Source organism: Eisenbergiella massiliensis (assembly GCF_003435485.1).
Map to the genome: position 1 here is coordinate 173,015 of NZ_QVLV01000010.1, position 53,119 is coordinate 226,133.

General features: G+C 47.3%; 61 protein-coding genes, 2 pseudogenes and 1 riboswitch (1 of these 64 only partly in view). Of the genes and pseudogenes, 6 read left to right on the forward strand and 57 right to left on the reverse strand.

The annotated features are described in order from the left end of the window. Positions 1 to 1,325 carry the 3' portion of an MATE family efflux transporter gene (locus tag DXC51_RS15895; RefSeq protein WP_025487395.1) on the forward strand. The gene continues 16 nt to the left of window position 1, outside the view, so the window shows 1,325 of its 1,341 coding nt (coding positions 17-1,341); the start codon falls outside the window, past its left edge; it ends in the stop codon at positions 1,323 to 1,325. A gap of 391 nt (positions 1,326 to 1,716) precedes the next feature. On the opposite strand, the gene DXC51_RS15900 is transcribed toward DXC51_RS15895, so the two are convergent. The 10 genes and pseudogenes from DXC51_RS15900 to DXC51_RS15945 form a co-directional block, all read right to left on the reverse strand. Continuing rightward, entirely contained in the window at positions 1,717 to 4,056 is a 2,340-nt protein-coding gene (locus DXC51_RS15900; RefSeq protein WP_025487396.1) for an ABC transporter permease, read from the reverse strand. Between the two features lie 44 nt (positions 4,057 to 4,100). Then, positions 4,101 to 4,295: pseudogene (locus tag DXC51_RS15905) on the reverse strand (ATP-binding cassette domain-containing protein); the annotation flags it as partial. A gap of 66 nt (positions 4,296 to 4,361) precedes the next feature. Beyond that, a pseudogene (locus DXC51_RS30760) lies at positions 4,362 to 4,559 on the reverse strand (ATP-binding protein); the annotation flags it as partial. 398 nt (positions 4,560 to 4,957) lie between these two features. Continuing rightward, positions 4,958 to 5,353 (reverse strand): 30S ribosomal protein S9, encoded by a 396-nt coding sequence (gene rpsI, locus DXC51_RS15915; protein WP_021633751.1) that lies wholly within the window; start codon positions 5,351 to 5,353, stop codon positions 4,958 to 4,960. A 32-nt stretch (positions 5,354 to 5,385) separates the two neighbouring features. Then, the gene (gene rplM, locus DXC51_RS15920; protein WP_021633750.1) at positions 5,386 to 5,814 is read right to left on the reverse strand and encodes a 50S ribosomal protein L13; all 429 of its coding nucleotides are present in this window, start codon (positions 5,812 to 5,814) and stop codon (positions 5,386 to 5,388) included. Positions 5,815 to 6,048: 234 nt separating this feature from the next. Further along, positions 6,049 to 6,807 (reverse strand): 5'/3'-nucleotidase SurE, encoded by a 759-nt coding sequence (surE, locus tag DXC51_RS15925; RefSeq protein WP_025487399.1) that lies wholly within the window; start codon positions 6,805 to 6,807, stop codon positions 6,049 to 6,051. Next, the gene (gene truA / locus DXC51_RS15930; protein ID WP_044913980.1) at positions 6,804 to 7,598 is read right to left on the reverse strand and encodes a tRNA pseudouridine(38-40) synthase TruA; all 795 of its coding nucleotides are present in this window, start codon (positions 7,596 to 7,598) and stop codon (positions 6,804 to 6,806) included. Before truA ends, surE begins: the two co-directional genes overlap by 4 nt. Further along, positions 7,595 to 8,398: an energy-coupling factor transporter transmembrane component T family protein gene (locus DXC51_RS15935; protein ID WP_025487400.1), complete on the reverse strand. Its 804-nt coding sequence runs from the start codon at positions 8,396 to 8,398 to the stop codon at positions 7,595 to 7,597. The genes truA and DXC51_RS15935 overlap by 4 nt, the downstream gene beginning before the upstream one ends. Positions 8,399 to 8,401: 3 nt before the next feature. Next, the gene (locus DXC51_RS15940; RefSeq protein WP_025487401.1) at positions 8,402 to 9,262 is read right to left on the reverse strand and encodes an energy-coupling factor transporter ATPase; all 861 of its coding nucleotides are present in this window, start codon (positions 9,260 to 9,262) and stop codon (positions 8,402 to 8,404) included. Next, positions 9,252 to 10,139: an energy-coupling factor transporter ATPase gene (locus DXC51_RS15945; protein ID WP_044913982.1), complete on the reverse strand. Its 888-nt coding sequence runs from the start codon at positions 10,137 to 10,139 to the stop codon at positions 9,252 to 9,254. Before DXC51_RS15945 ends, DXC51_RS15940 begins: the two co-directional genes overlap by 11 nt. A 362-nt stretch (positions 10,140 to 10,501) precedes the next feature. Between DXC51_RS15945 and DXC51_RS15950 the strand changes: the two genes are divergently transcribed. Beyond that, positions 10,502 to 11,905 (forward strand): MATE family efflux transporter, encoded by a 1,404-nt coding sequence (locus tag DXC51_RS15950; RefSeq protein ID WP_025487403.1) that lies wholly within the window; start codon positions 10,502 to 10,504, stop codon positions 11,903 to 11,905. Between the two features lie 104 nt (positions 11,906 to 12,009). On the opposite strand, the gene DXC51_RS15955 is transcribed toward DXC51_RS15950, so the two are convergent. From DXC51_RS15955 to DXC51_RS15965, 3 genes are read right to left on the reverse strand one after another with little or no spacing between them, the layout of a single operon-like run. Continuing rightward, positions 12,010 to 12,846, reverse strand: coding sequence for a sugar phosphate isomerase/epimerase family protein (locus tag DXC51_RS15955; protein ID WP_021633741.1), 837 nt, complete (start codon positions 12,844 to 12,846; stop codon positions 12,010 to 12,012). Positions 12,847 to 12,900: 54 nt separating this feature from the next. Continuing rightward, positions 12,901 to 15,075 carry a 1,3-beta-galactosyl-N-acetylhexosamine phosphorylase gene (gnpA, locus tag DXC51_RS15960; RefSeq protein WP_117544900.1) on the reverse strand — a complete coding sequence of 725 codons (2,175 nt, stop codon included), beginning with the start codon at positions 15,073 to 15,075 and terminating at the stop codon, positions 12,901 to 12,903. 20 nt (positions 15,076 to 15,095) lie between these two features. Then, a complete protein-coding gene (locus DXC51_RS15965) occupies positions 15,096 to 16,148 on the reverse strand; it encodes a glycoside hydrolase family 88/105 protein (protein WP_021633739.1) in 1,053 nt (350 codons plus the stop codon). Positions 16,149 to 16,542: 394 nt separating this feature from the next. Between DXC51_RS15965 and DXC51_RS15970 the strand changes: the two genes are divergently transcribed. Then, the gene (locus DXC51_RS15970) at positions 16,543 to 17,052 is read left to right on the forward strand and encodes a hypothetical protein (protein WP_147331885.1); all 510 of its coding nucleotides are present in this window, start codon (positions 16,543 to 16,545) and stop codon (positions 17,050 to 17,052) included. Between the two features lie 126 nt (positions 17,053 to 17,178). Next, complete coding sequence (locus DXC51_RS15975) at positions 17,179 to 18,186, forward strand: AraC family transcriptional regulator (protein WP_025487406.1); 1,008 nt, start codon at positions 17,179 to 17,181, stop codon at positions 18,184 to 18,186. A gap of 45 nt (positions 18,187 to 18,231) precedes the next feature. On the opposite strand, the gene DXC51_RS15980 is transcribed toward DXC51_RS15975, so the two are convergent. The 5 genes from DXC51_RS15980 to DXC51_RS16000 form a co-directional block, all read right to left on the reverse strand. Next, positions 18,232 to 19,281: a hypothetical protein gene (locus tag DXC51_RS15980; RefSeq protein ID WP_025487407.1), complete on the reverse strand. Its 1,050-nt coding sequence runs from the start codon at positions 19,279 to 19,281 to the stop codon at positions 18,232 to 18,234. Next, positions 19,268 to 22,531, reverse strand: a complete 3,264-nt coding sequence (locus tag DXC51_RS15985; protein WP_181970121.1) for a DUF5107 domain-containing protein — start codon at positions 22,529 to 22,531, stop codon at positions 19,268 to 19,270. Before DXC51_RS15985 ends, DXC51_RS15980 begins: the two co-directional genes overlap by 14 nt. 122 nt (positions 22,532 to 22,653) lie before the next feature. Then, positions 22,654 to 24,525 (reverse strand): type 2 periplasmic-binding domain-containing protein, encoded by a 1,872-nt coding sequence (locus DXC51_RS15990; protein WP_025487409.1) that lies wholly within the window; start codon positions 24,523 to 24,525, stop codon positions 22,654 to 22,656. Between the two features lie 105 nt (positions 24,526 to 24,630). After that, on the reverse strand, positions 24,631 to 25,515 hold the full coding sequence (locus tag DXC51_RS15995; protein WP_021633731.1) for a carbohydrate ABC transporter permease: 885 nt from the start codon (positions 25,513 to 25,515) through the stop codon (positions 24,631 to 24,633). Between the two features lie 39 nt (positions 25,516 to 25,554). Then, positions 25,555 to 26,490, reverse strand: coding sequence for an ABC transporter permease (locus DXC51_RS16000; RefSeq protein WP_021633730.1), 936 nt, complete (start codon positions 26,488 to 26,490; stop codon positions 25,555 to 25,557). A gap of 394 nt (positions 26,491 to 26,884) precedes the next feature. On the opposite strand from DXC51_RS16000, the gene DXC51_RS16005 reads away from it, so the two are divergent. Then, positions 26,885 to 27,853 carry an AraC family transcriptional regulator gene (locus DXC51_RS16005; RefSeq protein ID WP_117544902.1) on the forward strand — a complete coding sequence of 323 codons (969 nt, stop codon included), beginning with the start codon at positions 26,885 to 26,887 and terminating at the stop codon, positions 27,851 to 27,853. A 167-nt stretch (positions 27,854 to 28,020) separates the two neighbouring features. Here the strand turns inward: DXC51_RS16005 and DXC51_RS16010 are convergent, their stop codons facing one another. The 34 genes from DXC51_RS16010 to DXC51_RS16175 all read right to left on the reverse strand — a co-directional run bounded on the left by DXC51_RS16010 (position 28,021) and on the right by DXC51_RS16175 (position 47,449). Continuing rightward, the gene (locus DXC51_RS16010) at positions 28,021 to 28,557 is read right to left on the reverse strand and encodes a bL17 family ribosomal protein (protein WP_021633726.1); all 537 of its coding nucleotides are present in this window, start codon (positions 28,555 to 28,557) and stop codon (positions 28,021 to 28,023) included. A 193-nt stretch (positions 28,558 to 28,750) separates the two neighbouring features. Then, a complete protein-coding gene (locus DXC51_RS16015; RefSeq protein ID WP_021633725.1) occupies positions 28,751 to 29,719 on the reverse strand; it encodes a DNA-directed RNA polymerase subunit alpha in 969 nt (322 codons plus the stop codon). A 65-nt stretch (positions 29,720 to 29,784) separates the two neighbouring features. After that, complete coding sequence (gene rpsD / locus DXC51_RS16020; protein WP_025487410.1) at positions 29,785 to 30,378, reverse strand: 30S ribosomal protein S4; 594 nt, start codon at positions 30,376 to 30,378, stop codon at positions 29,785 to 29,787. A 169-nt stretch (positions 30,379 to 30,547) separates the two neighbouring features. Further along, positions 30,548 to 30,943, reverse strand: coding sequence for a 30S ribosomal protein S11 (gene rpsK, locus DXC51_RS16025; RefSeq protein ID WP_021633722.1), 396 nt, complete (start codon positions 30,941 to 30,943; stop codon positions 30,548 to 30,550). A gap of 33 nt (positions 30,944 to 30,976) precedes the next feature. Next, a complete protein-coding gene (gene rpsM / locus DXC51_RS16030) occupies positions 30,977 to 31,345 on the reverse strand; it encodes a 30S ribosomal protein S13 (protein ID WP_021633721.1) in 369 nt (122 codons plus the stop codon). Between the two features lie 714 nt (positions 31,346 to 32,059). Next, the gene (gene rpmJ, locus DXC51_RS16035) at positions 32,060 to 32,173 is read right to left on the reverse strand and encodes a 50S ribosomal protein L36 (RefSeq protein WP_023353537.1); all 114 of its coding nucleotides are present in this window, start codon (positions 32,171 to 32,173) and stop codon (positions 32,060 to 32,062) included. A gap of 168 nt (positions 32,174 to 32,341) precedes the next feature. Further along, the gene (gene infA / locus DXC51_RS16040) at positions 32,342 to 32,560 is read right to left on the reverse strand and encodes a translation initiation factor IF-1 (protein ID WP_009256116.1); all 219 of its coding nucleotides are present in this window, start codon (positions 32,558 to 32,560) and stop codon (positions 32,342 to 32,344) included. Between the two features lie 35 nt (positions 32,561 to 32,595). Beyond that, positions 32,596 to 32,865 (reverse strand): KOW domain-containing RNA-binding protein, encoded by a 270-nt coding sequence (locus tag DXC51_RS16045; RefSeq protein ID WP_180998385.1) that lies wholly within the window; start codon positions 32,863 to 32,865, stop codon positions 32,596 to 32,598. 13 nt (positions 32,866 to 32,878) lie between these two features. Then, on the reverse strand, positions 32,879 to 33,631 hold the full coding sequence (gene map, locus DXC51_RS16050; protein WP_025487412.1) for a type I methionyl aminopeptidase: 753 nt from the start codon (positions 33,629 to 33,631) through the stop codon (positions 32,879 to 32,881). A gap of 27 nt (positions 33,632 to 33,658) precedes the next feature. Next, positions 33,659 to 34,300, reverse strand: coding sequence for an adenylate kinase (locus DXC51_RS16055; RefSeq protein ID WP_117544903.1), 642 nt, complete (start codon positions 34,298 to 34,300; stop codon positions 33,659 to 33,661). Between the two features lie 130 nt (positions 34,301 to 34,430). Then, positions 34,431 to 35,744, reverse strand: coding sequence for a preprotein translocase subunit SecY (gene secY / locus DXC51_RS16060; protein WP_021633715.1), 1,314 nt, complete (start codon positions 35,742 to 35,744; stop codon positions 34,431 to 34,433). Further along, positions 35,744 to 36,184 (reverse strand): 50S ribosomal protein L15, encoded by a 441-nt coding sequence (gene rplO, locus DXC51_RS16065; RefSeq protein WP_025487413.1) that lies wholly within the window; start codon positions 36,182 to 36,184, stop codon positions 35,744 to 35,746. Before rplO ends, secY begins: the two co-directional genes overlap by 1 nt. Before the next feature lie 18 nt (positions 36,185 to 36,202). Then, positions 36,203 to 36,388 carry a 50S ribosomal protein L30 gene (gene rpmD, locus DXC51_RS16070; RefSeq protein ID WP_021633713.1) on the reverse strand — a complete coding sequence of 62 codons (186 nt, stop codon included), beginning with the start codon at positions 36,386 to 36,388 and terminating at the stop codon, positions 36,203 to 36,205. A gap of 14 nt (positions 36,389 to 36,402) precedes the next feature. Beyond that, positions 36,403 to 36,912, reverse strand: a complete 510-nt coding sequence (rpsE, locus tag DXC51_RS16075; protein ID WP_021633712.1) for a 30S ribosomal protein S5 — start codon at positions 36,910 to 36,912, stop codon at positions 36,403 to 36,405. A gap of 20 nt (positions 36,913 to 36,932) precedes the next feature. Further along, positions 36,933 to 37,301, reverse strand: coding sequence for a 50S ribosomal protein L18 (gene rplR / locus DXC51_RS16080; protein ID WP_021633711.1), 369 nt, complete (start codon positions 37,299 to 37,301; stop codon positions 36,933 to 36,935). Between the two features lie 17 nt (positions 37,302 to 37,318). Then, positions 37,319 to 37,861 (reverse strand): 50S ribosomal protein L6, encoded by a 543-nt coding sequence (gene rplF, locus DXC51_RS16085; RefSeq protein ID WP_025487414.1) that lies wholly within the window; start codon positions 37,859 to 37,861, stop codon positions 37,319 to 37,321. A 48-nt stretch (positions 37,862 to 37,909) separates the two neighbouring features. Continuing rightward, complete coding sequence (gene rpsH, locus DXC51_RS16090) at positions 37,910 to 38,311, reverse strand: 30S ribosomal protein S8 (protein ID WP_021633709.1); 402 nt, start codon at positions 38,309 to 38,311, stop codon at positions 37,910 to 37,912. Positions 38,312 to 38,327: 16 nt separating this feature from the next. Then, entirely contained in the window at positions 38,328 to 38,513 is a 186-nt protein-coding gene (locus DXC51_RS16095) for a type Z 30S ribosomal protein S14 (RefSeq protein WP_009256127.1), read from the reverse strand. 12 nt (positions 38,514 to 38,525) lie between these two features. Next, positions 38,526 to 39,065 carry a 50S ribosomal protein L5 gene (gene rplE, locus DXC51_RS16100; RefSeq protein ID WP_021633708.1) on the reverse strand — a complete coding sequence of 180 codons (540 nt, stop codon included), beginning with the start codon at positions 39,063 to 39,065 and terminating at the stop codon, positions 38,526 to 38,528. Positions 39,066 to 39,088: 23 nt separating this feature from the next. Continuing rightward, the gene (gene rplX / locus DXC51_RS16105; protein WP_025487415.1) at positions 39,089 to 39,400 is read right to left on the reverse strand and encodes a 50S ribosomal protein L24; all 312 of its coding nucleotides are present in this window, start codon (positions 39,398 to 39,400) and stop codon (positions 39,089 to 39,091) included. 10 nt (positions 39,401 to 39,410) lie between these two features. Continuing rightward, complete coding sequence (gene rplN / locus DXC51_RS16110) at positions 39,411 to 39,779, reverse strand: 50S ribosomal protein L14 (protein WP_021633706.1); 369 nt, start codon at positions 39,777 to 39,779, stop codon at positions 39,411 to 39,413. 89 nt (positions 39,780 to 39,868) lie between these two features. Then, positions 39,869 to 40,126 carry a 30S ribosomal protein S17 gene (gene rpsQ, locus DXC51_RS16115; protein WP_009256131.1) on the reverse strand — a complete coding sequence of 86 codons (258 nt, stop codon included), beginning with the start codon at positions 40,124 to 40,126 and terminating at the stop codon, positions 39,869 to 39,871. Between the two features lie 32 nt (positions 40,127 to 40,158). Continuing rightward, the gene (gene rpmC, locus DXC51_RS16120; protein WP_021633704.1) at positions 40,159 to 40,368 is read right to left on the reverse strand and encodes a 50S ribosomal protein L29; all 210 of its coding nucleotides are present in this window, start codon (positions 40,366 to 40,368) and stop codon (positions 40,159 to 40,161) included. Next, positions 40,358 to 40,795, reverse strand: coding sequence for a 50S ribosomal protein L16 (gene rplP / locus DXC51_RS16125; protein WP_021633703.1), 438 nt, complete (start codon positions 40,793 to 40,795; stop codon positions 40,358 to 40,360). The genes rpmC and rplP overlap by 11 nt, the downstream gene beginning before the upstream one ends. Next, positions 40,795 to 41,451, reverse strand: a complete 657-nt coding sequence (gene rpsC / locus DXC51_RS16130; protein WP_021633702.1) for a 30S ribosomal protein S3 — start codon at positions 41,449 to 41,451, stop codon at positions 40,795 to 40,797. Before rpsC ends, rplP begins: the two co-directional genes overlap by 1 nt. 48 nt (positions 41,452 to 41,499) lie before the next feature. Next, complete coding sequence (gene rplV / locus DXC51_RS16135; RefSeq protein WP_021633701.1) at positions 41,500 to 41,886, reverse strand: 50S ribosomal protein L22; 387 nt, start codon at positions 41,884 to 41,886, stop codon at positions 41,500 to 41,502. Between the two features lie 19 nt (positions 41,887 to 41,905). Beyond that, positions 41,906 to 42,187 carry a 30S ribosomal protein S19 gene (rpsS, locus tag DXC51_RS16140; RefSeq protein ID WP_021633700.1) on the reverse strand — a complete coding sequence of 94 codons (282 nt, stop codon included), beginning with the start codon at positions 42,185 to 42,187 and terminating at the stop codon, positions 41,906 to 41,908. 14 nt (positions 42,188 to 42,201) lie between these two features. Next, entirely contained in the window at positions 42,202 to 43,044 is an 843-nt protein-coding gene (gene rplB, locus DXC51_RS16145) for a 50S ribosomal protein L2 (protein ID WP_025487416.1), read from the reverse strand. A gap of 127 nt (positions 43,045 to 43,171) precedes the next feature. Further along, entirely contained in the window at positions 43,172 to 43,471 is a 300-nt protein-coding gene (gene rplW, locus DXC51_RS16150) for a 50S ribosomal protein L23 (protein ID WP_117544904.1), read from the reverse strand. Beyond that, a complete protein-coding gene (gene rplD / locus DXC51_RS16155) occupies positions 43,471 to 44,091 on the reverse strand; it encodes a 50S ribosomal protein L4 (RefSeq protein WP_025487417.1) in 621 nt (206 codons plus the stop codon). The genes rplW and rplD overlap by 1 nt, the downstream gene beginning before the upstream one ends. Before the next feature lie 26 nt (positions 44,092 to 44,117). After that, on the reverse strand, positions 44,118 to 44,801 hold the full coding sequence (gene rplC / locus DXC51_RS16160; RefSeq protein ID WP_021633696.1) for a 50S ribosomal protein L3: 684 nt from the start codon (positions 44,799 to 44,801) through the stop codon (positions 44,118 to 44,120). A 148-nt stretch (positions 44,802 to 44,949) separates the two neighbouring features. Next, the gene (gene rpsJ, locus DXC51_RS16165; protein ID WP_009256142.1) at positions 44,950 to 45,267 is read right to left on the reverse strand and encodes a 30S ribosomal protein S10; all 318 of its coding nucleotides are present in this window, start codon (positions 45,265 to 45,267) and stop codon (positions 44,950 to 44,952) included. 289 nt (positions 45,268 to 45,556) lie between these two features. Continuing rightward, positions 45,557 to 45,769 carry a hypothetical protein gene (locus tag DXC51_RS16170; protein WP_147332372.1) on the reverse strand — a complete coding sequence of 71 codons (213 nt, stop codon included), beginning with the start codon at positions 45,767 to 45,769 and terminating at the stop codon, positions 45,557 to 45,559. A 60-nt stretch (positions 45,770 to 45,829) separates the two neighbouring features. Further along, a complete protein-coding gene (locus DXC51_RS16175; protein WP_025487419.1) occupies positions 45,830 to 47,449 on the reverse strand; it encodes a Na+/H+ antiporter NhaC family protein in 1,620 nt (539 codons plus the stop codon). A gap of 127 nt (positions 47,450 to 47,576) precedes the next feature. Then, positions 47,577 to 47,751, reverse strand: a riboswitch (Lysine riboswitch). 203 nt (positions 47,752 to 47,954) lie between these two features. On the opposite strand from DXC51_RS16175, the gene DXC51_RS16180 reads away from it, so the two are divergent. Beyond that, a complete protein-coding gene (locus DXC51_RS16180) occupies positions 47,955 to 48,815 on the forward strand; it encodes a class I SAM-dependent methyltransferase (RefSeq protein WP_025487420.1) in 861 nt (286 codons plus the stop codon). Positions 48,816 to 48,857: 42 nt separating this feature from the next. Here the strand turns inward: DXC51_RS16180 and DXC51_RS30065 are convergent, their stop codons facing one another. From DXC51_RS30065 to DXC51_RS16205, 5 genes are all read right to left on the reverse strand, one after another. Further along, entirely contained in the window at positions 48,858 to 49,934 is a 1,077-nt protein-coding gene (locus DXC51_RS30065) for a hypothetical protein (protein ID WP_243003215.1), read from the reverse strand. 80 nt (positions 49,935 to 50,014) lie between these two features. Beyond that, positions 50,015 to 50,485: a DUF2752 domain-containing protein gene (locus DXC51_RS16190; RefSeq protein WP_117544906.1), complete on the reverse strand. Its 471-nt coding sequence runs from the start codon at positions 50,483 to 50,485 to the stop codon at positions 50,015 to 50,017. Next, the gene (locus DXC51_RS16195; RefSeq protein WP_117544907.1) at positions 50,482 to 50,823 is read right to left on the reverse strand and encodes a hydrogenase maturation nickel metallochaperone HypA/HybF; all 342 of its coding nucleotides are present in this window, start codon (positions 50,821 to 50,823) and stop codon (positions 50,482 to 50,484) included. The genes DXC51_RS16190 and DXC51_RS16195 overlap by 4 nt, the downstream gene beginning before the upstream one ends. Before the next feature lie 6 nt (positions 50,824 to 50,829). Next, a complete protein-coding gene (gene hypB / locus DXC51_RS16200) occupies positions 50,830 to 51,498 on the reverse strand; it encodes a hydrogenase nickel incorporation protein HypB (protein WP_117544908.1) in 669 nt (222 codons plus the stop codon). Positions 51,499 to 51,721: 223 nt separating this feature from the next. Next, positions 51,722 to 52,909 (reverse strand): DUF3048 domain-containing protein, encoded by a 1,188-nt coding sequence (locus DXC51_RS16205; RefSeq protein WP_021636644.1) that lies wholly within the window; start codon positions 52,907 to 52,909, stop codon positions 51,722 to 51,724. Positions 52,910 to 53,119 lie beyond the last annotated feature (210 nt).

Here is a 53,119-nt window from a genome sequence, read left to right on the forward strand (position 1 = left end):
TTCACGGCCCCATCACCAAATCCATTCTGCTTTTTTCAGCTCCTATTATCCTGGGCAACCTGCTCCAGCAGCTTTATAATGTTGTGGACACTCTGATTGTCGGCCGTTTTCTTGGCGCGGATGCGCTTGCTGCCGTAGGCTCCTCTTTTACCCTGATGGTATTTCTGACCTCCGTTATCCTCGGGCTTTGCATGGGAAGCGGGATCAGCTTCTCCATACTGTATGGCGCCGGCAATACGCAGCGCCTTCATGCATGTTTTCTTCTTTCCTTCATTATGATCGGGCTGATTACTATTTTAATCAATCTTCCTGCCCTGCTCCTGCTGGATCCTATCATGACGCTCCTGCACATTCCTGTAAGCATACGCCCGGAAACCAGAAGCTACCTGCAGGTCATTTTATACGGACTTTTTTTTACTTTCCTGTACAATTATTTCTCATCGCTGCTTCGTGCTTTGGGGAATTCCCTTGTGCCGCTTCTTTTCCTTGCGCTTTCCGCGCTCATGAATATCGCGCTTGATTTACTTTTTGTGATTTCTTTTGGTATGGGAATTGCAGGAGCCGCATGGGCAACCATCATATCACAGGCATTTTCCGCCCTTCTATTGGCCGTTTATACCATACGCAGGCTCTCCCTGCACCGTATCCGGCCGAAAACCCTGCATTTTGATCGCCTGCTCTTAAAAGAACTTCTTCAGTATTCCCTCCTGACCAGCGTCCAGCAGTCTGTAATGAATTTTGGCATCCTTATGGTCCAGGGACTGGTCAACAGCTTCGGCGTCACGGTCATGGCCGCCTTTGCCGCCGCAGTTAAAATCGATTCCTTTGCCTACATGCCTGTCCAGGACTTCGGCAACGGCTTTTCCACCTTTATCGCCCAAAACCTGGGCGCCGGCAAAACTGACAGGATCCAAAAAGGTATCCGCTCCGCCTTCCTGTGCTCCTTCCTGTTCTGCCTGTTTATCTCCGCCGTTGTCCTTCTGTTTGCAGAACGGCTCATGCTTATCTTTATACGCCCCGAAGAACTGGAAATCATAACAATCGGCGCAGGCTACCTGCGTATCGAAGGCGCCTGCTATTTTGCCATTGGATTTCTCTTCCTGTTCTACGGCCTTTACAGAGGGCTTGGCCGGCCGGGAATTTCCGTTGTCCTCACCGTCATTTCCCTGGGAACCCGTGTTCTTCTTTCTTACATGCTCGCACCAATTCCGGCCTTCGGGACTTCCGCTATCTGGTGGTCCATCCCTATCGGCTGGTTCCTGGCGGATGCCGCGGGGGTGTTGTTTTTCTTCTTTAATAAGAAAAAGATTATAAAAATTCAATAATCATCTTCTAAGAAAAAGGCTGCTATCTGGACCTGAAACCATATTCTCTTTTCAGTCTTTAAAATATCTCAAAAGCCACCGGACAAACCTCAACAGCCTCCTATGTATAGACATAATAATCTTCATTCCGCCGCCAGGCGGCGGCACAAATAGTAATGAAAGGGCTCCGTTTTGCATTTCAAAACGCTTATGCTGCTGGGCCGGACTACGCCCGGAAGCCATTAATCTGGTAGTAAAAAGAAATCTGTTTGGATTACACGTGCTGGAGTCTTCCTCAAACCTGCATTGGATTCGAATTTGTCCACCGTGAGCATATCCTGCAAGTATCAAGGCGGCCTGTGAATTAACCTCCCCTGCAAAAAGTTAAAGTCTATAATATAACACTATGCTTTTACTGGGAGCTAATATTTTCCACAATCGACATGCCGTGCAACCTTCTGGCAGGTCCATGTACTGACAGTACTGTAGTTGCCAGAATGACACCTATAATCAAGAACAATTCCAGCCACGGGATACTCCACGGAATTCCAAAAGTGCGTGTAATAAGGCTGGAATACAAAAACCAATGAAACCACAGTCCGAAAATGCAGCCCAGAACAATACCCCCCACAGAATAGGAGGCAGATTCCGCAGCAATCATGCGTGTAAGCTGTTGATTGCTCATGCCGATAGCACGCATAACTCCATATTGGCGGGTACGCGCAGATACTCCCATTCTAATTGTATTCATGATATGGAAAACGGTAATAGCTACAATAATGGACAGGAATCCATATATCATTGCTGCAAATGCGTAATAAAGTCCTCGCTGTTGCTGCACCCTGCTCAAATTATTTGAAAAAGAGACACCTCCGTCAAAAAGTGATTCTACAACAGCTGCATCTTCTTCGTCAGCGCCAAAGTAAAACTGTATATCCAGAATAGTGTACCCCGTTGCTCCTGTCAGCCGGGTAAATGTTTCTTCAGAACAGATAATCGTTTCGATTCCATCCGCACGGGCCAGCGGGCTATCGGACAAAATACCACCGACAGTAACTTTTTTCTCATTTCCGTTTATTGTCAAAAAGATGCTATCTCCAGGTTGTACCTCTGTATCACTACTGGCTACAAATAGAATTTGTCCGGGAGTATTCATCACAGTTTCTATGGAACCGGAAGTTAACTGTTCCTTTGCCCAATGAAATTGATTTTCTTCATAGGATATTATATTACTGTTATAGGATGTTCCGTTTATTTCAATAGGAACGTCATAGGCGAACATTCGGCCAAATACACGACTGACACTGGAATTTTCAGCCACGGCATCCCTCCGGTCTGCGGGGATAGAGCAGGTGTTCGTTTTGCTGACAACAGAAATTTCAGCTGCCCATGCTTTCGGCATAAAAGCATTTTCTATAAAGGGAACCAGAGTACAGAACCCTAAAAAAAGCGTAATGCAGACGGCAAACGCACCGGTCATCAGAAAGAAACTTTTCCGCTTTGCTTTTGCATGATAAATCCCCAAGGCTGTCTCCACATGCCACCGATGAGTATTCGCCCCATGGCGAAATGAGGTATTTTGCCGGGAATTGCCGGTGACTGCTTCCAATGGCGAAGCTTTGGCCGCCATTTTGGCCGGCGAACGGGCCGCAAGTAAAACGGTAATAAGCCCCAATACGCTACCGGCTCCAATACCCAACCAACTAATGCCGAAAACGGGCAGATAGCCGAACCATGCATTACTGAGCTGTCTCATAACCGCACACAGGCCCCAAACCACCACGATACTGAGGCCAGTGCCGATCGGTATGGCGGTAACGCACCATTGCAATGCCTCCCTGCGTACATAACGCAAAATCTGGCGTCGAGTAGCACCAAGGCAACGCATCAGACCAAAAAACTTGATTCTCTGACTGATATCACTGTTCAGACTACTGGAGATCATCATAATGCAGGTTCCCATCACTACGATTGAAAGCAACAATGCCATAGAATAAATTTCTGACACATTTGAACCCGGCACCTGTCCCAACATGCTAAGCAGTTCCATGTTTTGAACTACTTGTGTTTCAGATATTTTGTATTTCCGGATTATATCCGTGATGTTTGATAAAACATTACAAAACGGAGAGAAACGTACTGCGTATTGCCATTTCGCTGATAAATCAGATGAGTCAAAATCAGCCAAACCTTTGAGTGTCAATAATACAACATTTGTATTTTCCGTGGTCAGCGTGTCAGCGGCATTCTCATAAATACCGGAAATTGTCAGTTGTGACGGACTGCCATCAGGAGCATTTACTGTAATGGTATCACCTGTCACCAATCCTGCTGTCTGTGCCAATGTCACGGAAACTGCGGCTTCTTCGGCAGACTTTGGGCTATGTCCAGAAATGAAACTCCCCAAATATATATGAGAAAATATTGTTTCATCCATACCATAAAACGAAACAGGCTGCTCACAAAAAGAATATCCAGCTTCCGGGGGAATCGTTCCTTCCCAACCTGACAAACCTGTTTCAGGTCGTGCCGCAATATAATCAGATGTAATTTTGTCGATAGAAGTAAATTTACAATGCCAGTCTCCAGTCTGATGGCGTGTTTGTTCTGTCATACTTTGTATATCCATATCGGCCAACCCGAATATGACAGCGACCAGAAATACAGCCAAGATAATGCAGATACGGGTCATTCGGCTCTGTCTTCGGTGAACTTTTCCGGATATTGAAACTAACTCAAGATAGCTTTTCAATGAGATGACACCCCCAATTCCTTCAACACACCGTCGGACATATTGAAAATTCGATCTGCTGTGCTGGTGTGAAAAGCGCCCTCTACATTCAAAAGGGGACTTTTTCCGGAACCGGATTCACCGATGATGGCGATAAATTCGCCTTTACGTACAGAAAAGGTTACATGTCTCAATGCGTGAACCGCAGATTCACCTGTACCATAGCTCTTACACAGGTCTTGTACTTCAAAAATATTCATTTTATATACCTCCTATCTTACAGGTTCATCATACCTCCTTTGGCTTACTTTCAAGTGACCCCTGTCTTACTCATTTGTAAGATTGAAAAAATTCAATGCAAAAACAATTCCCTCATGCAATGTACTGATCACAGAAATTGTCTCTCCGTGCGCTTCTGTAATAGCTTTTGCCAACGGCAGGCCCAGGCCGATTCCATGCACATCTGATGAAAAACGACTACGGTAAAACTGTTTGAAGATGTTATACAAATCTTCATTGATAATTGATACCGGGAGGACACCTGAATTTATTGAAGGTAACGTATTCCAAACTTTTGTACAGTCCACTCCGATTACTGCTACATAGGTTAATCTGAAAAAACAACCCAAGCTGGAACCAAAGTCAAGCCCTCTGTGGCAGTTGCAGACAGCTCCTCTCAAAAAAATAACGGCCTGATAAACAGACCGTTGTTGGTTATTCAAATGGTTCATCCTCATCATTTCAGACTTCTTTTCCGATGGTAAAGAGGCACAGGCTTTGCAGATATGTACCGCATTCCATTCCAAATCAGCCGCACGCAAAACCAGTTCAAACCATATCAGCCCTTTGGGGCATAGAAAAACCCCGGAAAGTCTTGATTTTCCGGGGTTTTTGAACCATTTTGATATCTCCCGCCAGCTGATTATCTCTTGCTGAACTGAGGCGCACGACGTGCTGCCTTGAGACCATATTTCTTTCTTTCTTTCATACGAGGGTCACGTGTCAGGAAGCCTGCTTTCTTCAGAGTAGGTCTGAATTCTGTATCAGCTTCAAGAAGCGCTCTTGCGATGCCGTGTCTGATGGCGCCAGCCTGTCCTGTGTATCCGCCGCCCTTTACGTTAACCAGAACGTCAAATTTGCCGTCTGTTTCCGTAGCTGTCAGGGGCTGACGAACGATAACCTTCAGAGTCTCCAGTCCGAAGTACTCATCGATGGGTCTTTTATTAATAGTAATATCACCTTTTCCAGGTACAAGATATACTCTTGCGATAGATTTTTTTCTTCTGCCAGTTCCGTAATATTTTGCTGCGTTAGCCATTTTCTATTTCCTCCTTAATAGATTCCTTTGGATTAAAATGTCAGTACTTCAGGTTTCTGAGCTTCATGCTTGTGCTCCGGTCCTGCATATACGTGAAGTTTCGTGTACATCTGTCTTCCTAAAGGTCCCTTGGGGAGCATACCCTTAACAGCCAGTTCGATAACCTGTTCAGGTTTCTTAGCCATTTTCTCTTTCAGGGTAACTTCTTTCATTCCGCCTACGTAATCGGAGTGATGATAGTAAACCTTCTGGTCCATCTTCTTTCCGGTTACCTGAATCTTCTCTGCATTGATTACGATTACGTAATCTCCTGTATCAACATGAGGAGTGAACTCCGGTTTGTTCTTTCCTCTTAAAACCTTGGCAATTTCGGATGCAAGGCGGCCCAGTGTCTGGCCTTCTGCATCAACAACATACCATTTTCTATCAATCTTAGCCGGATTAGCCATAAATGTCTTCATAGTATACCTCCATCGATTTGTACGGATTTGGACCCTTTGGTCCGTATGACTGGCTCACGTGGTATCGCTCTGGGAATTGGAGCTTTCCACGTATTATTTATATATCAAAATGTCTTTCCGGGGCTTTGGTAAGACATTTTTCAACATCGTCACATTGAGTTATTATATTATACGGATCCGCGCGTGTCAATATCTTTTCTTAAGAAAATTCGTAGAAAATTGGCCTTTTTGCGCCTAAAACAGGGCATTTTCAGGTTCGTCCGTCCTACCCTTAGCTCCCAGGACCGTGTTTCTTATTTTTCCGATGGAAATATACCGCTCCAGGACCGCTTCCATATCCGTTCCGGGCGCCGCCGCTTTGGACGGGATCCCGCAGACGGAAAGCTGCAGACCTCCCTCCGGGCCTTCCTCCACCAGATAATTATCCATATAAAACTGTGTTTTCTCCGGGATACGGTTTTCACGGATTCCCCGAAGCTCCCGCAAGGGGCAGCCGGGAAAATTCACATTCCATATTTCATCCGGCGCACAGCCCGCTTCCAGCAATTTTTCGGCCACTGACAGAAGGCAGGCATCCGCCACCTCGCTCGTCCCGCCCCGTTCTTCGGAAAAAGCGATGGCAGGTATCCCGTTCAGCAACGCCTCCATGGCTGCGCCCACGGTTCCTGAATATAAAATATCCACGCCCACATTATAACCGCAGTTGATTCCTGAAAATACCACATCAGGCCTGTCCTGCATAAGGTGGCGGATTCCCACTTTCACACAGTCGGCGGGCGTTCCCGCCACGCTGTAGGCCATGACGCCCGGTACCGGGAAATCCTCCTGCCTGATTTGCAAGCTTCCCCGCACCGTAATGCAGTGGGACATGGCGCTGCACTGCTGTCCGGGCGCCACCACCCACACCTCTCCCAGGTTCTTTGCCGCTGCCGCCAGCCTGACAATTCCTTCGGCGCCTATGCCGTCATCATTTACCACAAGTATCCTTCTCATACCGTTTTCTCCGATTTTTCCTCAGCCGCCTGCTGCCCGGCCTTCTCCTTCAGCGCAGGAAATTCATAGGAAATCAGCGTCAGCCCTCTGGCAGGTGCCGTGGGGCCTGCCGCCGCCCTGTTCTTAGCCTCCAGCATTTCCTTTACCGCTTCCGGGGGATATTTGCCGCTGCCGATTTCCATCAGCGTCCCCGCAATGATGCGTACCATATTATATAGGAAGCCCGCCCCCGAAATGCGGATGATAAGCTCCGTCCCTTCCCGCGCCACATCACAGCTGTAAATAGTGCGCACCGTGGATTCCACCTGGGCGTTGACGCTGCAGAAGCTTTTGAAATCATGCTCTCCCACAAACAGAAGCGCCGCTTCCCGCATTCTTTTTTCATCCAGCGGGATATAAGTAAAATGGCTGTAAAGCCGCTTCACCGGGTTGGGAAATTCTTCATTCAGGATGCGGTATTCATAGGTTTTTATGCTATCCGTTTTTCTGGGATGGAAATCCGCGGGCACCTCCCTGGAATCCCGGATGCGGATATCCTCCGGAAGGCGCTGGTTCAATGCGTAGGAAAACTTTTCCCCGGGCATGCGCGCCTGCGTGTCAAATACCGCAATATTCCCCCAGGCGTGCACGCCTGCGTCCGTCCGGCTGGCTCCTATGACCTGCACAGGCTCCTTCAAAAGCTGCGTCAGGCAGCGGTTTAAAACCTCTTCAATGCTGATTCCATTGGACTGCAGCTGCCATCCGTGATAGTTCGTACCGTCGTAGGCAACCGTCAGCATCACTCTTTTCATAGTAAAATCCTTCCTATTACAACAGCGGCCGTCAGGTAAAGCGCCAATATACCATAGGCGGTATAATCCCTCTTTTTATAAATCAGGGGCTTCATCTTCGTCCTGCCGTCCCCGCCCCGGTAGCAGCGCGCTTCCATCGCCATGGCAAGGTCATTGGCACGCCGGAAGGCGGAAATAAAAAGCGGTACAAGAAGAGGCACCATGCTTTTGGCCTTTTTAATCAGATTCCCGCTCTCAAAGTCTGCTCCCCTGGCAATCTGGGCTTTCATGATTTTATCCGTTTCCTCCAAAAGGATAGGGATAAAACGAAGGGCGATGGACATCATCATTGAAATTTCATGAACCGGCACATGGATTCTCTTCAGCGGATGAAGCAGGCTTTCCATTCCGTCCGTAAGATTATTCGGCGTTGTTGTCAGCGTCATGACGGAGGAGCCGATAATCAGAAAGCTCAGACGCACTGCCATTTTAATTGCCGTTATCAGGCCCTCTTTTGTAATAGTCAGCTTCCACAACGTAATCAGCGGTTCTCCCGGCGTCAGAAAAAGATTGAATACCACGGTCAGGATCAGCAGAAGCAATATCGCCTTCATGCCCTTGACCATGAATTTAAAGGGGACGTGGGAAAGGCGGATAACAAGCGCCAGGAACCCTGCCGCCAGCAGATAGCCCCAGAAATTATTCACCACAAACAACGATATAATAAAAATCACCGTGGCCATCAGCTTGACCCTTGGATCCAGCCGGTGCACCACCGATTCGGTCTGATAATACTGCCCTAATGTAATGTCTCTTAACATAGCCTATTTTTCCTTCCCGCAGCCGCAGGCAGCCAGAATGGCATCCCTGGCCTCCGTCAGCGTGGTTGCGTCCGTTTCCACCGCAAGCCCCGCTTCCTTCAGCGTATGCATGATATAAGTCACCGAAGGGGCAGCAAGTCCCACCGCTTCCAGCTCTTTTACGTGGCGGAACACCTTTTTCGGCTCATCGTCATACATCACGCTGCCCTTGTTCATCACAATAATACGGTTTACATAATTGGCAACATCCTCCATACTGTGGGATACCAGCACAATCGTCATTCCTGTCTTTTCACGCAGTTCTGAGATCTCCCCCAGTATCTCATCTCTTCCCTTCGGGTCCAGCCCTGCGGTAGGCTCGTCCAGGACAAGCACATCCGGTTTCATGGCAAGCACGCCCGCAATGGCCACTCTTCTTTTCTGCCCGCCGGACAGGTCAAAGGGTGACTGCTGATAATATTCCTCACCGATTCCCACAAGCTCCAGAGCTTCCCTGGCCCGGCCTTCCGTCTCTTCCCTGGAAAGCCCCAGGTTCTTCGGTCCGAAGCATACATCGGTAAAAACATCGATTTCAAAAAGCTGATGTTCCGGGTACTGGAATACCAGCCCCACCTTGCTGCGCAGCTCCTTCATATTATAATCTTTGTCATAAATATTCTTTCCATTATAATAGATCGCGCCGTCCGTTGCCTTCAGCAGGCCGTTCAGATGCTGCACCAGCGTGGATTTCCCGGAACCGGTATGCCCGATAAGCCCGATAAACTGCCCGTCCTCTATGGAAATGCATACATCCTTCAGCGCCGCCACAGACAGCTCGGTGTCCGCGCCATATATATAATTCACATGCTCCAGTTTAATCGCCATTTTGTTTCTCCGTAATTTTAAGCAGTTCCCTTTTCAGCTCTTCCGTGGTAAGGATTCCATCAGGCAGCAAAAGCCCTTTCTTTTTCAGTTCATAGGCAAGCAGCGTCACCTGCGGCACATCCAGCCGGAGCTTCTTCAGCTCCTCCACTCTGGAAAAAACCTCCCGCGGCGTTCCTTCCATAACCACCTGTCCCTCATCCATGACAAAAACCTTATCCGCATGAATGACCTCTTCCATATAGTGGGTGATGAGAATAACCGTCACATTTTCCACATCGTTCAGCGCCCGTGCCGCGCGTATTACTTCCCTGCGGCCGCTGGGATCCAGCATCGCCGTAGGCTCGTCCAGCACGATGCACTTGGGATGCATGGCCAGGACACCCGCAATGGATACTCTCTGCTTCTGTCCGCCGGAAAGCTTATTGGGCGAATACTTCCTGTATTCGTACATTCCCACTGCCTTCAGGCTTTCCTCCACGCGTTCCCATATTTCCTTTGTGGGGACTCCCATGTTCTCCGGTCCGAAGCCCACATCCTCCTCTACCACCTGCCCGATGATCTGGTTGTCCGGATTCTGGAACACCATGCCCGCCGTCTGCCTGATATCCCAGACATTGCTTTCTTCAGCGGTTACCCTGCCGTCCACCCAGACAGTTCCCGAGGTGGGCACCAGCAGCGCATTGATGTGCTTTGCCAGCGTGGACTTGCCGGAACCATTGTGCCCCAGGATGGCGATAAAATCACCCTGCTTCACCTCCAGGCTCACATTGTCCACAGCCCGGATTGTCCCCTCCTCGTTTCCTTCCTCATCGTGCCTGATATAATCGAAGGTTAATTCCTTTGTTTTAATAATCTCTTTTACCGCTTCGTTTTCCATATGCTATCCTGTATCTGAAAATTGGTGCAGCCATAGGTATACAGCTGCAAATATTGGTTTCAATTACGGCCACCTTCCTATTTTACTAGAGTCTATAAAGAATTACAAGAGTAACAGTTCAGGCAGGTTTGCGCATTCACTGCACAAACCGTGAGAAAACGTGGAAGAAGCAGGCATCCGCCCCTCGCCGGAGGCGGCTTATCATGGGCGGATGCAGTAACAATTCGGCCCGGGCGGAGGCCGGACTGTTAATTACAAGAAAATGGTGATAATAATTCTTGCAGTTGGCGGCGCAGTTGGTTATAATCTATAGCTGGTGCAGAAAATTCTTTCTACGCCAATTTATCCACCAGGGGGGAGCTATGAAAACACAAAAGAAGCATGTCAATGATTTTGGAAATGATTCCGTACCAGGACTGGTGCTCAGGGTATCCGTCCCGTTTATGTTCGCTCAGTTCGTCAACGTTATGTACAGCATCGTTGACCGCATTTATATAGGTAATATTCCGGCTGCCGGGGCCGATTCCCTGGCAGGGGCCGGCGTATGCGCGCCCATCATCACCCTTCTGTCCTCCTTTGCCACGCTCATCGGCATCGGCGGATCCATACTCTTTTCCATGCGTCTTGGACAGAATGATAAAAAAGATGCGGAAAAAATACTGGGGAACTGTTTTTCCACGCTGATTCTGTTTTCTGCGGCGCTGACCCTGATTTTCCTGCTCAGCAAGGGAATGCTTCTTCATTGGTTCGGCGCCAGTGATGTGACCTATCCTTATGCCAATACCTATCTGACCATATATACCTGCGGCACCTTTTTTGCACTGCTTTCCATGGGAATGAACTACTTTATTACCGCCCAGGGATATCCGCTTTTAGGCATGGTGACGACGCTCATCGGCGCCATCCTGAACATTATACTGGACCCGCTGTTTATCTTTGTTTTCCATATGGATATCGCAGGGGCCGCGGTGGCCACGGTGCTTGCCCAGCTGGCTTCCTGCATTTTCGTCCTCTGCGTCCTTTACAGGAAAAGCATGCCGGTCCCCCTCCACCTGCGCAGGCCCGATCCTGTACTTGTCAAAAGGATCCTGGCTCTGGGTTTTTCCCCTTTCCTGATTCTGGCCACCGACAGCATTATCATCATTGCGATGAATGCGGTCCTGCAGTATCACGGCGGGCCGGGCTACGGGGATACGCTCATCACCTGCGCCACCATCGTCCAGAGCTATATGATGTTGATTACCTCCCCCATGCTGGGGATTACCGGCGGTTCCCAGCCGCTTATCAGCTTTAATTACGGTGCGAACAAGCCGGAGCGTATCCGGAAAATCGTGTTCTGCGTGCTTATGCTGTGTATCGGCTTCACTTCCTTTATGTTTCTGGTTTCCCGGTTCCTGCCCGCGGCATTTGCAGGTATTTTTACCAATAATGCAGAATACATAGAGCTTTCCGTTTGGGGCATACGCGCCTTTACCATGATGATAATCCCCTTAAGCCTGCAGTATACCTTCGTGGATTCCCTTACTGCACTGGGAATGACCGGGCTTTCCCTGTTCCTGTCGCTGTTCCGCAAGACCACCTATTTTGTGGCCACCTGCCTGCTGCCCTTCGCTTTTACCGCGGCAAGCGCATTCTATGCGGAGCCGATTGCGGACGGCATTGCGGCGCTCACCTCAACCACCGCCTTTGCTATTGTGTACATGAAATATCTGAAAGGGACCGGCAGCCTGATGGAAATTGGCACCGGACGCGGACAGGCGGCGTAAAAGCCCACGTTTTCCTTTTCTCATAAAAAAAAGCGTAATCAGAAAGGTCCGGTTCCTTCCGGCCGCCCTGCTGATTACGCTTTTGTTATTTTTATGTTTTCGGCCTACGCCTCATCCCACAGCCTCTCCATAAACTCTCTGGCTGCCACCGCGTTCTCCGGCACGGTATCCTCCAGCGTCGCATGGATGTAAGGCTTATCCTTTTTCATAAAATGAATGAGATCGCTGTAGTCCATAATTCCCTGCCCTGCCGCCATGGAAATCACCTTTCCATCCTTCACGGTAAAGTCCTTGACATGGATCACCGCCACATCCTCTCCCAGAATATCAATGGCGTTCTTTACCACATCCTTCTGATTTGCAGCGTTGGATCCATCCAGAAGATTCACCGGATCCAAAATGATCTGCAGGTTCGGGGAAGCAATGGCACGAAGCACCTGCCTCGCCCGTTCCGGGCTGTATACAATGTGCTGGCACACCGGCTCAATCGCCACCACCACACCCATTTTTTCCGCATACTCCACCACGTAGGACAGATTCTTAATGAAAAAATTCAAAGCCTCCCGGGTACGCGCGGCTGGGTCCGGCGCATAGAACACATTGGGATTCCCCGTCTCTGTCCCCACCACGCCCGCTCCCAGCCAGGAAGCGAAACGGATCTGCGCTTTGTAGGTTTCTATTGTTTTCGCAAGCTCCGTACTGTCCGGTGTGGCCAGGTTCAGATAACAGCCCAATACAGCTACATCCAGATCATTTTCGGCAAACAGCCTTTTCAGATACATGGCAAAGCCCGGTGTCAGTGTTGTGTTCTTTATGGGGAAATCATCAATCACCTTTCCCAGGGCCACATGGGCGCAGGTAAAGCCCTGCTCCCTGGTATGCGCCAGCCTCTGGGGAAGCGCCATTTTTACTGTATCATGCAAACGGATTCCTATCTGCATCGCATTATCTCCTCTGCGGTAACAGCCCGGTTAACCGAACTGTTACCTTTTTAATCAGATATTCAGCATCTTCGTCGCGTAAGGCTCCAGCTGCGTCTCCACACTGCCCTTCTGCGTCCGCACCGCCGTGGTCTGCGGCTGATCACTGTTGTTGATGACCACCAGACGACCGCTTCCCGGATAATAAGCGCATTCCGTATTCGCATTATCCGTCAGGTAAAGACCGTTCAAATCCTCCCGTCCCGCCAGCAAAATCAGGTTCAGGAGCAATCTGGTATTTTCAATCGTCTTTTCAAAGGAAGCCAGATAAATTCCAAGGCCTTTTCCAAATTCATTGATTGTAAACACAGGCACGCCGCCGTCCTCTGCCAGAACCTTTGCTTTTCCGTCGGTGAGATAAGGAATTCCCTTGCGGTAATCTCCTTTCTTCTTTACGAAGCTGCCTTCCGGCATCAGGCCTTCTATGTTTTCTACGGCAAACTGCCATTTACCATGGCAGATACGCGCGCCGGTGTCCTCATCCACACCCAGCACAGGCGCCATACGGAAAAATGTATCATAGCCTTCCACCGCGGAAGGTTCATTCACGCCGATAAACGCGCCCCCTTCATAAACGAAGCGTGTCAGCTTCTCCACAACCGCAGGGTTCTTCCACACATCGCCGCCGCTCCATGCACTGCCTGCAAAGCCCGCATTAATAACTACGTCCACATCCTCAAGCGCGCCGTTTAACACGTCCTCAAAGCTGATAAAGGATACATCCACCGGCAGGCCGGACAACGCTTCATTGATATGTATCAAATCGTTCATATAGGTTTCATGGAAGTGTCCGGAAAGCGTCCAGGAACGCAGTTTTCCCCAATAATGCAGCACCGCCACCTTAGTCCTGATACTGTAAGACTTTCCTTCCTCATGGAAGCTGCCAAAGGTGCGGAATTCATCCCCCACCTGTTCTATATAATCGCAGAAATCCGGATAATCCTGCACCAGATGCAGATATCCTCCCAGGCCGATCCGCTGTATCGGCTCACGCAGAAGCGCCCTTCTCACGCTGTTCCAGTACTTTTTCGCCTCCAGCGTGGGATCTCCGCCCTCCATAAAGGTAGGCGCGCCGCCAAGCCCCACAGGGAACAGATAAGGATGCAGGCGAAGCTCATGGGTATCCACCTTAACCCCCGCGCACAGCCTTGCTTCATAGCCTGAAAAAACACACTTAATCAATCCGTCAAAGCCGAACTCCTGGAACCTGCCGTTATAAGGCTCGATTCCCACCCAGCTGTCGTCGTAGAATACATATGCCTTTTTACCGTACTCATGCACCATATCAATCAGCTTACGGCCAAATGAAATCACAAAATCATTGATAAACTCCATCCAGTCGGCCTTATGCTGATTTCCCGGCATATGAGTCACATGCAGCTTGCCCTGATTGACAAAATCCTCCGCCGTAAGCTCATATCCGTATTTATCCGCAAATGCGTTAAGCGCCCTCTCACTCACCGTGAAATCATAAGAGCCCCAGTCCGTATACAGATTCCTGTTTCTTACATCGCTTCCCCAAATCCATACAAAATTATAGAACATGGAGGTAAAACGCACTACCGTTGTCGCCGGATGCGTCTCGCACCACTCCTTCATCCAGCCCGTTAAAAACTCCTGCGTCTCCGGATACATGGGATCGATCTGCATCAGATGTTCCTTATCCCAGTTATTTGTCGTATGGTTATACATGGAGATTTCTTCCCAGATACGATAAGCCATAAAGCTCACCGTATAGGAATGAAAGGCTGCAGGCTCATTGACCGTCACACTGCCGGCCGCCTTGTCGTAGCTCCACTTCTCCCGCGGTACAAGCGTATCCGTGGTCCTGTCATATACCTGCCAGTAATGCATGGCATTTTCACTGTCATTAATACGGAACTGCTCCTCAAAAAAACCTTCCATCAGGCAGACAGTCAGCTTACCTTCCACTGCCACCGCCGGGCTGGTCATAAGGAAACACTGCTGCAGCTTATCCTGATTCTCCCTGGCCCATTCATTATGATCCCTTATCATGCAAATGGTGGAATAAATTCCATAGCCTGCATCTAAAATTTCATCTGACAGCACCGTTCCGTCACTGTCCCGGATCACATCCGCGCCCCATTTTTCCGCCAGCTCCAACGTCAGCTTCTCATAGCCTGCCTCACCGGGCAGGGTAAAATTCCCTTTTCTTTTCACTTCACACATCTTTTTACACTCCTGTCTGATTATAAAGCGCCGTCCTTCGCCGCATCATTAGCCGTAAGCAGCCCCGAGAAAAATGCCAGAGCCAGTCCCTGGCCCCAACCCTGAATCCAGCGTTTGGAAATCTCTCTGTAACCGTCCCGATCCTTCATTACTGCCGTACCACCGGATACATTCATCACCTTGCCGTCCTTACTCACATTGGCAAGAAGCCCCTTGATTGCCTTGTTAATATACTTGGAATGGAGGGGATTTCCTTTTTCCAGCATAGCCGCCGCTATTCCCGCGGAAGCAGAAACCTCTTCATAAGACTCCTCATCATCCAGAATAGTCCGCCACAGGCCATTTTCCGTCTGTAAAAGCTTCAGTGCCGCCAGCTGCTCATTCAGCGAACCCGTCACCTCCAGGAACTTCGGATACAGATAAGCCTCCGGAAGAATTGCCCCTACCTGAGACATGGTATACGCCGCCCAGGCATTCGCCCTGCCCCAGTAAAAACCGGACATATGATCCCCAGTTATATTATTGTAGCCATGATAATACAGCCCCGTTTCCGGATTCTGCAGATAATGGATATGCCAGTAATACTGATTCAGCGCATCCTCAATAATCTCCTCATCCTTCAGCTTCACGCCCACTCTGAGCAGGAAAAACGCCGCCATAAAAAGCGTATCGGCCCAGGCCTGCTCCGGGAAATCATTATTTGCGGAAACCGTATGCTGCAGCACATGGTCCCCAAACCGCAGCGCATCCTTACGCAGATAAGCCACCTTGCTCATCGCCACGTCCCAATACTTCTCATCCCCGGTCGCTTCATACAGCGTGATCAGGCAATGCCCCATAGCGCACGTATTCACCGTCCACTGCGGCGGCAGCCCCAGCTCCATATACTCATCCACCCTGTTTTTCAGAAGCTCCAGATACTCCTCATTCTTCGTAACCTCCCACGCCTTTGCGATTCCATAATAAGCCACACCGCAAGGCCAGTCCCAGGTCAGGTCCATATTCATTGTCTTATGGACAATCCTGTCAATAACCTCCGCTATCTCTTTCCTGTCAAAATCCAGTTTCAGCATCCCTGCACTCTCCTTCTCCGGATATCCCCGGTTTTATTATGTAAATAGGTAACTGTTCCATCTCACTACAGCTACTCCCACTTATTCTGCCATCTTCTCCAGCCTGTCTCTATCATAAATGATAATCCCCTCCATTTCTATTTATTTTCAATAATATACTTTGCAATTTCAACCATTTATGCTATCCTGATTTTAGATTCCGCGCAATATTTCATTCTTTTTTAGAGCTTTTAAAAATCAAAACCGTTAAAATGCTTATTTTTCAGGAAGGCAGACAATTTTTATGGTTTTTCTACACAATTTATAGCATATCCTGTTCGTTATTTTTTTGCCAAAGTGGTTGTAATTACTATCTTTTTATTTTTATCACCTTATTCGGGCATTGTAATCCCTAATGGAGATTGGCAAAATAAACTTAAAAAATATGGAATTTTCAGAGGAGGTGCCGTTTATAGAAAAATTTATATGGACAAAATCGAATTATAAACTTATGCTTGGAAAATGGAAAATAGGAATTATACTTGAAGCAGGCTATCAATTACTTAAATCAGTAGAAAATAAAGAAAGCTGTGTAAAGCTGACAGACCAAATCTATTTTCAAAACATGCTTTTTCCATATCCATATAGTCAACCTCTGACAAACGAAGAATTAGAATGTTTTTGCCGTGGACTAAAACTAATCAGTAACCAGATAGAGAATTTATTACAAAAAGATTCTTCTCTAAAGATTGCACTTCGCGTTATTCAGTTTGAAGATTGTAATATACAAAATGAAGCATTTACGGCTTCTGCTATCCAGTGGGCAAGTGAAACATTTAAATTTCCTATGCCTCAAATCAGTGTATATTTTAATGATTCAAAAGGGCAAAATGGAATATATTTATTTGACTTTTCTCTAATATAACTTCCAGTTGATAGAGCAGGCAATTTTGAAGTTGTGGAAGGGATAAATAAAAGTATTAAGATTGCAGAGCATGCCTTAAAGCTACACAAATACCGCCGCACCAGATACCCAAAAAAGGAAATCAATATGCCAAAACAGAAAAATTCCGTCATGGAATACCGCAATTACTACCTTCCCGTTGACTTTCCCGTCCTGATTCTAAGCGGGGAGCATTGGAAAATATCCGATATTCCCAGCAGCCGCCTGCACTTCCACAACTGCCTGGAAATCGGCCTCTGCCATTCCTGCAGCGGCACCATGAAGTTCTACAGCGAACCCATGACCTTCAAAGCGGGGGATGTCACCTGCATCCCCCGTAATATTCCCCATACCACCTATTCGGACAAGGGTACGGAAAGCCGCTGGTCCTATATCATGTTTGATCCTGCCGAGCTGTTCCGCGCTCTGCTTCCGGCTTCCGAATCCGGCCCGGATCTTTCTCTGTTTTCCTATCGGAATTACAGACATATCCTGCCCCGGGCGGAATATCCCCATATCCATTACCTGACCCAATCCATCATAGATGAAATGGAGCATACACGCCCTAACTACCAGTCCTGTGTAAAAGGGCTGCTGCTCGCCCTTTCCATTGAACTGAACCGCATCCAGGAGCAGGCCAATGCCCCGGAAAGTACCTGCGGCGGGCCAACCTCTTCCTCCGGGCCAGATGCAGTCCACTCCATCCCGGAAAATGCCCTGGTCATCTCACCGGCCCTGGATTATATCGAGGATCACTACAGCTCCCAGTTCCCCATCGAGGTGCTGGCCGATCTTTGCCACATGAGCCTCACCCATTTCCGGCGCGTTTTCCATTCCATCATGCAGACCAGCCCGCTGGATTACTTAAACAGCACCCGCATCATGAAGGCCTGCAACCTGCTGCGCAGCACGGAGGAATCCATTCTTTCCATTTCAGAAATGGCGGGCTTCGCCTCCGTTTCCAACTTCAACCGGCATTTTCACGCGGTGATCCACATGACGCCCCGGGAATACCGCAACCAGATGCTTTTTGCCCGCCAAAAGGAAGGGACCGATATCCGCCATACCATCCTGGAATTCTCCGGCTGGATGGAACCGGAAAGCGATCCCCTCTGATATTCCTGCGAAACAGTTCAGCAGAGCCGGACTGTTTCGCTTTTTTCATTCATCCTTATAATACTCCGCCAGCGCTTCCTTTACGGCATAATAAGCCGGCTTGGGACGGCACTGCGTATCCACAATCCCCCAGTAACACTCGGCCGGACAGTCAGAGGCGCCGCAATGATAACAGTGATAGGCATCCCTCCAACAGAACATAAAGGACCCCAGACAATGAGGATGCTGCGCAAAAATCCTGTGGCCCCTTCTGAAATAATCCGCCTGAACCTCCGGGGTATGCCCGCCCTTCGCCTCATGAAACCACTTCTTCACATAGCATACCTCAGGAAGTCCCTTGGGCACCAGCGCCGGATCCGGCATTTCTTCCGCCAGCTCCCCGGCTGAGGAGTACCCCCATTCATTGGCCAGTACCGGAAGCCGGTATCTTTCATACAGCGCGTCCAGCACCCCAATCCAGTTTTCCGCATCCCCGGGCTGCCAGGAACCAAAGTACTGATCCACGCCCATATAATAAAAGGAATGCCCTTCCCGATACACCAAATCCGCAATTCTCACCGCATTTTCATTATAGCAGGAAATGTTGATACCACATCTGGCTTCCGGATTGCCCCGCCTGATTCCTTCCGCACATGCCCTGGCGGTATCTGCAAGAATGTCATCCGGGTAGTCATTGGAAAATACGGGAATATCGATTTCATTCATACACTGCCAGTAAATCCCCGCAGCCTCCCCCAAATCCTCACAGATAAACCGCATGCTTTCCCTCACATTTTCATAAAACTCTTCCGTCCCCTTCTTTCCCACGAACTCCGGGAAATGCTCATGCCAGCATGTTTTTCCCTCCTCTTCATCATAGGTAAAACCGCCCAGCGGCGGTGTCGCAGGCATTACCTGGAAGCCTTTGGCATGGGTATCACGGATTTCCTGTCTGGCTGCTATGTATTCCTCGCTTAATGTCCCGAACATCTTATCCTTCCAGGGAAAACAGATATTTAGCCGCATCCATTCCACACCCAGCTCCTTTACCATGTCATATTCCCCATTTGTGTCATAAGCAAATACAATCCCTTTAATTTTTTCAGATGCCTTCATACCCCATTTTACCTCCATCCTCTTCAATCAGGCGCAGCCATGCCATTTCGGCTCCCCAGACTGCTGCCAGCTCCTTTTCCTTCCTTGCTTCCTGTTTTCTCCCCAGGCCGGTCAGCGCATAGAACCTGGCCGGATGGGCCTTCCTGTGATTTGCCTTTTTTATACTGTGCTCTCCCGGCAGATTGGAGACAAAGCCCCCAAAATGGGGAAGCCTGTCTTCCTCCTTCAATATGGCATCCGCTCCGTCCAGCATCGACAGATACAGCGCCGCAGCTTCCCGCTCTTTTCCCAGCCGCCGCAGCGCACAGGCCGTATAAAAATCACTCTCATCCAGCCGTCCCGTCTGATGGGCCGCCGCCTTTTCGTACCAGGCAAAGGCTTCCCTTTCCTCTCCTGCTGCCTCCAGCGCTTTCGCCATATGGAAATATACTGCCGCTTCCCGTGCAGTTACACCGCGGCCCTCCTGATAATTTTCCGGATATTCCAGAGCCGTTTTATAAAAAGCAATGGCCCCGCCATAATCTTTTTCCCGGAAAGCCCGCCTTCCCAGCTGAATATAAGCAAGAATATGCGCTTTTACCAGGATACCTTCTCCGCCCTCATAAGGATTAAAGGTACGGTTCTTCAAGTAAGCCGCCGCCTTTTCCGGCATTCCCGCCTCATTATAAAGCACCAGCTGTTGATGATACAGATCCTCTCTTTTATAAACCAACTGAGGATATGCTTCAAGAAGCTCCAGCAGCTTTTCTACCGGAACACCTGATTCCCTGCGTATTTCCATAAGCTCCAGAAGATACCGCCCGTCTTGATGCATAGCAAAGGCCTTTTCCATTTCCCGCCTTGCTCCCACCTTGTCTTCAAATACCTCAAGCAGGGCAAGGGCCATACATCTGTGGGCCTGATGCAAACCGTCCTCCCTGGTAACAGACACTTCCCAGCATTTCACGCCTTCTTCGCGGTTATCCCTTCCATAGAATAAACAGCCAAGATAATATGCGCTTTTCCCTCCATCCTTTCTTTGCGCAAAGGCATATTGGAGAACACGCCTATCCATATCCGTATATGGAAAGCAGTAATCCGGCGACATCTCCCCCGCCTGTGTAAGGAAATCTGCTGCTTTTGCTTCTTTCCCAAGACCTGCTGCCGCATATGCCCTGTAATAACAGTTCATCGGATCCGCAGGCGCAATCCGGCCCAGCTTTAGCACCTCCTGCCAGGCTCCCAGCTCCAGATATTCCGCCATCAGGACACGCCATGCCGTTTTTCTCTCACGCAGCACATTTTTCAGTCTATCCAGTGCTTCCTTTTCATCCTGCAGAAACCAGCTTTCCCCCAGCAGACCGTATCCGAGCGGATCCACGGCCAGCATATCGCGGACCACCTTCCCCGCTTCTTTGCTTCTTCCCGATTTCCGCAGTATAAAAGCCTTCAGGAAGGAAAGCTCCGGGCTTTCCCCATTCACTGTGAGCGCTTCCCTGATACAGGAAAGCGCATCTTCAAAACAACCCTTACGTACATAAAGCTTCGCCGCCTGTTTTAGTCCGGCTCCCTTATACCCATAATTCCAGGCTGCTTTCCGGTAAAAACGGATCGCTTCCTCCTCCTGCCCATCATTCTCCAGCGCCCAGGCATAATTAAAACAGCATTCCCCATCCCTGGGATTGGGGTTTCTGAGCATACTGCGTTTTACCGCTTTTTCAAAAAACGGAAGCGCCTTTTTGCAGTCCCCCTTTCTCATCCACAGAAGCCCCATTCCATTATTGCAGCGGATATCTCCGTTGTCCCGTCGCAGCGCTTCCCGATAATAATCTTCTGCCCGAAGCGTTACATGCCGGTACTGCTCCAAATGAAGCCCCTCCAGATACAGCTCCTCCTGCGTGGGTATCTCCTCCGGCTTCCGTGCCGGCCTGTGAGGCGCCGGTTTTTCCCGGTCCTGGAAAAAGGACGGCCCGAAGGTATAGGAAACCAGGATTTTCCCCGATTCATCAAGAAGAAACAGCGATATATCCTTTTCCTGCGTCCCCTCCGCTGTTTCCAGGCTCCGCAGGCACGGCTGTCCCGGTTCCAGGAAAAGGCATTCCTCCAGAAGCCGCTCTCCCTTCACCTCCACGCAGATTCTCGCCTGTTTGTGAACCGCAGTCACCTGAAAAGCAGCCTCCAGCCTTCTTCCGTTTAAAACAAAACCCACGGCCCCATCCTTTTCCGCATTTTTCAGCCCCGGCATATGGGCGGTGGCATACCAGGTCTGCTCAAAGGTCTTCGTTTCATCCGGCGCAATAAAGGAAAAATCCGGCTGGTTATCCGTATAGCAGCCCGTCATGATTTCCAGATAGGCGCCGTCCTCATCGGTCAGGTTACGGTGCCATACATCACCGAACTCCCTGCTTCCCCAGGTAAAAAACTTTTTGCCCACAGAAACGTTATGATCCGCCACATGCACTGTTCCCCGCTGTCTTCCGTGATCGAACCCGGCCATAAAATTATAATCTGAGTTCAGAATAAAAAAGGAGGCCGGAGAAGGAATATTTTTAAACCAGGTAATATCCGTTCCCTCACCGAAATCAGCTCTGGCAAATTCTCCCTTCACTACCGGGAATTCTGATACCGCATCCTTATAATGATAAGTAATGTAGTCAATATCCGGCGGAAACTGCAGCTGATAGTCCTCATTGGCATGCACTGCCAGATTGGCCCACCAGTGAAAAGTCTGCATGGCATTAGACGGGTTATACAGCCTTGTTTTTACCGTCACATAAGATTTGTCCGGCCAGATGGTTACCCCCACCATCCCCTTCATGCCGAACAAAGGCTCATATTCTCCCATCCAGGCTGTCTGTGCTCCATCCTCCCCCTCTTCAATCACACAGTCCACAGGCATATACGTGGTAGGACGGTGATGCTGCGGCCAGTTGAATTCAATCCCCCCTGAAATCCATGCGCCGCACAGCCCTATCAAAGCTGGCTTAATCACCTGGTTTTTGTAGACGAAATTATAATCCAGCTTTTTATCGTAGCCTTCATATATCCGCCCTCCCAGTTCAGGCAGCACCGTCACCCGGATGAATTCATTTTCCAGCACAACAGCGTCATACTCCCTGTCCGTCTTCACGTTTTTAAAGGTATCGATCATGGGAATGGGATAAATGTTCCCCCGTGTCCCCTGATGATTCCTCACATCATAAAAATAGGGTGATCTCTCCGCCTCATCCATCTCATAGGTGGGAATCACAAGCTTTTGCCTGCAAATCATGCCTACCCCTCCCCTCTGCGCGCCGAAACGCGCATACGCATACATTTGTTATGCTTATATTGTAAAGGAGCCGGCGCATTTTTACAAATACACTGGCTCCTTTTTTCAGACAGTGCAAGCTATTACTGCTCTCTGTCCGCTTTTATTGCATTGTTCATATCAACAAGCTTGGCAACATCGTCGGCCTGAGCGAGGGCTTCATCATAGAAATACTGGAATACCTCATCCACATGATAATTTTTCTGCAGCTCTTCAATTATCTTTGTGCGGACGGCTTCAAATTCTTCATCACTCTTGGCTGCAACCGCAGTAACTACATTCTTGCCCACATAAGCATTGATTTCATTTACATACGATGCAATATCACCTTCCGGATCCCCAAAGGAAATATACATGCCGGCATCCGTAACAGGCGTTTCGGCGCGGTATACATCGACCTGTGTTTCCTGTCCGTAATGGGAGATAAAATCCTTCACGGTATCGTTCATCTTTTTATCCAGCGCCTTCTGGGAGAACTGATACAGATCAATGGCAACACCATCGTCAGGATTAATTGTTCCGTTGCCGAAGCCGCAGAAATGATGGTAAACATTCACACCTGTTTCAGCGCCTAAGGCATCATCCTTGGTAACGTTCAGATACTCATCCGTAGGTACCGGCTCTCCATCCTCTACATTCCAATAGGTGCCTTCCAGACCGTTCCATGCAGTTCTGGAGAAGTCATAGGTAGATAAGAAATCAAGCAAAGCAACGCATCTTTCCGGGTTCTCCGTATTGGCGTTTACCACATATTGTCTTTCACCGCGGTACATATTGCCGAATCTGTCTTCCGCATCACCACTCAGGCTGGGCAGGGAAATAAAAGCTTTCTGATTTCCTTCTGTCTTGTTGAATTCCAGATTGGCGTTTGCAGACATCCAGCCGGGTACGTTAAACATATATTTACCGGCCTTCAGATTTTCTTCATAAATATCAGAGGTCATCGTAAAAGAGTCAGGGTCCAGCAGCCCTCTCTGGTTTGCTCTGTTATAAAAACGAACCGCTCTCCAGAAAATGCCTTCCGGATCAGTCAGCTGATTGTTTTCCAGCGGTTTGGAATCCACTGTAGATACTCCCAGGACACGTCCGGTAGTTTCAATCAGGTTTACGCCCTCCTGAGGCCCAAGACCGAAGGTAAACACCCATTCACCCCAGCCCTGTCCTGCGCCGAACCATGCACCGCAGCCATAGGTTTTCTGCCCGTCATCTGTTTCCGGCTCTGCCGCTACCATGGCTTCCATAACGTCCAGCAGATCTTCATCATAGGAATCCAGCTTGGGATAGCCGGCTTCTTTATAAACATCCCATCTGATATAGTGGCCGCAGGTAGGCACTGTGCCGTCATCCCATGACCCCTTGCACATTCCCCAAAGGTATGCGTTTCCGTCAGGGCTGTTGGCAGCCATTCTTTCAGCCTCAATCATCATTTTTCCTGCAGGGTCATTCATGGTATTCGGCGCGTACTCCTCCAGATAAGGCTCCAGATTCAGTGCAGATCCGGATTCCAGGAGCATGGGCAGCTGCTTGGTAGGATCGGATAACATGAAAATATCCGGCAAATCCCCATCCGCCATCATGGCCGACAGCTGGCTCGGCCAGTCCGCCTCCGTAACACCGGTCAGATACAGGTCGATGTTTAAAGTGTCCTCAATATACTTGCTGACGGGATCGGAACGCAGGCCATCCGCTTCCCCCCTTCCAACAAAGGCCACCACATCCAGGGCAACACGGTCCTCAAAATGGGGAATGATTACTCCTGAATCCGAGGCCTGTGCAGCCTCATCCGCAGTTTCTCCGGCAGCGCCCTCTTCAGCTGTTGTCTGTGCGGCTTCACTGGATGCCGGTGCAGGTTCGGCCGACGATTCATTGGAGGCTGAACCGCATGCCACAAGTCCGCCGAGCATGGCGACGGTAACTGTCATGGCAAGCACTTTTTTAAGTAAGTTCTTTTTCATATTCTCTCCTTCCTTTTCAGGCTGCTTTAAGCGCCCAAATCTCTTACTTTATTTAATTTCATTTTTGCAATGCGGAATCATCGCAGCAATGAAAGTAAGATCCTGTCATCCCTTTACGGCACCCAGCATAATTCCTTTGGTAAAAAACCGCTGCATATAGGGATATACACATAAAATCGGCACCACAGTAATAAAGCTCATTGCCATGCGAAGCGTAGTTGAGGTTACCTTGACCGCCGCACCTGCGGCAGCGCCGGCTCCGGTAGTGGAAACCACATTGGACTGCAGCTTGGTATACAGCAGGTACTGCAGGCAGTGAAGATTGGCTGCCTTCCTGCCCTGCATGAAGAACATGTCATCCGACCAGGTATTCCACTGATTTACCGCTGCAAACACGACGATACAGGCCAGAATCGGCTTGGCCAGAGGCAGTATAATCCGGAAAAAGACCTTTACCAGCCCTGCGCCGTCCATTTCCGCCGATTCCACCAGTTCCGATGGTATGGATTCAATATAAGTCTTAATCAGAATGATAAAATATGCCTGAACCGCATAAGGCAGTATGTATACCAGAAAATTATTTTTCAGTCCGATATTGCTGATTAACAGATAGTAAGGGATAAATCCTGCATTCACATACATGGTCACTATGAAAAAACGGTACAGCAGCTTTCTGCAGGGCAAATCCCTGTTTGCCAGCAGGTATGCCGCAAAGCTGCAGCACAGCAGCGTAAGCAGCGTTCCAAGTATCGTACGGGCAAAGGCGATGCCGATACTGGAGGTCAGGCCCGGAATTTCCAGCAGATTCGTATAGGCCTCTGTGGAAAACTCCTGTGGAATAATGTACACTCCGCGGTTGACAGCCGCCGGAGAAGACCATGAGTTAATAAATATATACCACAGCGGATAAACACATATTAAAGTAAACAATCCAAGAATAATGGCATTTATTATGCCGGCAAAGGTAATCCTGTTTTTCTTTTTACTCATATTGCAACTTCCTTTCTTCCTTGCTTCCCATCGTCAGTGTCAGAATATGGACTCTCCCCTCAGTCTCTTGGAAGCCCAATTGGCAAATGACAGAAGGATAATGCTGACAACGGATTTAAAGATACCCATGGCAGTGGCAAGGGAATACTCCATATTTTTAATACCCATACGATATACATAAGTATCAAATACCTCCAGCTTATCCCAGGTCATGCCGTTTCCCAGCAGCCAGTACTGGTCGAAACCATTGGAAAGCATGTTGGAAATTGCCAGCAGCAGCAGTACAAAGAAGGTGGATAACAGTCCGGGAACGGTAACATGTACTATTTTCTGCCAGGTATTGGCGCCATCCACATCCGCCGCCTGATACAGCTCCTGATCAATTGATGTAATGGCCGACAGATAAATAATTGCATTGTAGCCCAGCGTCTTCCATGCTCCGATTGCCACCTGTATCAGCCATGCATGCTTTGCGTTTGTCAGCGGATTAACCGGCTCTTTGACTAATCCCAGTCCCATCAATATGTTGTTCAGGGCGCTGCTTTCCGAGGACAGGAGCATAAATACAATGGAATACACCAGCACCCAGGAAATAAAGTTCGGTATGGAGGTACCAGTCTGTACCATCTTTGCATATTTCTTATTCTTCAGCTGCGAAATAGCTATGGCGAAAATTGCCGGCAACACAGAACAACAGATGTTTAAAAAAGAAATGCAAAGCGTATTACGCATTACATTCAGAAAATCCCTGGGGTTAGCCACGATTTTCTGAAAATATTTTAAGCCTACGAAATCAGAATCAAAAACGGAAACGCCAGGCTTAAAATCAACAAATGCATAGCTCCAGCCCAGAAGCGGTGCATAATTAAATATCAATACAAATACCATAAAGGGCAGTAGCAGCAATACCAGCCGTATCTTCTTCAGCTGCCTTCCCGTCAATTGTTTTTTACTCTTTTCCATTGCCTGTGCCATACGCAGTCCGCTCCTTTCTCCTCTTCCAATGTAACCGGTTTCGCATGAGTGCTTTTAAAAAGGTCCCGAAAAAAGTAACCTTCCTGTCATGACCAGATATTGCATTGTCACTTTTTCACTTATATGCTCTGTACAATTTCCTGTTTTATCACTTTTTGCTCAAATAGCATTTTGCAAAATACACAAACTTTGTTTATATCGCTTTAATTTGTTTATATTACACAATATTTTTTGTGCGTTTTATCTATATGTATTATCTTATATTTACCAACCTCTTTCATCCACTTTTTTGTCAAATAACTGTGCAGTTTTAACCATATTAACAGAATGGTTTTTTTATGCTATACTGTCCATATGTGCAATATGACTTAATATCAACAGAAAGGAGGCAATTATGCCGCTAAAAAAACCAAAACCGGTTGTTGAATATCGGAACTATTATCTTCCTTCCAGCTTTCCGGTTCTTCTGCTTACCGGAAGCAACTGGACAATATCTGACATCCGCAGTGAAAATCTGCACTTTCATAATTGCCTTGAAATCGGGATCTGCCATTCTCACGACGGCACCCTGGAATTTTATAACGGACTGAGCATTCCTTTTTCTGCAGGAGATATAACCTGCATACCCAGAAATATCCCTCATACTACCTATTCGTCTCCCTCCGTTAAAAGCAGATGGTCCTATCTGTTTTTTGACCAGCGTCAGCTTTTCAGGGATATCCTGCCTCCTGATTTCAGTTTTAATATGATACATGATGATATTCATAAATATCTGATACCTAACGGTGCTTCTTCCCGCATCCCGCTCCTTGCACAGGCATCCATTGAAGAACTCTCCGCAGAAAAGCCCGACCATCAACTGATAAAAAGCTATCTGTTCGCCCTGTACATGGAAATTATCCGTTTCCAGGATAAATATGCTGTAAATTATAATGTAGAAAATACCCCCCCCTGGCAAAATCCACCAATATCCGGCATTAGCTCACTCAGTATTACGCCGGCGCTGGACTTTATCGAAGATAACTACATGAACAAGTTTCCTGTCGATAAGCTTTCGGAACTATGCCATATGAGCCCTACCCATTTCCGAAGAAGCTTTCAGGCTGTTATGCATACCAGTCCCCTGAATTACCTGAATACTATCCGGATTATGAATGCCTGCAACCTGCTTCGTAACACAAACCATACGATTCTCAATATTTCTGTTATGACAGGCTTCAGTACGCTGAGTAATTTCAACCGGCATTTTAATGAAATGATGAAGGTTTCCCCCAAAGAATACCGGAAGCAGACTCTGCAGGGTCGAAAACCCGGCGAGGTCCCCTCCATTATCGAATATTCCGGATGGATGGAACCGGATTAAGCGCTTGTACAGCGTATAAATGTCACGGTCGTTAATAAACGCAAAAAGGCATCCGCCAACGGAATTTTCTTCCGCGGCGGATGCCTCTTTGTTTAGGAAAGCAAAATGCTCTCTGCTATTTTTATTCCATAGCCGGCATAACCGGCCTGTGGAAATATGGATTTGACTTATACAAGCTCCAGAACAACTTCCATTGCTCCGTCGCCCTTTCTCTGGCCAATCTTGATGATACGTGTATAGCCGCCCTTGCGGTCAGCATACTTGGGAGCGATTTCATCAAAAATCTTAGCAGGCATATCAACCTTCTTGGTACCTTTCTTACGTCCGGCTGCAGTTGTCGGAACTTCGGTAATAGGGTACAGAACTTTCAGCATCTGTCTTCTGGCATGAAGTCTGCTGGGCATATCCTTCTTGATTTCCTTCTCCACCTCATCGTATACGGTAACCTTCTTGCCGTCTACAACTTCCTTTACTCTCTTGCCGTCTTTGTCTTTTCTGGCAACCTTGGCAGTAACCTTAACGGTTTCGTAGTTATCTCTTTCCTTTACGCCCATTGCAATGATGCCTTCAGCGATCTTGCGAACTTCTTTAGCTCTTGCTTCAGTGGTAACGATTTTTCCGTGATATAACAGATTGGTTACCTGGTTTCTCAGCAGAGCCTTTCTCTGATCTGAGGTTTTTCCTAATTTTCTGTACTTTGCCATTTTTCTATTCTCTCTTTCATTCTTGGTACATCCGGCCACGCTCTTTGGACTTACTTACCGAATGCTGTGTAAAGCCAAAGCCACCCTGCGGACAGCTTTGACCGCCAATCATGTGACAGGCATCCTGAGGGATGCCGTGACGCCTACCGTGCCGTTCGGACTTACCGGGAAACGCCGGAACTTTTATTCAGAATTATGCATTCACGTCATCGCTGGGGTTCAGCTGAAGACCGAGTTCCTTTAATTTAGCAAGAACCTCTTCCAGAGACTTGCGGCCCAGGTTACGAACCTTCATCATATCTTCAGAAGTCTTGTTAGTTAATTCTTCTACCGTATTGATACCAGCACGCTTTAAGCAGTTATAGGAACGAACGGACAGCTCAAGCTCGTCAATGCTCATTTCCAATACTTTTTCTTTCTCATCATCTTCTTTTTCCACCATAACCTCTGCGGTCTTGGCGTTTTCAGAAAGGTCGATGAAAAGGCTTAAATGTTCGCTGAGTACTTTTGCAGCAAGGCTGACAGCTTCGTCCGGAGCCAGAGTGCCATTGGTATAAACATCCAGTGTCAGTTTATCAAAGTCAGTTACCTGACCAACACGGGTATTGGCTACAGTCATGTTTACTCTTTCTACCGGGGTATAGATGGAATCAACAGCGATTACGCCGATAGGCAGGTCTTCGCTCTTGTTCTTCTCTGCGCTGACATATCCACGTCCCTTGGTAATGGTCAGTTCCATGTACAGCTTGCTTTCCTTGCCGCCGCTTAAGGTAGCAATTACCAGGTCGGGATTAAGAATCTCAATATCCTGGTCTGCCTGAATATCTGAAGCCCGGACAACACCTTCGCCCTCGTATTCGATATAAGCGGTCTTAGGTTCATTGGTTTCGCTGTTATTCTTGATTGCCAGACTCTTGATGTTCATGATGATTTCAGTCACATCTTCCTTGACACCAGGAATAGAGCTGAATTCATGCAGCACGCCTTCAATCTTGACCTGGCTCACAGCCGCACCCGGCAGGGAAGAAAGCATGATTCTTCTCAGTGAATTGCCAAGGGTGATACCGTAACCTCTTTCCAGCGGTTCTACAACGAATTTGCCGTATTTCTTGTCCTCAGAGATTTCAGCAACCTCGATATTGGGTCTTTCAAAATCAAACACTGCAAATACCCTCCTTTACGAACGAAAAGTTTCTTAATTGAAACGTTCACGCCAGTTACAAGAAATTACTTGGAATACAATTCGACGATAAGCATTTCGTCTACAGGTACATCAATCATTTCCCTGGTCGGAAGTTCCTTAATCGTTCCTTTGAAGTTTTCCTGATCTACATCCATCCACTCCGGAACAAGTCTTCCTGCTGTAACTTCGAGGATATCTTTATATCTCTGCATTCCTTTTGCTTTTTCCTTGATTTCAACCACATCGCCTGCTTTTACCAGGTAAGAAGGAATGTTGATGCACTTTCCGTTTACCAGTACATGCTTGTGATCTACTACCTGTCTAGCTTCTCTTCTGGTTCTTGCAAAGCCCATTCTGAAAACAACGCTGTCCAGTCTGCTCTCAAGAAGAGTCATCAGGTTTTCACCTGTCATACCCTTCATTTTATCGGCTTTCTTATAGTAATTTCTGAAAGGTTTTTCCAGAACGCCGTAAATGAATTTGGCTTTCTGTTTTTCTCTCAGCTGTGTGCCGTATTCGCTGACCTTCTTACCAGCTCTTGCGCTGGTTCTGTTGGACTTTTTATCGTATCCCAGGTACATGGGTTCAAGACCAAGGGTTCTGCATCTTTTTAAAACAGGGGTTCTGTTTACTGCCATTTAAAATTTCCTCCAAATATTGTTTACAGTACGCTCCGCCGGTCCTGCCGGCGAAAAGCCGTTTCCTCATGAAACAACCGCACTCACTGTGCCGTACTTTCTTCCAACGTTTTCTCAATTTATTATTTACGCAACCATCCGTTCCCGGATGAAAATCACAAAATGCTGATTAAACTCTACGACGCTTGGGCGGGCGGCATCCGTTGTGGGGAACGGGAGTAACATCCTTAATGCTGGTTACTTCCAGACCACATGCAGAGAGTGCACGGATAGCAGCTTCACGTCCTGAACCAGGACCCTTTACAAAAACGTCCACAGTCTTCAGGCCGTGCGGAATAGCAGCCTTTGCAGCAGTTTCTGCAGCCATCTGTGCTGCGTACGGAGTAGATTTCCTTGAACCTCTAAATCCCAGACCGCCGGCGCTTGCCCAGCTTAAAGCATTTCCTTCAGTATCTGTCAGGGTAACAATTGTGTTATTGAAAGATGACTGAATATGTGCCTGTCCGCGTTCAACGTTTTTTCTGACACGTTTCTTTGTTACTTTTTTCGCAACTTTCTTAGCCATTTAAACTAACCTACTTTCCTCAATAAATTGATATTATTTCTTCTTGTTTGCAACCGTTCTCTTAGGACCTTTTCTTGTTCTGGCATTGTTCTTGGTATTCTGGCCGCGAACCGGAAGTCCTTTTCTGTGACGGATACCCCTATAGCATCCGATTTCCTGTAATCTCTTGATGTTCAGAGCGATTTCTCTTCTCAGATCACCTTCAACAGTCATTGTTTCATCAATAACAGCGCTGAGTCTCTTTACCTCATCGTCTGTCAGTTCCCTTACACGGGTGTCAGGGTTGACATTTGCCTTTTCGCAGATTTTTGTTGCGCTCGGTCTACCGATACCATAGATATAGGTAAGTCCGATTTCCACACGTTTTTCTCTTGGTAAGTCAATACCTGCAATACGAGCCATTTACGTTTCCTCCGTTTTCTTTCGCGCAATTCCCACCCGGAAGGCTCCGGGCCGCGCGTTTCTTCACTGCGCAGTCAAATAACCGGTCTTTATTTCCGCAACCGGCAGCTCTGAGCCATCCCTGGCCCCGCCCTCCGCCGCGGTCGTCAAATCCCTGCAGACTTCCGCATATACCATCAGATATCTGCACTCCCTTACAGTTCTTCAACTAAGTATTTAACGCGCAACGAGCACATGGCAGACTATCCCCTTCCACGTTCCACACGCTTCCGAGTGTATCACACCCTGTGCATACTAAAAAATAGTTACTAATTGACTGGGGTACTCCCATGAATCTCCCTTCCGGCGATAACCAAAAGCTCCCGTCCGCCATTTCTGGCCTCCAACAACTCTCTCTATCTCTCCCGGAAATCCAATAGGAAAAACAAAGCAAATCGGAGATTTGTTTTGTTTTTCGAGCGACTGCCCCGCAGTCGCTTACCCAGCCGGACATCCATCCGGCCTTTCCGATACTCCGGTATTCTCACGAATACTGAGGACGCTGTGCATCCTAATTTTCGGTATCAAAAAGTAATCTCCCGTAAACCCATGTAAGATTTTCTGCGGCTCTGCCGAAACATCGCCGCATCCCAACACGAATTGTCTTACGTTCAATTATCTACAAGCACCTTTTTTGTAATTGGTGCTGATGCCGCCTGAATGGAGCGACAAGGATCAACCCTGTCTCTGTTTGTGCTTCGGGTTCTCGCAGATGATTCTGATAGCACCCTTTCTCTTGATGACTTTGCATTTTTCGCAAATCGGTTTTACTGATGATCTAACTTTCATGTTAAACCTCCTTTCAAAAAAGACCGTTTTAAATTATAACATGGGGCAACGGTTTATGCAAGCTGTTTTCACGAAATTAACCCGGTTTTTCCTGAAAAATCCGGTAATTTCCTGACAGCCGGCTGTAAGGACCTGAAACTCATTCATTCCAGTGTCCGGTTACACGGATTATTTATCTCTCCAGATAATACGTCCTTTGGACAGATCATAAGGAGAAAGCTCCAGAGTCACTTTATCACCGGGAAGGATACGGATAAAATTCTGTCTTAATTTTCCGCTGATATGTGCAAGCACTCTGTGTCCATTCTCCAACTCCACCTGGAACATGGTGTTGGGCAGCTTTTCAACTACGGTTCCTTCGATTTCAATTACATCTGCTTTTGACATATTTTGCTTCCTTTCTGTTTACAATCATTATCAATTTACTCAGGTTTCATTCTGCGGTTAAAAAGCTCTATCCTCTCTCTGATTTGAGTGTCGGCCCAGGCAGGATTTTGAAAGAAGCGTTCCAGCTCTTCTTCAGAAACACCTTCGTGTATCACCTGAATATGCCTTCGGTTCTTCTTCTTCGGATTCAGCAGACCGCGTTTACGTCCGTCCGCCAGATATACCGTATCCTGCTCTTCCTTTACAATCAGATAAAGCTTATCTTTGTCATGCCCCGCTTTTGAGAGCGCCAGTTTTCCAGTCATAGATTTCCTCATTTCAGCAGATTGTGAGAATCTCCGGCTCGCCTTCCGTTATCAGAATTGTATTCTCATAATGGGCGGAAAGGGAACCATCCCTGGTCACAACAGTCCATCCGTCATCCAGAAACTCCACCGGCCAGCCGCCCATATTGATCATGGGCTCTATTGCCAGGGTCATGCCGGCCTGCAGTCTTACGCCCCTGCGTTTCTGCCTGAAATTGGGGATCTGAGGATCCTCATGAAGCTGGGTGCCAATGCCATGACCAACTAAATCACGGACAATCCCATACCCAAATCCGCTCACATAATCATCAATCGCTTCGGATATATCATGAAGGTGGTTTCCTGCTTTCGCGAGTTTAATTCCTTCAAAAAAGCTCTGCCTGGTCACCGCAATCAGCTTTTTGGCATCTTCGCTGATATTGCCCACCGCATGGGTTCTTGCCGCATCGGAATGATACCCCTTGTAAATAAGTCCCGCATCCAGGCTGACAATGTCACCCTCCTCCAGGATATGGTTCCTGTTGGGGATTCCATGTACCACCTCATTGTTGACCGATACACAGATAGACGCCGGATACCCGTTGTAATTCAGAAAGTTGGGTGTACAGCCGTAGCTGCGTATTAATTTCTCGCCCAGCATATCAATGTCCAGCGTGGAAATGCCGGGACGGATAAAAGCACCGAGTTCTTCGTGAACCTCTGCCAGTATCCTTCCGGCCTCCCGCATAAATTCAATTTCTCTTGCAGATTTAATGGTCACTGCCATACAAATAACCTCCGAAGGCCGCTATCCTTAACCAAGGATTTTTACAATTGCATCAAAGACTTCTTCCATCGGAAGAGTGCCGTCAACTGTTCTCAGCACACCTTTGCCTGTATAATACTCAATCAGAGGCTGTGTCTGCTCATGATAAACCTTAAGACGGTTCTTTACTGTCTCAGGCTGATCATCATCCCTCAGCACCAGTTCGCTGCCGCATACATCGCAGATACCTTCTTTTTTGGGCGGTATGTTCACAATGTGGTAGGTAGCGCCGCAGTTAAGGCATGCACGTCTGCCGGACATTCTTCTGATAATATTCTCGTCGGGTACATCCACGTCAACTGCAAAATCAACGCTGTCACCCAGCTTGATCAGTTCCTTGTCAAGAACCTCAGCCTGAGGAATCGTTCTCGGGAATCCATCCAGAACATAACCGTTTTTGCAGTCATCCTGGGCAACTCTGTCCAGAAGAAGGCGTACGGTGAGTTCATCCGGAACAAGGAGTCCCTTATCCATATATTCCTTGGCCTCTTTACCAAGCTCGGTACCATTTTTAATATTAGCCCTGAAAATATCTCCTGTTGAGATATGGGGAACGCCGTATTTTTCAGCAATCAGTTTCGCCTGAGTTCCTTTTCCGGCGCCAGGAGCACCTAACATAATAATTTTCATAGCATTTTCTCCACTTTGAGGACGCGTTTCTCCGGTAACTGTTTCTTGCCTGCACAGTTACCTCCTCTGTTCTATATCGCATTTTGGGACAAAACAAATGTTCTGTCCCAATTATCATTAGTATATATGATTAGTCATTCAAAAAGCCTTTGTAGTTACGCACAAGCATCAGGGATTCAATCTGCTTTAATGTCTCAAGAACTACGCTGACAACGATGATAAGGCTCGTTCCGCCAAAGGAAACGCTTGCGCCGAAGATACCGTTGAATACAAAGGGCAGTACGCAGACAATTGTCAGGCCGCATGCACCGATGAAAATAATGTAGTTCAGGATTCTGTTCAGATAATCACTGGTGGGCTTGCCGGGCCTGATACCGGGAATGAATCCGCCCTGCTTCTTCATATTGTTTGCAATCTCAAGGGGATTGAAGGTAATCGATGTATAGAAATAAGCAAAAAAGATTACCAGAACAATATATACAACAAGGCCGATAGAATATACCGGCTCACTGGGCTTGCACCAGCTGCTTGAGCTTAATCCCTTCAGGATATGGCTCCATACGCCTGTTCCCTTATAGCCCAAAAGCTGAGCGATAATTACCGGGAACTGCATGATGGAGGATGCAAAAATTACGGGGATAACGCCTGCAGTATTCACCTTCAGCGGGATATTGGAGGACTGGCCGCCCACCATTTTCCTTCCCTGAACCTTCTTTGCATACTGGACCGGGATTTTCCGGGTTGCATCATTCAGGATTATAACCAGAATAACCATGGCAACAATAATAGCCAGAATGATAAGAGCCGCTAAAACAGCGGTTGCCACAGGTTTGCCCTTTACAAACTGATTATAAAGGCTTGCCAGATCCTGAGGCATCCTGGATACAATGTTGATGGTCAGGACTATTGAAATACCGTTGCCCACACCATTTTCCGTAATTCTCTCACCAATCCACATCAGGAATGCACTTCCTGCTGTAAGGGCAGCGATAACAGTAATTACGTTCAATGCATTGAAGTCTTCCAGCAGTCCGCTTCTGCCGAAGCCGATTGCCATAGCGGTTGATTCAATCAAAGCCAGACCAACAGTAACATATCTGGTGATTGCGGTCAGCTTCTTACGGCCGTCCTCACCGTCCTTCTGCATTTCTTCCAGCTTAGGGATGGCAATGGTCAAGAGCTGTATAATGATGGAGGATGTAATATACGGCGTAATGTTCAGGGCGAACAATGACATGTTCAGGAAAGAACCGCCGGTAAACGCATCAAAAAAATTGAATGCGTCACCGGTCTGCGCCGCAAACCATCTGGAAAAATAAGTTCTGTCAACCCCAGGCACAGGCAGCTGTGATCCTAAGCGGATCACAACCAGCATGGCAAAGGTGTAGAAAATCTTCTTCCGGAGCTCTTTCATTTTAAATGCATTTTTAAGTGTTGTAAGCATTACATCACCTCTGCTGTTCCACCAAGTGCTTCGATTTTTTCTTTTGCGGATGCGCTGAACGCATCAGCCTTAACATCGAGCTTTTTGGTCAATTCTCCGTTTCCGAGGATTTTTACTCCATCTTTGGGATTTTTAACAATGCCCTTTTCAATTAAGGTTTCTACGGTAACGGTAGTTCCGTTCTCAAAAACCTCCAGAGCGCTTAAGTTAATGCCTACGATAACCTTAGAGTTTCTGTTAGTGAAGCCTCTCTTGGGAATACGTCTGTATAAAGGCATCTGACCGCCTTCAAAGCCCGGCCTGGGAGCTCCTGAACGAGCTTTCTGACCTTTGTGTCCCTTACCAGCTGTTTTGCCGTTTCCTGAACCATGGCCACGGCCTCTTCTGAAGTTATCGCTGTGCTTGGAACCTTCTGCAGGCTGTAAGTTTGATAATTCCATTCCTGACACCTCCTGTTCTTACGCTTCTTCTACTTTGAGCATGTAACCGACCTGCTGAATCATGCCTCTTATGGATTCATTGTCGGGCAGCTCAACTGTTTTGTGCATTTTGGTAAGTCCCATTGCCTTTACGGTAGCTTTATGCTTCGGAACCGCACCGATAGGGGACTTTACCAACGTGATTTTTAAAGTTTTCTCTGCCATTTTAAATTTCCTCCTTAAGCCATGATTTCGTCAACAGATTTACCACGGTTAGCTGCTACTTCTTCAGGAGTCTTTAACTGGCTTAAGCCTTCGATGGTAGCAAGTACGACGTTCTGCTTGTTATTGGATCCAAGAGATTTCGTACGGATATTTTTAATACCTGCAAGTTCGCATACGTTACGAACAGGGCCGCCGGCGATAACACCGGTACCATCAGGAGCTTTCTTGAGAAGAACGGTTGCAGAACCGAACTTGCCCAGGAAGTCATGGGTAATACTGTTGTTTTCATCCAGTGCAACGCTTACCAGATTCTTGGCAGCGTCTTCTTTTCCTTTGCGGATAGCTTCCGGAATTTCAGTTGCTTTTCCAAGGCCTACACCTACGTGTCCCGCGCCGTCGCCTACTACGACTAAAGCTGTGAAACGGAAGTTACGACCACCCTTTACAACCTTAGTTACACGTTTGATGGAAACTACTTTTTCAGTGAGTTCCAGATTGCTTGTGTCAATGATTGTATGTCTCATTTACGATGTGTTCTCCCTTCCTAGAATTCCAGGCCAGCTTCTCTGGCCGCATCAGCTAATGCTGCGATCTTACCCTGGTATATAAAGCCGCCTCTGTCAAAGACAACCGCTTTGATTCCTTTTTCCAGAGCCCTCTTTGCAATTACAGTTCCCAGGTATGCTGCCGCATCAACGTTATTGGTTTTTTCCAGTTCAGCCTTTACGTCTTTTTCAACGGTGGAGGCTGCAACAAGTGTATTTCCAACTGTATCGTCGATAATTTGAGCATACATATGATTATTGCTTCTGAACACAGCAAGACGCGGTCTTTCAGCAGTGCCGCTAAAACGGTTACGCAGTTTTCTATGCTTGTTCAAACGAACTTCTTGTCTTGATTTCTTACTAACCATTTTTACACTCTCCTTATCTATTTCTTACCAGTCTTACCAACTTTACGTCTGATTGTTTCATCAGCATACTTGATACCCTTGCCCTTGTAAGGTTCCGGTCTTCTCTTGTCTCTGATTTCAGCTGCGAATTGGCCAACTTTTTCTTTATCGATACCTTTTACGATGATGATGTTCTGTCCTTCCATCACTGTTTCAATGCCTTCGGGATCTTCCATCTCCACCGGGTGGGAATAACCTAAAGATAAGGTTAATTTATTGCCGGACTTTGCTGCTCTGTAACCTACACCATTTACTTCCAGCTTCTTCTCGTAGCCCTGGGTTACACCAACAACCATGTTGTTGATCAGTGTTCTGGTCAGACCATGCAGGGATTTCATTTTCTTTAAATCATTAGGTCTGGAAACCACGATTTCGGTTCCTTCCATCTTGATTTCCATCTCAGCAGGGAGCACTCTTTCAAGTGTGCCCTTGGGACCTTTTACAGTCACTTTATTATTTTCTGCAATCTCTACAGTAACGCCTGCAGGAACTGCGATTGGCATTCTTCCTATACGTGACATGCCCGTACCTCCTATAATTTATTCAAAGCCAGCCCAGCATCCGGTTGATTACCAAACGAATGCCAGTACCTCGCCGCCTACCTGAAGTTCTCTTGCTTTCTTGTCTGTGATAACGCCCTGGTTGGTAGAGATGATAGCAATACCAAGTCCGCCCAGTACCTTGGGAAGTTCTTCCTTGCCTGCGTATACGCGGAGGCCGGGTTTGGAAATTCTCTTTAAGCCTGTGATGATCTTATGGTTCTTGTCTTCACCATATTTCAGGGTGATATGGATGGTCTTGAAAGCACCGTCATCCAGAATGTCATATTTCTTGATATATCCCTCGTCCAGCAGAATCTGCGCGATAGCCAGTTTCATTTTGGATGAAGGTACATCTACTGTATCATGTTTTGCAGTATTTGCATTACGGATTCTTGTAAGCATATCTGCAATCGGATCGCTCATTGTCATTTGAATTGCCTCCTTCTTACCAACTTGCTTTCTTTACGCCGGGGATCTGTCCTTTATATGCCAGTTCACGGAAGCAGATTCTGCAGATTCCGTATTTTCTTAACACTGAATGTGGACGACCACAGATTTTGCAACGAGTATATTCTCTTGTGGAGAATTTAGGTTTGCGCTGCTGTTTAATCTTCATTGCTGTCTTAGCCATGAATGAACCTCCTTATTTCTCAAAAGGCATGTTGAATAATCTCAGTAATTCACGTGCCTCTTCGTCAGTCTTTGCAGTAGTAACGATGATAACGTCCATACCTCTTACTTTCTCTACCTTATCGTATTCGATTTCGGGGAAAATAAGCTGTTCCTTGATGCCCAGTGCGTAGTTTCCTCTTCCGTCGAATGCATCAGGGTTTACACCTCTGAAGTCACGTACACGAGGAAGCGCAAGGTTTACAAGACGGTCAAGAAAATCATACATTTTCTCACCACGGAGGGTTGTTTTACATCCGATTGCCATACCTTCTCTGATTTTAAAGTTAGCGATGGAGTTTTTAGCCCTTGTAAGTACTACATGCTGTCCTGTGATTGTTTCAAGGTCCTTCACGGCAGATTCCAGAGCCTTTGCATTATCTTTTGCTTCGCCAACACCCATGTTGATGACGATTTTATCCAGCTTCGGAACTTCCATAACATTTTTATATCCGAACTTTTTGGTCATTGCTTCTACAATCGTATCATTGTATAAGTCTTTCAGTCTACTCACGTTTACGGCCTCCTTCCTTAGAATTAATCAATTACGTCGCCGGTTGATTTAGCGAAACGTACTTTCTTGTCATTTTCAACTTTGAAACCGATTCTGGTCGGTTTTCCTTTGTAAACGTACATTACGTTCGATACATCAAGCGCAGCTTCTTTTTGAATAATTCCGCCGTTCTGGTTTGCAGCAGACGGTTTTGCATGCTTTGTTACCATGTTCACGCCTTCAACAACCACTTTGCCGTTCTTCTTATCTACGGAAAGAACTTTTCCTTCTTTGTCCTTATCCTTACCAGCGATTACTTTAACAGTATCGCCCTTCTTAATTTTCATTGTCGACATAAGGCACCTCCTATAATACTTCGGGAGCCAGAGATACAATTTTCATAAACTGTTTCTCACGAAGCTCTCTTGCTACCGGTCCAAAGATACGGGTTCCTCTGGGAGTCTTGTCATCTTTGATGATTACAGCAGCATTTTCGTCAAATTTGATATAAGAACCGTCTTTACGACGAGCGCCTTTTACAGTACGTACAACAACAGCTTTTACTACGTCGCCTTTTTTTACAACGCCGCCTGGTGTTGCATCTTTGACGCTGGCAACGATAACATCGCCGATATTCGCATACCTTCTTGTAGAGCCACCCATAACTCTGATGCACAGGAGCTCTTTTGCACCGGTATTATCAGCAACTTTCAATCTGCTTTCCTGTTGAATCATGCTAATTCTCCTTCCGCCAGGTTCACCCCTGATTTAGCTGGGCGCAGAACCTGTATTCCTATTATTGCAAACGTTTGAATTAACGTTAATTATTTTGCTCTTTCAATGATTTCCACAAGTCTCCATCTCTTGTCTTTGGACAGAGGTCTTGTTTCCATTACTTTAACGGTATCGCCGATGTTGCAATCGTTGTTCTCGTCATGAGCTTTCAGCTTGTAGGTTCTCTTAACGATTTTACCATAAAGAGGGTGTCTTACATGGTCTTCTACAGCAACAACGATAGTTTTCTGCATTTTATTACTAACGACTTTACCAGTACGTGTTTTTCTCAGATTTCTTTCTTCCACGTCGATGTGCTCCTTTCTGGAATGTTAACGGCTTACTGAGCAGCCTTGGCTTTTTCAGTAATGAGGGTCTGGATTCTTGCGATATTCTTCCGAACCTCTTTGATTCTTGCCGTGTTATCAAGCTGATTTGTTGCGTTCTGGAATCTCAAATTGAAAAGTTCTTTTTTAGCATTTACCAGTTCCTGTGCTAAATCAGCGTCGGATTTTTTCTTTAAATCTTCAACAAACTGTTTAGTTTTCATTTGATACACCGCCTTCCAAATCTGCTTTAGAAACAACTTTACATTTACATGGAAGCTTATGCATAGCAAGACGTAATGCTTCTTTTGCGGATTCCTCAGGAACACCTGCAATTTCAAACATTACACGTCCGGGCTTAACAACCGCTACCCAGTATTCCAGAGTACCTTTACCGGAACCCATACGTGTTTCTGCTGGTTTTGCTGTTACTGGTTTGTCAGGGAAAATCTTAATCCATACCTTACCACTACGCTTTGTATAACGTGTCAGCGCGATACGGGCTGCTTCAATCTGATTGGACTTGATCCAGCACGGCTCTGTTGCTACCAGACCGTACTCACCATAAGTAATGGTGTTGCCGCGCATTGCTTTGCCTGCCATAGAACCGCGGAACTGTTTACGACGTTTAACTCTTTTAGGCATTAACATTATTTATCGCTCCCTTCCTTGTTTCCTTTCGCAGGAAGTATTTCGCCCTTGTAGATCCATACTTTGACACCAACTTTACCGTATGTGGTATCTGCTTCTGCAAATCCATAATCGATATCAGCTCTCAGTGTCTGAAGCGGGATGGTTCCTTCACTGTAGAATTCGGTACGAGCCATATCAGCTCCGCCAAGACGGCCTGCACATGCAGCCTTGATACCCAGCGCGCCGGCCTTCATGGTTCTGCCCATGCAGGATTTCATAGCTCTTCTGAAAGACACACGGTTTTCCAGCTGCTGAGCGATGTTCTCTGCAACCAGCTGTGCATCCCTGTCAGGTCTCTTGATTTCTTTGATGTCAACAAGAACCTTTTTGTCTGTCAGCTTGGACAGCTCTTTCTTGGTAACCTCGATTTCCGCACCGCCCTTACCGATAACAACACCCGGCTTCGCAGTGTAGATGATAACCTTTACTCTGTCGGATGCTCTTTCGATTTCAATCTTGGAAACACCGGCACTGTAAAGTTTTTTCTTTAAATATTTTCTGATATTGTAATCTTCTACTAAAAAGTCTGAAAACTCAGCGTCCGCATACCATCTGGAATCCCAATCTTTGATGACGCCGACTCTTAAGCCATGAGGATTAACTTTCTGTCCCATATTTTCTCCTTTCACGTTTGCCCCGTCCGGGACAATTCCTTCCTCGGATTATTTCTCATCCAGCACTAAGGTGATGTGGCTCATTCTCTTTTCGATTCTGTAAGCCCTTCCCTGTGCTCTGGGGTGTACTCTCTTCATTGTGGGTCCCTTATTTGCATAACACTGTGCAACATACAGGTTGTCTTTGTTCATACCGTTGTTGTTTTCTGCGTTTGCAATTGCAGATTCGAGTAATTTCTTAATCAGGCTGGATGCATATCTGGGATTGTATTCCAGGATAGCCAGTGCTGTCGTAACGTCTTTGCCTCTGATGGCATCCAGTACGAAGCATGCTTTCTGTACAGAAACCCTTGCGTAAGATAACTTTGCAGAAGGTCTTGTATCTTTATTTGCATTTCTTTCTCTCTTTATTTGAGTTCTGTGTCCTCTTGCCATGGATAAAACCTCCTTTCAATTATCTCAGTTTGGATTTCTTTTCGTCTTTTCCATGTCCTCTATAGGTTCTGGTTGCTACAAACTCTCCGAGCTTATGTCCAACCATATCTTCCGTTACATATACAGGCACATGTTTTCTTCCGTCATGGACAGCAATTGTGTGTCCAACAAAGGACGGGAAGATTGTGGAACGGCGGGACCAGGTTTTGATAACCTGTTTCTGTCCGGCAGCGTTCAGTGCATCTACTTTTTTGAGGATGCTTGCGTCAGCAAACGGTCCTTTTTTCAGTGATCTAGCCATTGATTCTTTCCTCCTTATTTAATAGCCTTACCGTCTCTTCTTCTTACAATCAGCTTGTTGGACGCTTTTTTCTTCTTACGTGTCTTCAAGCCGAGTGCAGGTTTGCCCCAAGGAGTACTCGGGCCCGGACGGCCGATACCGGTCTTACCTTCACCACCACCATGAGGATGGTCGTTAGGGTTCATGACGGAACCGCGGACTGTCGGGCGGATGCCCATGTGACGCTTACGTCCTGCTTTACCGATGTTGATCAGGTTGTGGTCTCCGTTGCCTACAACACCTACGGTTGCGCGGCAGATTACGGGCACCATTCTCATTTCACCGGAGGGAAGTCTCAATGTTGCATATTTTCCTTCTTTAGCCATCAGCTGTGCGCCGTTTCCAGCGGAACGAACCAGCTGACCGCCCTTGCCGGGATATAATTCAACGTTGTGTACCTGAGTACCAACAGGAATTTCAGATAAAGGAAGGCAGTTTCCGATTCTTACTTCTGCGTGAGGGCCATTCATGATTTTCATGCCATCCTTCAGTCCTTCAGGAGCAAGGATGTAAGCCTTCTCACCGTCTGCATAGCAGATTAATGCGATGTTAGCAGTTCTGTTCGGGTCGTATTCGATGCCGACTACAGTTGCAGGAACATCATCTTTGTATCTCTTGAAATCGATTATTCTGTATTTTCTTCTGTTTCCGCCGCCGCGATGTCTCACGGTAATCTTGCCCTGATTGTTACGGCCTGCATTCTTATTCAGAGAAACGCAAAGGCTCTTCTCAGGAGTGGACTTTGTAATCTCAGAGAAATCAGAACCAGTCATATTTCTTCTGGAAGGTGTATATGGGTTATATGTCTTAATTCCCATGATTTTTTCTCCTTTTCTTCATCATTTATTGTCGTGCTTGATTTGCACTTAAGCGGAGGCCGGAGCGGTTAAACCGTACCGTGTGTCTCCTGATGCAAGTACAGAAACATGCCTGCACCCGCGCTTCTTACAGACCGGCGAAGATTTCGATATCTTTGCTTTCTGCTGTCAGCTGAACGATTGCTTTCTTGGTCCTGGCAGTTTTGCCCACTACCATGCCGCGTCTTCTGTTCTTGCCTTCGCAGTTCTGTGTGTTTACGCTCTTAACCTTGGTTCCTTCGAACATTTTTTCCACAGCTTCTTTAATCTGGGATTTGGTTGCTTCGGGATGAACAAGGAAAGTATATTTCTTATCTCCCATACCAGCCATACTCTTCTCAGTGATGACGGGTTTGAGGATGACATCATAATATTTTACGTCAGCCATTATGCGTACACCTCCTCGATAGTCTTAACAGCATCCTTGGTAAGAACTACGGTGCCGGCTTTCATTATATCATATACATTCAGTGTGCTTGTCAGAGTTGTATTGACTTTAGCCAGGTTCTTAGCGCTCATTACCACGTTCTTGTCATTTTCATTGATAACAACAAGGCCTTTTACAACCTTCAGGTTATCCATAACCTGCTTGAAGTTCTTAGTCTTGATTTCATCAAATTTCAGTTCATCTACAACGATGAGTTTGTTTTCCTGTACTCTGCTTGTTAATGCAGATTTGAGAGCCGCTCTCTTTTCCTTCTTGTTCAGCTTGAAGGAATAGTCTCTCGGAACGGGAGCAAATACCACACCGCCGCCAGTCCACTGGGGAGCTCTTGTTGAACCCTGTCTTGCATGACCGGTTCCTTTCTGTCTCCAAGGTTTTCTTCCGCCGCCGGAAACTTCAGAACGGGTCTTCGCTTTCTGTGTTCCCTGACGCTTATTGGCAAGCTGCTGAACGACTGCCATGTGTACCAGGTGTTCATTTACTTCAACGCCGAATACTGCATCGCTTAAGTCGATTGTTCCGACTTCCTTGCCTTCCATATTATAAACAGCTACGTTAGCCATTGTTAGTTCCTCCTTTCACCCCTAATTTAAGCATCCATTCTTGTGGTTTCTTTGATTGTTACCATTGCTTTCTTAGGGCCCGGTACTGCGCCTTTCACCAAAAGCAGATTCTTTTCTGCGTCAACCCTTACAACTTCCAGGTTCTGAACTGTAACCTTTACGCAGCCCATATGTCCAGGCATTCCTTTTCCTTTGAATACACGGCTCGGTGAGGAGCATGCACCATTGGAACCCTGATGACGGTGGAATTTGGAACCGTGAGCCATGGGGCCTCTGTGCTGGCCATGTCTCTTGATGGCGCCCTGGAATCCTTTACCTTTGGAAACAGCGGTTGCATCCACTTTATCTCCGGCAGCAAAGATATCAGCTTTGATTTCCTGAGCCAGTGCATATTCGGACGCATTGTCAAATTTGAATTCCCTTACATATCTCTTGCAGGAAACTCCGGCTTTATCGAAGTGGCCTTTTTCAGCCTTGTTAACACCATGTCTGTGAATAACTTCTTTCTTACCGCCCTTGTCTTTGTTGACAATCTTTTCTTTCTTGTCTACGAATCCAACCTGTACTGCGCTGTAACCGTCGTTCTCAACTGTCTTAATCTGGGTTACCACACAGGGGCCGGCCTGAAGTACGGTTACCGGAATCAGGGAACCATCTTCATTGAAAATCTGGGTCATTCCGACTTTGGTAGCTAAAATCGCTTTGTTCATGATTTTTACCTCCTTGTTGTCTACATAGCGGAACAGCGTCTATCCCCCAGTTCTGCCCTCACCTTTAATACTTTATAAAGAAGAAGGATGAAGTCCTGCGAAATAAGACATTGTTCATACGTCTTTGTAGAGGTTTCGTTGTGTTGAATTATTTGGTTTTCATTTTGATGTCGATGTAAACACCGGCAGGCATTTCCAGTCTCTGAAGAGCATCTACCGTCTTGTTGGTAGGAGCTATGATGTCGATCAGTCTCTTGTGGGTTCTCTGCTCGAACTGTTCTCTGGAGTCTTTGTACTTGTGTACGGCTCTCAGAATTGTAACAACTTCCTTCTTAGTAGGAAGCGGTACAGGTCCGCTCACCTGTGCTCCGTTCTTCTTGACTGTTTCGATGATTTTCTTGGCAGACGCATCAACCAGCTGATGGTCATAAGCTTTCAATGTAATTCTCATTACCTGATTTGCCATAAAAAAAGTCGCCTCCTTTTCGCACTTTTTGTTGAAGTACGACAAGCGGTGACTGTACACTCTCCCGTGTGTGTCCTAATTGTTAACGTATTTAAACGCTTTGCGACTATCGGAACCTCATCAAGTTCCATTTGGACTTTTCACTCGGTTGTTTCTGTTTATTAACAGACTTCATTGCTTGTACAGTGACTTGTCGTCAGTTTCCTAACTTGACATTCGCTCCACGGAAAACCTGCCACAGTGGGCAGCAACCTCACGCTTCATTGCTATCATGTCACAGCATTTGTTATTATACTGATATTCTGCCAAAGATGCAAGCTTTTTTTCTAAAAAAATCAAGTTTTTTTCGTTGATGACAAAAATTATGTTCTTTTGTACAAAAACCGGAGGAAAAAGGCATTTCTGCCCCTTTCCTCCGGAGGTTTTCCGCCGCAAAAATACCCTTATCAGCGGCAACGGCTCTTACTAAGCCTGGATTTTGGCGGCCTTCCCCGCGTGCCATTCGGATAATCCTGGTTCGGGCCGCAGCGTCTTTCTTCCTATATAAAAGGAAATGTAAAAACTAATCCGTTGCCCGGTTCGTCTGCGTCCCCCTGATTACCAGCAGCACAATAATGAGCAGGGCCAGTCCGATGGGAAGCGTAATCCACGCATTCTGTACAAAGCCAGCCAGCAGGTACGTCACAAAAGAGACTGCGGCCACAGTGATAACATAAGGAAGCTGGGTGGTCACATGATTCACATGATCGCACTGCGCTCCTGCCGAAGCCATAATCGTGGTATCCGATATGGGCGAGCAGTGATCGCCGCACACCGCCCCCGCCATACAAGCGGCAATGGAGATAATCATCAGCTTCGGATCGGATTTTTCAAAAACAGCGACAACAATGGGGATCAGGATTCCGAAGGTTCCCCAGCTTGTCCCTGTAGCGAAGGCAAGGAAACAACCTACCAGGAAAATGATGGCCGGAAGCAGGTTCATCAGGCCTCCCGCTGCCTTCTCCATCGCGGCCGCAACGAAAGCCGCCGCACCCAGGCTGTCCGTCATCGCTTTCAGCGTCCATGCGAAGGTCAGTATCAGGATGGCAGGCACCATAGCCTTAAAGCCGTTCGGCAGGCATGCCATGCAGTCCGTAAAGCCCAGCACTCTGCGTACGCAGTAAAAAAGGATGGTGAGCACCATGGCAAAGAAGCTTCCCAGAGCAAGGCCCACCGAAGCATCGCTGTTGGAAAAAGCCGTGACGAAATCAGCGCCGGAGAAGAAACCGCCAGTATAAATCATCCCCACAATACAGCAGATAATCAGCACAAGAATGGGCACTACCAGATCTACCACACGGCCTCTGGGATTTGCAGTTTCCACTTCCACCTCTTTTTCATCCTTTTTCCCGGAAGAAAAAAGATCTCCGTTCTGCGCATTTTTTTCATGAGCTGCCATCGGTCCGAAATCAAACTTCATCACCACCAGGCAGACCATCATGGCAATCGTCAGAAGCGCGTAAAAATTATAGGGAATCGCCTGAATGAAAATGGAAAATCCATCCTCTCCTTCCACAAAGCCCGTTACCGCTGCGGCCCAGGAGGAGATCGGCGCTATGATGCAGACAGGCGCAGCCGTTGCATCAATGAGATACGCCAGTTTCGAGCGGGATACATTATGTCTGTCCGTTACCGGACGCATTACGCTTCCCACTGTCAGGCAGTTAAAATAATCATCGATAAAAATCAAAACGCCCAAAACAATTGTAGCCAGCTGCGCACCGGCCCGGCTCCTGATTTTTTCTTTTGCCCACCGTCCGAAAGCCGCCGATCCTCCCGCCCGGTTCATCAGGCTAACCATGGCGCCCAGAATAACAAGGAACATCAGAATGCCCACATTATAGCCGTCAGACAGCACCGCAACAAATCCATCCTGAAAAATATGGGTAACCGTGCCCTCAAACCGGAATCCTGAATAAAAAAGGCCGCCTACAAGAATCCCTATAAAAAGAGAGCTGTAAACCTCCTTGGTTATCAGGGCCAGGACAATTGCCACTACGGGCGGAATCAATGATGCAACAGTGGCATACAAGGCAGGCTCGGGCGCATCCGTTCCCGCAGCCAGCACGGTCACAGAGCAGAAGGCCGCCAGCAGGAATATCAGCCCCAGCCCTCCGGCCAGTTTCTTTCCATGTCTTTTCATATGTAAAATCCTCTCTTTCCCCTCAGCCGCTTTGTGCAGCTATTTTACGTACGCAAAAAAAGAACCGTGAACATAAGGCTGTGCGCACTCCCATTCACGGTTCCTGTCCTGATCTTTTCAGCAGTAAATTACAGATAGCGCTCCACATCCTTGTGACAGTCCGCAGCATATTCTGCTGCGCCCCAGAAAAGCTTCCCCGGACCGGGAAACAATTCTTCGGCGGTCTTTCCTTTCCCATATGGACGGCTGTCCTGTTCCTTTGCCCAAATGGTACTGATAAAGCCCGCGCCTCTATCATATCTATTCTATTTTCTGTACGTATACTGGCATTTTACCACCCTTGTCTGTAAAAAACAAGATAAAACCTCATTTTTCCACAGGCGGTAGTTGCAGACCACAATTCATTCGTGTATAGTGTTATCAGATACTGTCCGGGCAGGATTTTATTTTTGCCCGGTCATGGATGACAGAGAAATATTATTACGAAAAGGAATGGAGCAAACATATGTGGAAAGCTGAAAACTGGAAGGATTATGAGGTGCTGGATACCGGAAACGGTGAAAAGCTGGAGCGTTGGGGGGATTACCTGCTTGTCCGCCCGGATCCTCAGGTAATCTGGAATTCTCCCCGCAGGCACCCGGGCTGGTCAAAAAAGAACGGACATTATCACCGCAGCAGCAAGGGCGGCGGCGAATGGGAATTTTTTAATCTTCCCCAGGAATGGAGCATCCATTACCGTGATCTCACCTTCCGGCTGAAGCCATTTAGTTTCAAGCATACTGGATTATTTCCCGAACAGGCGGTAAACTGGGACTGGTTTTCGGACATCATCCGTAAGTCCGGCCGGCCTTTGAAGGTTCTGAATCTGTTCGCCTATACCGGAGGCGCAACGCTCAGTGCCGCTAAAGCCGGGGCCAGCGTCACCCACGTGGACGCGTCCAAGGGCATGGTTTCCTGGGCAAAGGAAAATGCGGCGGCCTCCGGTCTTTCAGATGCTCCCATCCGCTGGCTGGTAGACGATTGTGTCAAATTCGTGGAACGTGAAATCCGCCGAGGGAACACTTATGACGGCATAATTATGGATCCTCCCTCCTACGGAAGAGGCCCCAAAGGGGAAATCTGGAAAATCGAGGAGAGCATATTCCCTTTTGTACAGCTGTGCACCCAGCTGCTGTCCAGGGACGCCCGTTTCTTTCTTATAAATTCCTACACTACCGGCCTGCAGCCCGCCGTATTGTCCTATATGATGAACCTGTGTATCGTCCCGGTTCTGGGAGGACATGTGGATGCGGAAGAAATCGGCCTTCCAGTAACGGAAAGCGGCCTGATTCTTCCCTGCGGCGCATCAGGGCGCTGGAACAGCTGAAGGCTGCAGCTTTAAAAGGCTGTAACATAATTGCCGGATTGGTTAAACCAATCCGGCAATTACACCTGCTACTATGACCATATATAAAATAAATCCAAGTGCGGCCACCACCGCTGTCCAAATCAGCGCCGCCTTGCAGAAATTAGCTTTGCTACGGTTTTCCGTCGTGCCAAAGCCCCATATAAAAAGCATGATGATATTCACACAGGGAATGGCAAGCACAAGCAAGGTGAGAACCCAGTCGGATACCTTCATCGGCGGTTCCGGGGCCTCCTGGCTGATAGGAGCAATCGGTGCTCCCTGATAAGGACTTTCCTGATAGGCTCCGCCATACGGATAACCGTTTTGCCCATTTGGACGGCCATAACCGTTTCCGTTCCCATATACATTTGCATTCGTATATGTATTATTGGGCGCGCCATTGCCGCCCTGCTGAAAGAAATTGGGATTCTGATAGGTATTGGCGTTCTGGTTTCCATAGGAGGGTCCGTTCTGATAACCGACAGAATTCTGATAACCAGTAGGATTCTGGTAACCAGCAGGATTCTGGTAACCAGCCTGGCTCTGATACATATTGGTGCCATAACGGATATTGGCATCCTGATAACCGCTTCCGTTCTGTCCGCCCGCATTCTGATATACGTTATTATTGCTGCCTCCGGCATTTTGAAATGCATTATCCGTTCCCGCATTTCCCTGACTGCCAATGGCCTCTTCCGCCGTCTTCCAAGCTGACGGCTCCTGCGTCGCAGACTCCTGCGCTGTTTTTTCCTGCGCCATACCTTCCTGAGCCGCTGCATCCACTGCCGCCGGCATATCTTCCTGAGTCGCCGTATCCCCGGCCGCCGGCATACCTTCCTGAGCTGCTGCATCCTCGGCCGCCGGCATACCTTCCTGAGCCGCCATATCCCCGGCCACCGGCATATCTTCCTGAGCCGCTGCATCCTCGGCCGCCGGCATATCTTCCTGAGCCGACTGAGCCTGCATGGACAGCGGCATCCCGTCATTTACCGGCTGTACTTCTATGTTTCCTGCCGTCTCTTCATTTATGATATCAGCTGTTCCGCCCTCCGGGCCCTCCGCTGTATTCTGCATTTGATTTATATCCTTGTCGCTCATGCAAACCTCCTGTCTGCGCCGTACGGCGTCCTGTTTTTATTTTATCCGCAGTTTTTCTCTCCAGAGCTACTTTTATTCTATCATATTCCAAACAGATGCCGCAAGAAATCATTATAAAAGGGAAATATCCGGTTCAGAATATTATCCCGCCTGAAGGTCATCGGCGGATATCCGGGAAATTCCGTAACCATACGATATATATAAACAAGGAGCATAAGCGCCGCAGCCGCAGCCAAAATTTCCATGGCATACTTTACCTTTTTCCCCTTCACATACCGCATATAAACAAAATATACCCCAAACAGAACCATCAAAAAAGCGCATGGATTCAGCTGCCACGCCCTTCCGAACTGTCCCCGAAAAATATAAATAAGCGCCCTTGTGGTGCCGCAACCCGGACAGGGCAGCCCCGTCAGGATAAGAAGAGGACAAAACGCATGGAAAACCGCTTTTACCACAATATAATAAATCAGGAAAGCTGCCCCCGCCCATTTATACTGTCTGATATCCCTTCCTATACGTTTCAGGATCACCCCCACAGTTTTCTTCATATACACTCAATTTCCTTAATGAAAAAATCCCGTCCGCTGATTATTTTCATATTCCTGCTTCCGCAGTCCGGACAGACTCCCCCGCAAACAGTGGCATGAAATTCTCTGCCGCAGTCCAGGCATCTTCCATTAGCCGGCAGTATCTCAATTTCCAGCGCCGCATCCTCCAGCATACTACCCTCTACCGCGGCAGGATACACCTTTTTCATATATTCCGGTATTACGGATGATATTTCCCCAATCTGCAGAACAAGCTTTTCGATCCTGCCAACCTTATTTTCCACAGTGAATTTTTCAACTGTTTTAACAATTTCCATTAATAAACCCAATTCATGCAAAACAGCTTACTCCTTCCACGCCCGGACCTGCTCCCGCAGCCACTCTGCCCATTCCTCCAGACCTTCGCCGTTTCTTGCAGAAACAGGTATAATCTTTATATCCGGATTTATTTTCCTTGCCCTTTCCATACAGGCCTCCATATCAAAATCAAAATAATGCAGTACATCTATCTTATTTATCAGAAGGACATCGCAGATGGAAAACATCAGTGGATATTTCAAAGGCTTATCATCCCCTTCCGGTATACTCAGAATCATGGCATTCCTGGATGCGCCCGTATCGAATTCCGCCGGACATACCAGATTTCCCACATTTTCAAGAATAGCCAGATCAATGCCTTCCGTTTCCAGCCCTTCAAGCCCCTGTTTTGTCATCTCAGCATCCAGATGGCACATTCCGCCGGTATGCAGCTGAATAACCTTTACTCCCGTTTCCGATATGGCGGCTGCATCCACATCAGAATCAATATCCGCCTCCATAACGCCTATTTTCATCTCATCCTTCAGCATGTCAATGGTTTTTTTCAGTGTTGTCGTTTTTCCTGAACCGGGGGATGACATCAGATTGAGCAGAAAGGTCTTCTGCATCTTCAATGCCTTCCTCAGTTCGTCCGCTTCCCTGTCGTTATCCTCAAATACGCTTTTTTTAATCTCAAGAATTTTATAATCCTTCATACCTCTTCTCCTTTGTTGAAAAATCAATTTACATGAAAGCCCCTGCCTTCCCCTGCAAGCACGCGCAGGGTTATCTTTTTGGCAGATTTCTCCCGCAGGCTTCAAAACTGCTTATATAAACGTAACACTCCCTTGGAATAAAGTCAACGCATGTAAAGCAAAGAAGGAAGCGGAAAATACCCGCTCCCTCTTATATATTCCTTATCTTTCCGAATCCGCATTCTTATTCATATTCCGCAAACTCGGAGAATTCCTTCCAGATATTACAGATCCATGTTTTCCCCTGGTTAAAAATGATTTCATTGCCATCTTCATCATAGAATTTAGGCGGAACGCCATCGCCCTCCATACGGGACCAGGTGCCCTTTATTGCCTTGCCGCCAGTGAATACAATGGCATCCCCCTCACCGTGAACGCCAAAAGCCAGATAATCCTTAGCATCACGCACCTCACCATGGCAATACTGGAAAACCACGTTGGAAACAGCAAGCTGCTCATTATTCATCTCATCAATCTGTTTCTTCCCGTCCTGATAACGGTAATAGAGCTGGTCCTCCTTATTATACTCAAAATAAGGATTGTATGCACCGTAGCCGCCTGAGTTAGCACCGGTTCCTCCGGGACGGACAATTATGGCATCTTCCGCATCCTTATACTCCGCACGGTAATCCTCTGCCGCAAAAGTAAACTGCGGCACATAATCATCATCATATTCCCAGTCATATTTCAAACGTTCCACTGCATCCTTCAGACCGTCAATAAACAGATATCCCGTAAATTCCAGTTTATACCCGGGACGTTTGATTCTTCCATAGGCCTCGTCAGCAGGCTTGTAAATTCCTTCCACTCCTGCGCTGATGTTTTGCACTGTATCTCTGTTAATCAGCTCCTCCACATAAGGTCTGGCAAGGCCCCAGTTACAGTAAACAGCCTCATAGCCCATCGCTGTATACACAAAATAATCCCGGCTGCTGCGCACCGGCCCGATATGATCCAAATCATCAAAATCTTCAAATATCGCCATCAGCCTGGTAATTCTCCCTTCCACAGGCGCTTCGTAAATAACACTTGCCTGAGAGATCCCGTACTGAGGCATCGCCTGGGAATTATTCGGTATCATAACCGCAATCGGCCTTCTGGTTACAACCTCTTCATCCTTCCATTCTCCGGTCAGATAGCTCTGCATTTTTCCATCCACCGTGCTGCGTTCTTCGATAACCGGAACGGTGGTTGTCTCTGTTTCCGTTTCCGTCTCTGTTTCACTTTGTGTCTCTGTCTCAACAATCTGCGCTTCAGTTGACGCTACTGTCTCTTCCACCATGGTTTCCTGCTTTTTCCCGCAGGCTGTTAAAGTCAATGCCGCAGCCATTACCGAAGCAGCGGCCAATATTATTCTTTTCCGTTTCATCATTTGTTCTTTCCTTTATGCAAAAATAAAATCGGGTTTTCAGTAACTTAAAACATTATATAATAGACAACATCCTTTTGTCCATGTGAAACGGCAGATTCCTGCCCTGTCCCATAAATTACCTGAGAGCGAATTAGGCACAATATCATTCTACGGTGTAATAATCGAGTAGGAGAAAATTTCTCTGATTAGAGAAATTTTCGACCTCTCACA

What these genes read in the sequence shown, in the direction of transcription:
- DXC51_RS16045 (WP_180998385.1), bottom strand. Translation starts at nt 32,865, where the DNA reads ATGACTGGAAAACTGGCGCTCTCAAAAGCGGGGCATGACAAAGATAAG.
- DXC51_RS15950 (WP_025487403.1), top strand. Translation starts at nt 10,502, where the DNA reads ATGAAAACACAAAAGAAGCATGTCAATGATTTTGGAAATGATTCCGTA.
- rplR (WP_021633711.1), bottom strand. Translation starts at nt 37,301, where the DNA reads ATGGTTAGTAAGAAATCAAGACAAGAAGTTCGTTTGAACAAGCATAGA.
- rplC (WP_021633696.1), bottom strand. Translation starts at nt 44,801, where the DNA reads ATGAACAAAGCGATTTTAGCTACCAAAGTCGGAATGACCCAGATTTTC.
- rplD (WP_025487417.1), bottom strand. Translation starts at nt 44,091, where the DNA reads ATGGCTAACGTAGCTGTTTATAATATGGAAGGCAAGGAAGTCGGAACA.
- rplV (WP_021633701.1), bottom strand. Translation starts at nt 41,886, where the DNA reads ATGGCAAGAGGACACAGAACTCAAATAAAGAGAGAAAGAAATGCAAAT.
- rplW (WP_117544904.1), bottom strand. Translation starts at nt 43,471, where the DNA reads ATGGCTGACGTAAAATATTATGATGTCATCCTCAAACCCGTCATCACT.
- DXC51_RS15980 (WP_025487407.1), bottom strand. Translation starts at nt 19,281, where the DNA reads ATGAAGGCATCTGAAAAAATTAAAGGGATTGTATTTGCTTATGACACA.
- rpmJ (WP_023353537.1), bottom strand. Translation starts at nt 32,173, where the DNA reads ATGAAAGTTAGATCATCAGTAAAACCGATTTGCGAAAAATGCAAAGTC.
- rplF (WP_025487414.1), bottom strand. Translation starts at nt 37,861, where the DNA reads ATGTCACGTATAGGAAGAATGCCAATCGCAGTTCCTGCAGGCGTTACT.
- DXC51_RS15970 (WP_147331885.1), top strand. Translation starts at nt 16,543, where the DNA reads ATGGAGATTGGCAAAATAAACTTAAAAAATATGGAATTTTCAGAGGAG.
- DXC51_RS16005 (WP_117544902.1), top strand. Translation starts at nt 26,885, where the DNA reads ATGCCGCTAAAAAAACCAAAACCGGTTGTTGAATATCGGAACTATTAT.
- DXC51_RS16000 (WP_021633730.1), bottom strand. Translation starts at nt 26,490, where the DNA reads ATGGCACAGGCAATGGAAAAGAGTAAAAAACAATTGACGGGAAGGCAG.
- rplB (WP_025487416.1), bottom strand. Translation starts at nt 43,044, where the DNA reads ATGGGAATTAAGACATATAACCCATATACACCTTCCAGAAGAAATATG.
- rpsS (WP_021633700.1), bottom strand. Translation starts at nt 42,187, where the DNA reads ATGGCTAGATCACTGAAAAAAGGACCGTTTGCTGACGCAAGCATCCTC.
- DXC51_RS30065 (WP_243003215.1), bottom strand. Translation starts at nt 49,934, where the DNA reads ATGAGCGACAAGGATATAAATCAAATGCAGAATACAGCGGAGGGCCCG.
- rpmD (WP_021633713.1), bottom strand. Translation starts at nt 36,388, where the DNA reads ATGGCAGAGAAAACTTTAAAAATCACGTTGGTAAAGTCCCCTATCGGT.
- rpsK (WP_021633722.1), bottom strand. Translation starts at nt 30,943, where the DNA reads ATGGCTAAGAAAGTTGCGAAAAAAGTAACAAAGAAACGTGTCAGAAAA.
- rplM (WP_021633750.1), bottom strand. Translation starts at nt 5,814, where the DNA reads ATGAAGACATTTATGGCTAATCCGGCTAAGATTGATAGAAAATGGTAT.
- DXC51_RS15945 (WP_044913982.1), bottom strand. Translation starts at nt 10,139, where the DNA reads ATGGAAAACGAAGCGGTAAAAGAGATTATTAAAACAAAGGAATTAACC.
- DXC51_RS15985 (WP_181970121.1), bottom strand. Translation starts at nt 22,531, where the DNA reads ATGATTTGCAGGCAAAAGCTTGTGATTCCCACCTATGAGATGGATGAG.
- rplX (WP_025487415.1), bottom strand. Translation starts at nt 39,400, where the DNA reads ATGTCGACAATGAAAATTAAGAAGGGCGATACTGTTAAAGTAATCGCT.
- surE (WP_025487399.1), bottom strand. Translation starts at nt 6,807, where the DNA reads ATGAGAAGGATACTTGTGGTAAATGATGACGGCATAGGCGCCGAAGGA.
- secY (WP_021633715.1), bottom strand. Translation starts at nt 35,744, where the DNA reads ATGCTTACAACACTTAAAAATGCATTTAAAATGAAAGAGCTCCGGAAG.
- DXC51_RS16175 (WP_025487419.1), bottom strand. Translation starts at nt 47,449, where the DNA reads ATGAAAAGACATGGAAAGAAACTGGCCGGAGGGCTGGGGCTGATATTC.
- DXC51_RS16205 (WP_021636644.1), bottom strand. Translation starts at nt 52,909, where the DNA reads ATGATGAAACGGAAAAGAATAATATTGGCCGCTGCTTCGGTAATGGCT.
- DXC51_RS15965 (WP_021633739.1), bottom strand. Translation starts at nt 16,148, where the DNA reads ATGCTGAAACTGGATTTTGACAGGAAAGAGATAGCGGAGGTTATTGAC.
- rpsC (WP_021633702.1), bottom strand. Translation starts at nt 41,451, where the DNA reads ATGGGACAGAAAGTTAATCCTCATGGCTTAAGAGTCGGCGTCATCAAA.
- truA (WP_044913980.1), bottom strand. Translation starts at nt 7,598, where the DNA reads ATGAAAAGAGTGATGCTGACGGTTGCCTACGACGGTACGAACTATCAC.
- map (WP_025487412.1), bottom strand. Translation starts at nt 33,631, where the DNA reads ATGGCAGTGACCATTAAATCTGCAAGAGAAATTGAATTTATGCGGGAG.
- DXC51_RS16055 (WP_117544903.1), bottom strand. Translation starts at nt 34,300, where the DNA reads ATGAAAATTATTATGTTAGGTGCTCCTGGCGCCGGAAAAGGAACTCAG.
- rpsD (WP_025487410.1), bottom strand. Translation starts at nt 30,378, where the DNA reads ATGGCAGTAAACAGAACCCCTGTTTTAAAAAGATGCAGAACCCTTGGT.
- DXC51_RS15990 (WP_025487409.1), bottom strand. Translation starts at nt 24,525, where the DNA reads ATGAAAAAGAACTTACTTAAAAAAGTGCTTGCCATGACAGTTACCGTC.
- rpmC (WP_021633704.1), bottom strand. Translation starts at nt 40,368, where the DNA reads ATGAAAACTAAACAGTTTGTTGAAGATTTAAAGAAAAAATCCGACGCT.
- DXC51_RS16095 (WP_009256127.1), bottom strand. Translation starts at nt 38,513, where the DNA reads ATGGCTAAGACAGCAATGAAGATTAAACAGCAGCGCAAACCTAAATTC.
- rpsE (WP_021633712.1), bottom strand. Translation starts at nt 36,912, where the DNA reads ATGAGACATACAATCATTGACACAAGCAATCTGGAACTCACTGAAAAA.
- gnpA (WP_117544900.1), bottom strand. Translation starts at nt 15,075, where the DNA reads ATGTGTGAAGTGAAAAGAAAAGGGAATTTTACCCTGCCCGGTGAGGCA.
- rplP (WP_021633703.1), bottom strand. Translation starts at nt 40,795, where the DNA reads ATGTTAATGCCTAAAAGAGTTAAACGTCGTAAACAGTTCCGCGGTTCT.
- rpsH (WP_021633709.1), bottom strand. Translation starts at nt 38,311, where the DNA reads ATGACAATGAGCGATCCGATTGCAGATATGCTTACAAGAATCCGTAAT.
- DXC51_RS16170 (WP_147332372.1), bottom strand. Translation starts at nt 45,769, where the DNA reads ATGGCACGCGGGGAAGGCCGCCAAAATCCAGGCTTAGTAAGAGCCGTT.
- infA (WP_009256116.1), bottom strand. Translation starts at nt 32,560, where the DNA reads ATGTCAAAAGCAGATGTAATTGAAATCGAAGGAACCGTAGTTGAAAAG.
- DXC51_RS15940 (WP_025487401.1), bottom strand. Translation starts at nt 9,262, where the DNA reads ATGGCGATTAAACTGGAGCATGTGAATTATATATATGGCGCGGACACC.
- DXC51_RS16010 (WP_021633726.1), bottom strand. Translation starts at nt 28,557, where the DNA reads ATGGCAAAGTACAGAAAATTAGGAAAAACCTCAGATCAGAGAAAGGCT.
- DXC51_RS15935 (WP_025487400.1), bottom strand. Translation starts at nt 8,398, where the DNA reads ATGTTAAGAGACATTACATTAGGGCAGTATTATCAGACCGAATCGGTG.
- DXC51_RS15995 (WP_021633731.1), bottom strand. Translation starts at nt 25,515, where the DNA reads ATGAGTAAAAAGAAAAACAGGATTACCTTTGCCGGCATAATAAATGCC.
- rpsI (WP_021633751.1), bottom strand. Translation starts at nt 5,353, where the DNA reads ATGGCTAACGCAGCAAAATATTACGGAACTGGCAGAAGAAAAAAATCT.
- rpsJ (WP_009256142.1), bottom strand. Translation starts at nt 45,267, where the DNA reads ATGGCAAATCAGGTAATGAGAATTACATTGAAAGCTTATGACCATCAG.
- DXC51_RS16190 (WP_117544906.1), bottom strand. Translation starts at nt 50,485, where the DNA reads ATGAAGAAAACTGTGGGGGTGATCCTGAAACGTATAGGAAGGGATATC.
- hypB (WP_117544908.1), bottom strand. Translation starts at nt 51,498, where the DNA reads ATGAAGGATTATAAAATTCTTGAGATTAAAAAAAGCGTATTTGAGGAT.
- DXC51_RS16180 (WP_025487420.1), top strand. Translation starts at nt 47,955, where the DNA reads ATGTGGAAAGCTGAAAACTGGAAGGATTATGAGGTGCTGGATACCGGA.
- DXC51_RS15955 (WP_021633741.1), bottom strand. Translation starts at nt 12,846, where the DNA reads ATGCAGATAGGAATCCGTTTGCATGATACAGTAAAAATGGCGCTTCCC.
- rplN (WP_021633706.1), bottom strand. Translation starts at nt 39,779, where the DNA reads ATGATTCAACAGGAAAGCAGATTGAAAGTTGCTGATAATACCGGTGCA.
- DXC51_RS15975 (WP_025487406.1), top strand. Translation starts at nt 17,179, where the DNA reads ATGCCAAAACAGAAAAATTCCGTCATGGAATACCGCAATTACTACCTT.
- rplO (WP_025487413.1), bottom strand. Translation starts at nt 36,184, where the DNA reads ATGGAATTATCAAACTTACAGCCTGCAGAAGGTTCCAAGCACAGCGAT.
- rpsM (WP_021633721.1), bottom strand. Translation starts at nt 31,345, where the DNA reads ATGGCTCGTATTGCAGGTATTGACTTACCAAGAGAAAAACGTGTGGAA.